Source organism: Glaciimonas sp. Gout2 (assembly GCF_035018905.1).
Lineage (GTDB): Bacteria > Pseudomonadota > Gammaproteobacteria > Burkholderiales > Burkholderiaceae_D > Glaciimonas.
In genome coordinates this window covers 1-54,969 of sequence record NZ_JASJXA010000033.1, presented here as the reverse complement: position 1 = coordinate 54,969, position 54,969 = coordinate 1, and the positions used below count along the sequence as shown (strand labels likewise).

Genomic DNA, 54,969 nt, shown 5'->3' with positions numbered 1-54,969 from the left:
GCCTATGTTTCCAAAAGACATCATTATTATTGCTATCTGACTGTAACAGCAGAGAAATTGAGGCTAAATCGCACCGAAAGTTGAAATCAAACAGCGAGGCAACTCCGAGAAGCTTTACAGTCTCGGAGATTGGTCTGGTTTATCAATTGAAATAGGGGTAGTAAAGAAGATAATGATCGCAGTCATTAATAACCAATATTCAGACATTAAATCGATGAATATCGGTATTTACCGCAGGGTAATTAGGCGGCCTTCCCGACTGTTAAGGAATGGCAGCTCAAATCCGCTTGATAGCAAATTCAACGCCAATTTCACGCCACCATTCCCGTTCTTTTTCCATCCAATAAGTTGCAGTCGGATGGTCTGCGACCCATTCGCGCTTAATGTCGAGTTCAATTTTGCTTTTCATCTTAACGCGTAGTTCGTCGAGGTCAACCTCAATCCGTGAGTGCAGAAACATGACCGCCAGTCGCAATGCAAGAACTGCTTTGGAGAAATCAGCGTCAAGCAAACTCTCACTAATTTTCCGTAAGTTGCCCTTCTGTCCCAGAATCAAATGACTCATCGTCTTTTGTTCCCTTGTGGTAAACCCTGACAAATCAGCGTTGGCAATCAGATAGGAAGCATGTTTGTGATAACCACTTTGCGATACAACCAGGCCGACTTCGTGCAACAAACCACTCCAATGCAGATACTTTTCAAGCACGTCATTGCTGGGCTTAAGTAAGCTAAACAACGTGCTGGCAGTCTCCGCAACGCGATTGGCGCGCAATTGATCTACGTGGAAGCGCTGCGCAAAATCACGCACGGATTGCTCGCGCCGATCCAGACGCGTGCCGCGTAATTGCAGATCCCACATGACACCCATGCGTAACCCGGCTTCAATCGGGGTCAATACTTCAATTCCCAGTTCTTGCATCAAACCGCTCAATACAGCCACGCCGCCAACAATGACAGTCGCCCTGTCCGGCTTCATACCAACCATATCAATCCGGCTGACATGCCCCATTTCAATAAACCGCTCTTTCAGCGCTTCCAGACTTTTGTAAGATAAGCGTCGATCACCGAGGTTATTTTTTTCGATCGTTTCTGCGATTGCGCGAATCGTGCCCGATGAACCGTAAGCGTTTGTCCAGTTTTGTGGACGATAAGGCGGTGCGGCATCTTCAAAATGACTGCGCGCAGAGAGAATTGCTGCGGCATAAGCCGCACTGGTGATGCTTCCGCTGGGGAAAAACGCCAAACTTTGATTCACTGTCCCGATGCCAAACGATTCGACCCGTTCAATTTGCTGGCCACGACCCAAAATCAATTCGGTAGAACCACCGCCAATATCCAATACCAGCCGTTTTTCATTCGGCAAACGCAGCATGCTGGCGACGCCCATATAAATCAGACGACCTTCTTCCTCACCAGAAATAATTTCGATGGGATAACCAATGGCTGCCTCTAACGCGGGTAAAAATGCAGCAGCATTTTTTGCTATGCGTAACGTGTTGGTCGCAACCACACGCACCGCCTCGAGTTGATAGTCTTCTAAAATAGTACGGAAGCGCCCGAGAGAATCAAGTGCAGTCTGCATTGCTACTTCGGTCAAATTGCCTTTGCTATCGAGACCTCCAGCCAGACGAATGGGATCTCGCGCACTCTTAATGACGCGAATGGCATCACCATTGTATTTGCCAATATGTAACCGAAAACTATTCGAACCCAGATCGACCGCTGCAAACATGACATCCTCACAATCTATACAACACTGCACTACATTTAACGATTACAAACTTGAAACTTGACTGGTTTTCAGGGATATAAGATGAAAGAGAAAGCCCTGATCAAAGGCTTTCGACTGCTAGAACAATAAATCCGGATTGTTACCAGTGCATGACATACATACAAACTACTGGAATGGCTATTGTGTGGAAACCAACCGTTGAGCCTTAATTGCAGGGCCGACCAATCGCTTCCACGCTTTGATTTGGACATATTACGTCAGGTGCTTTCGCCATGACTTTAACATCATCCAACACATTTACTCGATGGGTGAATCGTGACGGTGCGGTTCAATGGTCAAACAGCTAGTGGGACAGTGTTAAAAAATTCAGTCGCCACACTAAGATCACGAGTGCGCTTGAACGGTGGCAAACTTTGCCAGATCCGCTTGCCGTAACCTTTTGAAATAAGGCGGGGATCGCAAATCATCAATACACCGCGATCAGTTTCATCACGAATCAAGCGGCCTGCACCCTGCTTCAAATTGATAATCGCTGCTGGCAGTTGATGATGCATAAAACCGTTCATTCCCTTTTTTTCCAAAGCCTCGATACGCGCGGCCAGCACCGGATCGTCCGGTGGAGAAAATGGCAATTTGTCGATAATGACCAGCGATAATGCTTCGCCACGCACGTCAACACCCTCCCAAAAGCTTTGGCTACCGATCAATACGGCGTTACCGGCAGCCCGAAAACGATCGAGCAACTCTGTCCGCCCTGCTTCGCCCTGCACTAACAATGGAAACGGCAGATTCCGCTCTTCGAATTCTGCCCGCAACCTTTCAGCCGCCCGATTGACCGCACGGATGGTCGTGCAAAGCAGGAATGTCCTACCGCCAGCTGCCTCAATGACGGGTAAAGCAGCGTCGATCACAGCGTCTGTATATTCCGGCGAGTTTGGCTGTGGCAAATTTTGCGGCACGTATAACAGGCCTTGCTCACCATACTCAAAGGGACTCGGCCAGGATTGCGCCGGTTCACCAGCAAGACCCATTTGTGACGCGTAATGCTGAAAATCGTTTTTTACCGCCAGCGTAGCTGAGGTAAAAATCCAGGTGCGTGGAACACCTTCACGCTGTTTATTAAAAATCGGCGCAATGGAAAGCGGGGTCTGATGCAATTGTAATGACGTAGAAAATGCCTCCACCCACAACACGCGGCCTTCAGCGTCGCCGTGTACCGCATCTTTAATACTGCTGGTCTTGACTTTGGATTTAACCGACTCCGGCTTATTCCAGGCATCAATCCGCATCCCAAGTTCAATCGCCCGAGTGCGGCATTGCTCGATAGTTTCAGCACGTTCCGCCTGTTTTTCCAGCGTCGCGATCATTCCGTCAAACTCTTGGCGCAAAGTCTCCAGAGCAGAAAAAAACACGCTAGAAGGCGCAATCTGGTTGACCGCCAGGCGCACCACATCTTGCGGGAACGCCAGCCGCAAATCACGGGCGGCTTTCTCGACCGGCATCACTACTTTGGCCCAGTCAGCGCCATCGCGGGCATGCGACAGGCCTTCTGCCAACACGTCGCGGCATAGTTCGAGAATATGCGAGGTGGAAACTGTATCGCCAAAAAATAATGTGGCGACTTCAGGTAATTGATGGGCTTCATCGAAAATGATCGTATTGGCGGAGGGCAGTAGCTCAGCTACGCCGGTATCCTTTAAGGCCACGTCAGCAAAGAACAGATGATGATTGACCACCACGATATCTGCTTGCTGCGCCTCTTTACGCGCCTTCATGACAAAACAATCCTGATAGTACTGACACTCTGCGCCAAGACACGTGTCGCGCGTCGACGTAACCAGATTCCAGATGAGCGCAGTTTCGGGGACTTTTGACAATTCGGCCTTGTCACCGGAACTGGTGGTCTTCATAAAGCGTGAAATCTCGCGTAAATGACCGGTGTCCTCGCGAGAAGTCATGCGTCCATTCTGAAGCGTTCGCTCCAAATGAAAATGGCATACATAATTGGCGCGCCCCTTTAGTAGCGCTATCGACACCGGGGCGCTGAGAGCTTTGCGTACTGTGGGAATATCACGTAAAAATAATTGATCCTGCAAGTTCTTCGTGCCAGTCGAGACGATAACTTTACCACCCCATAATAGGGCTGGAACCAGATAGGCGAACGTCTTTCCCGTGCCGGTACCTGCCTCTGCAATAAGTGTTGTCTGCTGCGCGATAGCTTCCGCAATCGCTTTCGCCATTTCGGTCTGGGCCATTCGCGGGCGAAATCCACCGACAATCTGTCCTAACGGGCCACCAGGACCAAATAGTTGATCGATATCGGCGTCGTGTGTGCCAGCAATTTTGGCGCTTTCGGCAATGGTAATGGATGTATCTTCGGTCAAAGTAACTGTCAGTAATAGGCTTGAAGGATAGGTTTTAAGGCCTTAGGAGCTTGGCACCTGAGATAAAACGAAAAGGTATCGCTAAGATAAAGGAGCCTAGCGGTCATCCTCACCTGAGGGAACTGCGACTACGCTATCTCATTCACTTAGGTTTATCTATGCTGGAATATCCGGAATTAATTGCATTTTTAAGAGCGTAATGTGATCTTTTAGTTGCAGTTTGCGTTTCTTCAGGCGTCGCAATTGTAACTCTTCGCGCCTTACCTCGTTAGCCATCACCTCAATCACAGCATCGAGATCACGATGTTCGACTTCAAGCTCGATGATTCGGCGGTGAATATCTTCACGATCTAACATAGTCACGTTCCCGCATTAAAATTCTATAAATGTTAGGAAAATATCTTATCTTTGATACAAGATATTCCTGCGTATAATAATTTTTTAGATAATCCCAGAAAGCTAGCGACTTGTCGCCCTTACTTTTAATTGCATGTATCTGCAAACAAGGACGCATCTTTGGGTCAACAGCTTTTTAAATTACATTTCTAAAACACACATCAACAGCGCAGTTTAATCTACCCGAACGAATGAGCCAATATAAAGTCGATGCAGGGACCGGTCAGCACATAGGTGACCGCACTGAACAACAGGACCGGGTCGCCCTTTTAAGTGCGGGCAAGGCGCCTGGATACATGATGGCAATATTAGCGGATGGAATGGGCGGGCGCACAGGCGGCGATCTTGCCGCTGAACAACTCATTATCACTGCGAAACAGCTCTTCAATGAGTTTTCGCCATTGACCGATACGGTGGAGCAACTACTTCTTAATATCGCTCTCGAAACCCGCGCCATCATCAAACTTTCGGCCGCTACTAGTGATACGGATCCCCACAGTACCATGGTTGCCCTGGTGTTATCACCGGATGGATTGGCAACTTGGGGTCATGTAGGGGATTCACGACTGTATCGCTTTGAGGGGGCAAAATGTATCGAACATACGATTGACCATTCGTACGTAGAAAAAATGACCAGCGAGGGCAAGATATCGCCCGCCGAGGCGCCATCCCATCCGATGTCAAACGTATTAATAAACGCGATCGGCTCAACTACCGAAATTCCATTCGTATCAATAGGCCGTCATACCGGATTAAAAACCGGGGATGCGTTTTTATTGTGCTCAGATGGATTTTGGCCATACTTTACAGAGACGGAAATGGGTCTGGCAATTGACAGAGCCACAGTGCGCGAGGCGGCCGAAATGTTTATTGCCAGAGTGCGTGTGCGTACGGTCAACATAGCTGCCGATAATTGTACTTTGGCGATCATCAAACTGGTTACACCATCAAAATATAGAAAAAACGCAGACCTGCTCGTATAAGACAGTCTGCGTGTTTAACGTACGTTCGGGGTATCTGGAACATTAAAAGATGCAATGGGGCTTCCAGATATATTGGAAGTACCACACAATTTTGAAAGCCACCGGTTCACGCTCTCTCTTTTACGCCCTCTATTGCGTCAAAAAAATCAACCTGGGATAACTTTGATTTGGTTGACTTCCAGTTTAGAGGGACCAAAACGGTTCTTGTCGAATTCTCCAGTGATTTCAACAACGGTATTTTCGTTAATTGTCTGATTCGCAGGAAAGTATTTTGGCGAAATTTTTGTCTTGATTTCACCAGTGGCATCAGCAAAGACATAGTTTTTACTTCCACCGTGGCTAATTAATTTGCCGGTTAAAGTGACGTACTGATCGTCTTTTCCATCGTCCAGTAATTGTTTCACAGTCATCTTTGAAATACTGGACGGGCCAGTATATTGGGTATTAGCGCCAGCTGCACTGGCAGTCGGTCCCGTATAGCTTTGCGAAATCGCAGCTGCGCAGGAAACTGTTAACACGGTGATGGCGATTACTTTGGCGATGCGATTCATGAGATATCCCTTTTGACAACGGTGTGTGTAATAGTTGATTCAGCGCGTTCGGAGACTGCGCTGGACTGTTGCTATTAAACTCCCTCAACATTAACGTTATCTTAAGAAACAAAAATCTTACGTTCGCCACTTAAACTCGGTAATGCTTCTGCACAGGTGATCGCTTCACGCTGGAAAATCCAGGAAAACACCGAGGCCACGTGTATGCAAACCGCGCCCAAACGATAGTTTTGCACCATGTAACTCAGCGATGCGACGTACGATAGAAAGCCCCAGTCCATTGCCAGCCTCGCCACTACCAAGCACACGAAAAAAACGTTCGCCCAATCGACTGTGTTGCTCTTCATTAACACCCGGACCATCGTCGCAAATAGCAATACGCACCACACCGGACGCGGTCCTGATTTTAATCTGTATCGTGCTTTTCGCTGGACAATAACGCAATGCATTATCAAGAAGATTGCGCAAAGCGATATACATTAATTCCGGATTTATATTTAACGACTCAACCTGGTTTTGTAATTCGACGCTTATATCGCGGCGGCCAGCATTAACGGCATGGGCATCAATCAACCCCTGAAGAAACGGGGTTAGCGCAACCGACTGTCGCTTCAAGCCATCTTGATTGATGGGGTCCAGCCGCGCCAGTGCCAATAGGTTCTCGACCAAAGCCGTCGTGCGATCAACATCGTTACGCAGTTTTTGAAAGGGGATAGCCAACTCAGCATGTTGACGTTGTAACAACTGAACGTGCATGCCTATTGCCGCAAGCGGTGTGCGGAGCTCATGCGCTGCATCGGCAGTAAATCGACGCTCTGCTTGCAGCGCCGAATCCAAACGCAACAGCATGCCATTTAACGCGTTGACGACAGGTTTTAATTCAGTGGGCTGTTCCTCTAACAACACTGGTGTCAAATCATCGCGTGATTTTTGGGTCAGTGCATGGGCTGTGAGGTTAATCGGTTTCATTACCCGATTAACGCAATACCAACTCACTGCACCCACCATAGCAAGCAATAACAAAGCCGGAATCGTGAGGCTTTCCGCCAGCTCATCAAGTATATCCAGACGTTTTTTAAACTTCTGCCCGACTTGCACTTCAAAATGCGCATCACTGCTGCGAACCACAAAAATACGCCAGCTTTGGCCATCAATATCGATATTCTTAAAACCTTTGCGCTGGTCGAAATGTGGAATAAAAGGACTATCCGGTGCTTTGGTTGTGCGTTGGATCACCTTGTTATCCACCACGATCTGATACTGAATATCAACCTTACGGGTTTCGCTCGTGCCGCTATCGGTTTCGGCCAATAAGCCTCGCGCATTCAAGTCAGTGGTCGCGGCCATGATCAAATAACTGGACTCTTTCAAGGCGTCATCAAACACGTCGTTAGTTTCGTGCCATGCAATAAACACCATAATGGTGATACTGGCGATCCACATTAAGGTACTAGTACCCAGAATCGTCCATAACAAACGCAGGCGCAGAGAATAGGAGCACTGCTTGGCAGAGTTGGTATCAACGTTGTCGGCTAAAGACTTAGGCATTCTCTTCTTTTAAACGATAGCCAAGATTACGTACGGTAACGATAAAAGACGCCCCTAGTTTTTTGCGAAGATGGTGAATATGCACTTCAATTGCGTTGCTTTCCACTTCCTCGCCCCAACCATATAAGCCTTCCTCAATCTGAGCACGCGTAACAATTTGCCTGCGATGCAGCATCAATGCATGTAGCACGGCAAATTCACGGGCGGTCAGTTCTACCAGTTCGTCATTACATGTCACTCGTTTGCTGGCGATATCTAAGCCGATATTGTCATGTTTGATAATATTATCAGCGCGATGGGCATAACGCCGCATAGCGGCCCGAATCCGAGCTGACATTTCTTCCATATCTACTGGCTTGATCAAGTAATCATCAGCGCCCAGATCAAGTCCTTTGATGCGGTCTGCTAACGTATCTCTTGCAGTAAAAATGAGTACCGGCACGAGGTCTTTGTTAGCGCGCAATTGCATAAGAAGCTGATCACCGGACGCGCCAGGTAAGCCGCGATCTAACAATACGCAATCATAACTGTGGGTTTGGAGGGCAATCGCGGCGGAATCCCCACGTTGCACCCAGTCGACGGCATAGCCGTCAAGCTGAAGCCACGATTGAACGGTCGCACCCAGCGAGGGGTCGTCTTCTGCAAGGAGGATACGCATGAGATTGATCTTAACTCGGTTAAATTAAGGCAGTCTTAACACCGCAATAGTTACTCGGCATTTGGTAGTTTGGGTGCCTTAAACATTTTTAAGACCGTCATGCTTAGGAAAGTTGAACGTCGACCAGCTTATCGATGCACGCAAAAGACGCTACCCGACGTGGCGCTACGTTCTGATGCGGCAGATTACGTAGTTAACAACAACACAGTCCAATACACAACCATTTCTGAAAAATGACGAGAAATGGTTTTCCCCCTTGCGTTGGAAATTTTACCTGCGCTCAACCACTTTACATTGAACCAGTTCCGAAGTTTTTAAGCTCAAAGTGCCACTTTAGGGCTGGGCTGGCGCTGGTGCACTGGAAGGTGAAGTGACTGCCGGCGGACTCACTGCTGGAACTGCAGATGCCTTTTTCTCCGCAAGATCGCGCGCTTTTTCTGCTTTTTTGTCAGCTACTTCACGCTGACGTGCAGCCGCATCCTGGCCTTTTTTGATAAATGCAGCTCTGTTAGCAGCGCGTTCTGATGCTTTAGCAGTTTCATTTTGCTGTATTTTATTTAATTTATTGGCATTGTCTGAGATGCGTTTCTCAGCCTCGCCTGCATGGAGCTTGGTATTCGCCGTAACAGCGGCATCTTTCTCCCCGCTTTCTTTTACCTTATTTGCAATTGAACTCTCTTTTTCCTTTTGGTCTTGCTGCAACTTAGGCGCAGAAATATCATTTTTGGTTTGCTGTTCTGCCAGCGCTTTATCGCGATCATCCGCTGTAGCACGTCGCTTATAGGCGTTTGCCTCAACCTCCAGAGGGCGAATTTGCTTTAACGCCAAGCGGCGTTGCTCTTTCGCGGCATTTAAACAAGGATTAGTAAAAAACTTTTTGTAACAAACGCGCTGCTCGTTCAGAGTGCGTAACTCGACCTCGGCACGTGCCTTTGTCACATCGGTCAACACATTGTCTGCACCGGCCACCGAACTGACAGAACCGAGCGGATGACGCGTTGCAAATTCTGCGGCAGGAATAGAAGAATCGAATACTTTATTAATATCCCTAGACTGAATCGGATTATCTGTAGGGTTGGCAGATTGCTTAGCGTCTTTATTGACGTTGGACGCATCACTTTGAGATGCGTCTTGGTTGACGCCTGCTGTATTTTGCTCAGAGCCAGGTTTTGCGTCGACATTTGCTGTGGATTTGCTGTTGGATGTAATGCCGTTATATTGATCCGATTTCGTATCGTCCTGCGCATGCGCCCTGCCAGCCATCCCACCACCCAGAAATAGCAAGGTAGTCAGGAGCGCAAACGTTGATATCACGGGCAGAGAGAGGCCGTTGGTTTTGATCGCTGAAGACTGCATTTTAATAACAAAAGAAGCGAATCTCACGTGTTTCCATCCATTCTTTACATTGCATTGTTCGGTTAATCAACATCGCATAACGTCGGGGCCGTGTAGCGTCGGAACAAGTGGGCCGGTCCTTCGCGGCCTATTTGCCGCGTTACATCAACATTAAGCACAATCCCGTTTCGGCGTCCGGCATATTAGTGATTATGCAATAGCGTCTGCCGTACCCCGTTGCTCGGAATCCATATATTCCTTAGACTGCATCTCACTGATACGTGATGCCGTACGATGGAATTCGTTTGCCAGCATGCCTTGGGTATACAACTCTTCTGGCGCAACCGCTGCCGACATAATTAATTTTATTTTGTGATCATAAAACACATCGATCAACCAGGTAAATCGGCGTGCTTCCGACGACATTGCTGCCGACATTTGCGGAATACCGGACAATATCACTGTATGGAACCGACTGGCAATTTCGAGATAGTCATTCTGCGAACGTGGCCCCCCACACAACGTCGCGAAATCGAACCAGATAACCCCACCAGCGCGCCGTAACGACTTAATTTTACGCGCTTCAATATCCACGACCGGGTCCTGATCTGCCATTTCGGCAATCCCAGCAAAAGCGTGACGCAAGGCGCGGTCACTGTCGCCATTAAGTGGCGTGTAGTAACTATCCACTAAATCCATCGCAAGTCGACGGTAGTCTATTCCCGCATCGATATTAATAACATCGAGCTTATCCCGCAATAGCTTAATGGTCGGCAACATGCGATCACGGTGTAAGCCATCCGGATACAGTGTACCCGGCTCGTAATTGGACGTCATCACGAATGAAACGCCGTTATCAAACAAAGCTCTGAGCAAGTTGTACAAAATCATCGCATCAGCAATATCGGATACATGAAATTCGTCGAAACAGATCAAACGATATTTTTTTGCGATCCGCTTAGCCACTTCATCAAGAGGATCCTCTACGCCTTTCAATTCATCCAACTGGCGATGTACTGCGCGCATAAACTCATGAAAATGCAGACGTACTTTACGAACCACGGGCACAACGGAATAAAAACTATCCATGAGAAACGATTTGCCGCGCCCGACACCACCCCACATGTATACACCACGCGGCACGTCAGGACGATTAATTAGTCGCTTCAAAGAATTCGAGCGTTGCGCTTTGAAGGCCACCCATTCATCATAAGCTTGCTGAAGCCGCTCGACCGCCAGCAACTGTGCAGGATCAGAGGTAAATCCACGCTGCCTCAACGTCTGCTCATAAAACTCTAGGACGTTCATGATTGTCAACCTCACATGCTCAACTCCCCCGTCCATACTTAGCTATCAGAACGACCGGGTAAAACAAAAATGGGCGAGCCATTGCTCACCCACACTTAGATGTTGCGACTCTTGCAACTATAGTCGGTCCATTTCAACCGATATCTGGCTTGGATAGGCCCCATTTTTATTGTCAACACTGGTCGGAAAACTGGTCCCCTGACCTAAGCCTATGCCACCACCACCCGCAGCACTACCTCCCATACTTGGTAAGCCAGCCCCCGGTGGCGCTTTAAAGATGATGACCCCACTCCGATAACCTCTTTTACTACAGTCAACATGTAAATCACCGTCTGCAGCCGATATCACTACTTCGGCTGGGGTCGTCAGGTTCCAGGTTCCACCATCCGTTTTGACTACGCAACGAGCGGCGGTCAAAGGCTGCCCATCCGATTTGGTTTGGATCTGGATTCGACCATTATCTGACCCAGTTGTCGCGCAGCCAGCAAGTAAAACTATCGATAACAGGGTCAGATGACGCATCGTCATTTCCTTTAGAAGTTGAGCGAGCGCTTATCAACTGCCAGAGCAGCTTCTTTGGTCGCCTCAGACAACGACGGATGTGCGTGGCAAATACGTGCAATATCTTCGGCAGAAGCACGGAATTCCATTGCTACGACTGCTTCAGAAATGAGTTCCGAAGCCATCGGTCCAATGATATGGACACCAAGAATTTCATCGCTTTTTGCATCAGCTAAAAACTTCACCATACCGGCAGTATCGCCCAGCGCGCGCGCCCTGCCATTCGCCAGGAACGGGAATGTGCCCGCTTTATAAGCAACGCCTTCCGCTTTCAATTGCTGCTCGGTTTTTCCAACCCATGCGATTTCTGGTGACGTGTAAATAACCCATGGAATCGTATTGAAGTTGACATGACCGTGTTGGCCCGCGATCCGTTCCGCGACAGCAACACCTTCTTCCTCGGCCTTGTGTGCGAGCATTGGGCCGCGTACCACGTCACCGACCGCCCAAACGTTTGCCAGGTTAGTTTTGCAATCACCGTCAACATTGATGAAGCCGCGCTCATCCAGTTGCAAGCCAACGCCTTCAGCGTTAAGTCCAATGGTATTAGGTGTGCGGCCGATTGAAATGATCAATTTGTCGAACACGGCTTTTTGGGCTTCGCCTTTGGCATCGGTATACTCAACCGTGACCTCTTTTTTGCCCGCAGTGATAGAGCCAATCTTGACACCCAGACTGATATTCAACCCTTGTTTGGCGAACAGTTTGGCTGCTTCTTTAGCGATTTGATCATCTACTGCGCCAAGAAAAGCTGGTAACGCTTCCAGGACGGTGACTTCTGCACCCAGACGACGCCAGACGCTTCCCATTTCAAGACCGATGACGCCAGCGCCAATAACACCGAGTTTCTTCGGTACAGCGCCAATTGTCAGCGCGCCAGTGTTGGACAAAATCAATTTCTCGTCAAAATCAGCGCCCGGCAATGCACGCGCATTGGATCCCGTTGCCAGAATGATGTGCTTACCGCTAATCGACTCTTCGGTCTTGCCAGCAACCTTAATTTCGTAACCGTTAGCGTCGCCTTTAACAAAAGAGCCACGTCCGTGGAAAAAGGTCACTTTATTTTTTTTCAACAAATACAAAATGCCATCATTGTTCTGTTTAATGACCGTATCTTTACGCGCCAACATCTGTGGCAAATTCAAGGTTAGTTCCTTGATATCGATACCATGATCTGCGAAGCTGTGGCCAGCATGTTCGAAATGTTCAGAAGATTGCAGCAACGCTTTTGATGGGATACAACCAACGTTGGTACAGGTTCCGCCTGGTGCCGGACCGCCACTGGCGTTTTTCCACTCATCAATACAAGCGGTATTGAATCCAAGTTGAGCAGCACGAATTGCTGCGATATAACCACCAGGACCGCCACCGATAACGATAACGTCAAATTGCTTACTCATAGTTTTTCCTTCGTTCTTTTACGGCGCTCTTGGCAACAAGGCATCACGCACTACTTCAGGTAAATTCGGTATTTTTCGACTTCTTACGACAAAGCCAAGGCTAACTTAGCGGCAACGCATTGCATAACTGCCGCTCACTTCTTTGGTGCTTACTTTGATGCTTACTTCTTTAATAATCACGTCTTTTAATCACGTCTTTGATGCAGATTTTTTACATCGCAATAAATCGTCATTCCGTTGTTTACCCCACTTGTACGCTAATTTATTTAATTCAACCAACATGACGTAAAGCAGTCCACTTCATGCCTTCCGGTCAATTCCAATGAGGTATTGACCGAAAGGCAGTAAAGCGCAATTACTTTTAGAAATTACAAGTCCAGCAACATGCGTGCAGGATCTTCCAGCGCATCCTTGATAGCGACTAATGCCAATACTGCTTCACGACCGTCGATGATACGGTGATCGTAAGACATTGCCAGATAGTTCATCGGACGAATAACGATTTGGCCATTTTCAACGACAGCACGGTCCTTAGTGGCATGAACGCCCAAGATCGCAGACTGTGGAGGATTGATAATCGGCGTCGACAGCATCGATCCGAATGTTCCACCGTTTGAGATTGAGAAAGTACCGCCGGTCAGATCTTCCATTGTCAGCTTGCCGTCACGTGCTTTAGCACCGAACTCGCCAATTTTCTTTTCGATCTGCGCGATCGACATTTGATCAGCATCACGCAACACAGGGACGACCAAACCACGTGGCGAACCAACGGCGATACCAATATCAAAATAGCCATGGTACAAAATATCGTTACCGTCAACGGAAGCATTAACGACAGGGTATTTCTTCAACGCTGCGACAGCTGCTTTGACAAAGAAGGACATGAACCCAAGCTTAACGCCGTGCTCTTTTTCAAATTTATCTTTGTACTTGGTCCGTAAATCGATAACAGGTTGCATGTTGACTTCATTGAATGTAGTCAAGATTGCGTTAGTCGCTTGCGATTGCAGTAAACGTTCAGCGATACGCGCGCGCAAGCGGCTCATCGGCACGCGCTCTTCCGGACGCTCTTCTTTGCTAGCTTTGTTTGGCGCAGCAACTTGTTGCAAGGCTGGTTTAGCAGCCGGAGCTGCAACCGCTGGTGCTGGCGTGGCTGGCTTCGCTGCCAACGTTGTCAGCACATCACCTTTAGTTACGCGACCATCTTTGCCGCTACCTGCGACCTGCGTTGCTGAAAGGTTATTTTCCGAAAGTAACTTGGCTGCTGCCGGCATAGCAATACCCGCTGCGGAGGTGCTTGCAAGTTCTGGGGCGGCAACAGGTGTCGTTGCATGGCCAGGTTGCGGCACCGGTATCGGCGTTACTTCCATCGGGCTTACTTTAGCTGCTGCATCAGTATCGATAATCGCGATGATCTGACCTGCAACAACAGTAGCGCCATCCGGCTCCACAATTTGTACGACTACGCCATCATTTGGCGCTGGCAATTCCAGCACCACTTTATCTGTTTCAATATCGATTAGGTTCTCATCGCGTGCGACTGGATCGCCTACTTTTTTATGCCATTGCAACAGGGTTGCTTCAGCGACAGATTCTGAAAGTTGGGGGACTTTAACTTCTATAAGTGCCATGGAATTCTCCGTATGGGTTTTGCATCCGGCACGCCTTGTTTGTGGCGTGCCTTTGCTTCAGTTATTTGGTAAGAACAAAGCCCTTAAGCTTTGAAAATGCAGTATCAAGCAATGTTTTTAGTTGCGCGTAATGCTTGTCGTAGTAACCCACGGCAGGCGATGCACTGGCTGGACGACCTGCATAAGCAAGCTTTTGACCATCACCCAGATTTTCAAAAATATTATGTTGAATCTGCAACCACGCACCTTGGTTTTGCGGCTCGTCTTGCGCCCAAACCAATTCATTAAAGTTTGGAAATTGCTTCAATTCAGCTGCAAATGCCTTGTGCGGGAACGGATACAGTTGTTCCAGACGAATAATAGCGACGTCGGCTTGGCCGCGTTCTTTACGCGCATTAACCAGATCGTAATAAATCTTGCCAGAACAAGCGATGATACGCTTCACCTTTTTAGCATCGATCTTGTCATCAACTTCACCGATGACGGTCTGGAATGAACCCTTTGCCAAATCAGACAAAGGCGAACCGGCATCCTTATTACGCAGCAATGATTTCGGCGTCATGATAATGAGCGGCTTGCGGAACAGACGAATCATCTGACGGCGCAGCAAATGGAAAATCTGCGCTGAAGTAGTCGGCTGAACAACCTGCATGTTGTTATCTGCACATAATTGCAAGAAGCGCTCGAGACGTGCCGACGAGTGTTCCGGTCCCTGGCCTTCATAGCCATGTGGCAGCATCATTACTAACCCTGACGCACGCCCCCATTTCACTTCGCCGGAGCTGATGAATTGGTCAATAACAACTTGTGCACCGTTGGCAAAATCGCCGAATTGCGCTTCCCAAATCGTTAAAGTATTCGGTTCTGCTGTCGAATAACCGTACTCAAATCCCAGAACCGCTTCTTCAGATAATACAGAGTCAATAACATTGAAAGGCGCTTGCTGATCAGAGACATTTTGCAGCGGAATATAACTACCGGCATCCCAACGCTCACGATTTTGATCATGCAATACTGCGTGACGATGTACGAAAGTACCGCGACCGGCATCTTGCCCGGTTAAGCGAATCGTATAACCGGAAGACACCAGAGACGCATAGGCCAGATGCTCGCCCATACCCCAGTCAAGGTTGAGTTCGCCGCGGCCCATAGTCGCACGATCATTGAGCACTTTTTCGACCAGCGCGTGGACTTTAAAATCATCCGGCACCTTTGTAATGCGCGCAGCTAAACGTTTCAGTTCAGTCATTGGCACAGCAGTATCGGCAGCGTCGGTCCATTTGCGATTTAAGAACGGCAACCAATCAACGGCATACTTGCTCTTAAAATTGGTAATGACAGGGTCGATTGTGTGCTTACCTGCATCCATCGCATCGCGATAGGCCTTGACCATAGCATCGCCCTCACCGGCTTCAATTGTGCCTTGTGCGGTCAATTTGTCGGCATACACTTTACGCGTACCCGGATGCTGTGCAATCTTTTTGTACATCAGCGGTTGTGTCAATGCTGGTGTATCTTGTTCGTTATGGCCAAGTTTGCGGAAGCAGATGATGTCCACAACAATGTCTTTTTTAAACTCAACGCGATAGTCAAGGGCGATCTGAGTTGCGAAAACAACTGCTTCTGGATCATCCGCATTGACGTGAAGAACAGGTGCTTCAATCATCTTGACCACGTCTGAGCAATACAGCGTCGAACGTGAGTCGCGTGGATCGGAAGTAGTAAAGCCAATCTGATTGTTAATGACGATGTGAACAGTACCACCGGTGCCGTAACCGCGAGTTTGCGCCAGGTTTAACGTTTCCATTACAACGCCTTGCCCTGCAAATGCGGCATCGCCATGCACCAGGATTGGCAAAACTTGCGCGCCGTCTTTGTCGCCACGACGTTCCATACGTGCCTTGACCGATCCCTCGACCACTGGGTTGACGATCTCAAGATGCGATGGATTAAACGCCAGCGACAGATGGACAGGGCCGCCTGGGCTAGTGATGTCCGATGAAAAACCTTGATGGTACTTTACGTCACCGGCAGGCAAATCATCGCCGTGCTTACCTTCAAACTCGGCAAACAATTCTTGCGGCATTTTGCCCAAAGTATTGACCAGAACGTTAAGGCGGCCACGATGGGCCATACCGATAACGATTTCCTGGATACCTTTTTCGCCGCCGCGTTGAATCGTTTCATCGAGTGAAACGATAAAACTTTCGCCGCCCTCTAGTGAGAAACGCTTTTGTCCGACATAACGTGTGTGTAGATAGCGCTCCAAACCTTCAGCAGCTGTCAAACGTTCAAGAATGTGTTTTTTCTTTTCAACCGTCAGCGTCGGTGCAGAGCGAGTCGACTCGAGACGTTCTTGTATCCAGCGCTTTTCAGTTGGGTCACTAACGTACATATACTCAGCGCCAATCGAACGGCAATAAGTATCGCGCAATGAATTCAACAGATCGCGAAGCGTAGAGGTCTCTGTGCCGAAATAGGTATTGCTGATGTTGAACACAATGTCCATGTCCGCATCAGTAAATCCATAGAACGTCGGATCCAGCTCAGGAATAGCCAAACGTTCTTGGCGCTGCAGCGGATCTAGATTGGCCCAGCGCGAACCGAGGTAACGATATGCAGCGATTAGCTGAGTTGCGGCTACGCGTTTACGTCCCATTTCAGCATCAGCTGAAGCGGAAATTGTCCGAATTGGACCTTGCTTTGCGCGTTCGGCAAATGATGCTACGACCGTTGCATGCGCTACATCGGGCTTATCTGTGCCATCGACGGCAGGCACATGTTGCATGGCGTCAAAGTACGCACGCCAGTTATCTGAAACAGATCCGGGATTATCAAGGTACGACTCGTACAGTTCTTCAATGTACGGTGCGTTACCTCCGAAGAGATACGAATTGGAGCCATATTGCTGCATCATATTGCTCACCTTTCTTCGCGTTTCGCGAGATTAGCGGGTTAACAAAACCTTCCGCGACACGGCCTGACCGGTTAGCGGATTGCACATCAAGTTGTGGGGAAGGGATCAAATTACAACTTCTTATTACTGTATTCTTTTCAACTAACGCAATTAGTTCTAAACGTGTGCTCACACTTTGCAATTTTGTCATCTTTGCCACTTCAATTAAGGACGCAATACAAAACCTGAAGCTATCCGTTGCAAACGCGATCAAAACTATTGATGCAGTAGAATAGCATAACTCCTATTCAACAATACAAAAAAAGCGAATCATTCGATTCGCTTTTTTGATATTTACATTACTTACTTGCAGTACGACTTTCGATTGACACGACATCGCGAGTCGGAGAACCGATAAATAATTGGCGCGGACGACCAATTTTTTGCTCAGGGTCCGAGATCATTTCGTTCCATTGCGCGATCCAACCTACAGTACGCGCCATTGCGAAGATTCCGGTAAATAGAGAAACTGGAATGCCCAATGCTGATTGAACGATACCTGAATAGAAGTCAACATTCGGATAAAGTTTGCGAGAGACAAAATATTCGTCTTCTAGCGCGACTTTTTCTAGCGCCATGGCTAGCTTGAATAAAGGATCGTTTTCCAATCCCAACTCTGCCAACACTTCGTAGCAAGTTTCACGCATCAACTTGGCACGTGGATCGTAGTTTTTGTAGACACGATGACCAAAGCCCATCAGCTTAACAGTCGAGTTTTTGTCCTTAACTTGTCTTACGAATTCAGGAATATTATCGACGGTACCGATTTCTTTCAGCATATTGAGTGCAGCTTCGTTCGCGCCGCCGTGTGCTGGGCCCCACAAACAAGCAATACCAGCAGCGATACAGGCAAACGGATTTGCGCCGCTTGAACCAGCCAGACGCACTGTTGATGTCGAAGCATTTTGCTCGTGATCAGCGTGCAAGATCAAAATACGATCGAGGGCACGAACCAGAACGTCGCTGACTTTGTACTCTGCGCATGGCGTTGAGAACATCATGTGCATGAAGTTTGCGCTGTACGACAAATCGTTACGTGGATATACAAACGGTTGTCCGACGTTATATTTGTAGGCCATTGCGACTAGCGTTGGCAACTTGGCGATCAAACGAATAGCCGAAACTTCACGGTGACGCGGGTCAGTAATGTCTAGCGAATCATGATAAAACGAAGACAACGCGCCCACTGTGCCAACCAATACAGCCATAGGATGCGCATCGCGACGGAAACCACGGAAGAAAAATTGCATTTGTTCGTGGACCATGGTGTGTGTCGTCACGGTTGCGTCAAAGGTTTCTTTTTCTTCTGCTGTTGGCAATTCACCATTCAGAAGCAAATAACACGTTTCCAGAAAATCGCAATTTACAGCTAATTGCTCAATCGGGTAACCGCGATAAAGTAGTTCGCCCTTGTCGCCATCGATATAGGTAATCGATGAATTACATGCAGCGGTCGACATAAAACCGGGGTCATAAGTAAACTTGCCGGTCGCACCATATAACTTACGGATATCGATAACTTCAGGACCCACGGTCCCTTTGTAGATTGGAAAATCGATCGATGGGCTACCATCAGAAAATGATAGTGTGGCTTTCGTTTCAGCGTTGGTCATGGCTCTTCCCTCTTTAGCAGGTAATGCTTGAATCAAAAATAAAATACGTTTATACGCACTGCTTCGCCGCATGCTGGCTTATGCATCACACTGACAATATGGTCAATGGCGGGTTTATCTTTGCTCAGATTACGCGTAATCGCGCTACCAAAGCATGAACCTGAGGCAAATCCACTTCGCCCTCGGCCTCGTTGCGTCCCATCAGCAAATTCATCAGATCACCGTCGGATAAGTCCATCAATCGCGTGAAGGCATCGACATCAACGTCCGTCATGGTTGACTCATTTGCATCCAAAAATCTGGTGAGAATTAAATCATTTTCCAAAAGACCGCGCCGCGCGCGCCAGCGCAATCTTGCGCGCTTTGCTGGGTCGTCCTGGTGGGTGATGGTCATGATTTACTTGATTCCAATTAGTGCAATGGCAATGTTAAACCACTGTCGATGTAAACTTTATCCCGCAGCAGTTACTGCGAACCAGACAAGTGACAATATGAAGTTGTTTTTGAAACCTTGTGTCAGGCACACATAGTGTGTTCTGTGACTGAGCAGCCCAAATGGTCTTCTCGTAAAAAATACAAAAAAACTTTGCGTGAATAACCTGCAGCATCCTCACTTTGTGTCTGATCGGCTTTGCTTAGACTGCAATTCAAAACAATGTTGTTTCTTAATTGTCGACTCACCTTCCAGTTACGATGATCCGTCATAGACGAATCATCGACTGATAGTGCTTATACTATTTATACCGCGCGACGAACCATCAGTTCTTTAATCTTGCCGATTGCTGCATTAGGGTTCAATCCCTTAGGGCAAACATCAACGCAATTCATGATTGAACGACACCGGAATAAACGATACGGATCTTCCAGGTTATCCAAGCGCTCACCAGTAGCCTCATCGCGACTATCAGCGATAAAACGGTAAGCTTGTAACAAACCAGCCGGACCGACAAACTTGTCTGGATTCCACCAAAATGACGGACAAGACGTAGAACAGCAAGCACAAAGAATACACTCGTACAAGCCATCTAGCTCTTCACGCTGCTCTGGGGTCTGCAAACGTTCTTTTTCCGGCGGAATACTGTTGTTGATCAGGTATGGCTTAACTGAATCGTATTGTTTGAAGAACTGCGTCATATCAACGATCAGATCGCGAATCACCGGCAAGCCTGGTAACGGCCTTAGGATGATCGGCTCAGACAATTCATTCAAATTAGTTGTACACGCCAAACCATTTTTGCCGTTGATATTCATGGCATCAGAACCACAAACGCCTTCACGACATGAGCGACGGAGTGACAACGAATCATCAACATCTGCCTTGATACGTTGCAATGCATCAAGTAACATCTTATCCGTCGGCAATAGTTCAACCGTCAGGTCTTGCATGTAAGGCTTTGTATCCTTGTCCGGATCGTAGCGATAGATTTTAAATTTAACTGTACGTGACATGGCTAGACCTTATTAGAAAGTACGTGGTTTTGGCTTGAACGTATCAACCGTCAGGGGCTTGGTAATCACCGGTTTGTAATCGAGACGATTACCTTCGGAGTACCACAACGAGTGCTTCATCCAGTTCTCATCGTCGCGCTTTTCGTAATCTCGATGCGCGTGAGCGCCGCGTGACTCCTTACGGGCAGCGGCGGCCGTAATAGTTGCCTTGGCTACTTCGATCATGTTATCGAGTTCAAGTGCTTCAACCCGCGCAGTGTTGAAAACCATCGACTTATCTTTGAACGAGACATTCTTGCGACGCTCATCAAGGATCATAATTTCTTTGTAACCTTGCTGGAGCAATTCATCCGTCCGAAACACGCCACAATAGTGCTGCATCGTCTTACGGATATCATTGGCAACATCTTGTACGCGCTCAGTACCTGTGCTTGTTTCCAGTTTTGCGACACGCGCCATAGAAGCGTCGGTTGCATCAGCAGGAAGAGGTTTATTGCTGCGCTCTTTTAGCTTGCTGTCAACAATATGGTTACCGGCTGCGCGACCAAATACAACCAGATCCAGCAGTGAGTTAGTACCCAGTCGATTAGCACCGTGCACCGATACGCAGGCACATTCGCCAATCGCATACAAGCCATTTACAATCGCGTTAGGAATGCCATCTTTCGGCACTACTACCTGACCATAAACGTTAGTCGGAATACCACCCATTTGATAATGGATCGTTGGTACGACCGGGATAGGCTCTTTAAGCGCATCGACGTTGGCAAACTTGTGACCGATTTCAAGGATGGATGGAAGGCGCTTTTTGATGGTCTCAGCGCCAATGTGGCGAAGATCCAGCATCAGGTGATCTTTATTAGGACCGCAACCGCGACCTTCTTTAATTTCCTGGTCCATTGACCGCGACACGAAGTCACGTGGTGCCAGATCCTTCAATGTTGGAGCATAACGCTCCATGAAACGCTCACCTTCGGAATTGATGAGAATACCACCTTCACCCCGAACGCCTTCAGTAATCAACACACCAGCACCGGCAACACCGGTTGGGTGAAACTGCCAAAACTCCATATCTTCCAACGGAATGCCAGCACGCGCCACCATACCCATACCATCACCGGTATTGATAAATGCATTAGTTGACGCCGCCCAGATACGGCCAGCACCACCAGTTGCCATGACAGTTGTCTTGGCTTCCAGCATCATGATCTCGCCAGTCTCCATCTCAAGAGCAAGTACTCCGAGTACGTCGCCGTCAGCGTCTTTCACCAAATCAATCGCCATCCACTCAACGAAGAAGTGGGTCTTGGCGCGAACATTACGCTGATATAACGTATGCAACAATGCATGACCGGTACGGTCAGCTGCAGCACAGGCACGGGCGACCGGTTTTTCACCGAAGTGAGCCGAATGACCACCGAACGGACGCTGATAAATCGTACCGTCAGCGTTACGGTCGAATGGCATACCCAAATGCTCTAGTTCGTACACGGCTTTCGCCGCTTCGCGACACATAAACTCAATAGCGTCCTGATCACCTAAGTAATCAGAACCCTTGACTGTGTCAAACATGTGCCAGTACCAATTGTCCTCTGACATGTTTCCCAGAGAGGCACCGATACCGCCCTGCGCTGCAACTGTATGCGAGCGCGTAGGGAAAACTTTAGACAAAACGGCGACATTTAAACCAGCTTCCGCCAACTGTAGCGAAGCACGCATACCGGAACCACCGGCACCAACGATTACCGCATCAAAGCGGCGTGTAGGAATTGTGGGTTTAATAGCTGCCACGATTACACTCTCCACAAAATCTGCGCCGCCCATCCGGCACAACCGACTAGCCACAAAATTGTGGCAACTTGCAATACCAGTCGCAGAGCAACCGGCTTAACGTAATCCATCCAGATATCACGCACGCCAATCCATGCGTGAAAAAACAGTGCTGCCAGCGCGACGAAAGTCGCCAGCTTAAACCACTGGTGCGAGAATAATCCCGCCCAACCTTGATAACTAAAATCGCTTGCGGTCAAAAAGGAGATCAACAGAATAACGGTATAAATCGCCATTACAACTGCGGTAGCGCGTTGCGCAAGCCAGTCACGCAAACCGTAATGTGCACCAACGACTAAGCGCTTAGCCCCAATATTATTATTCGCCATTTTTAGAATGCTCCGAACAGTTTTAACGCGACCACTAGCGCCAGCGGCAAGCTAATTGCAAATACGCCGACTGCGGATTTGCGGGCGCTATCCTTGTCGAGGCCGACATGGTTATCCATGACCAGATGACGAATACCAGCGCAGAAGTGATGCAGATATGCCCATGACAGCGCCAGGATAATCAATTTGACGAACCAGTTGGATGTAATGCCCTTGAAGTATTCAAATGAACCTTCAGACACCAGACTTGTGTCAAGCAGGAACAGAATGAAAGGCAATAACAAAAACATCAACAAGCCGCTAATACGGTGCAAAATCGAAATAAAACCTGCCAAAGGCAAGCGATATCCAATAATTTGACTTATGTGAATGTTACGAAATTGTGGCCGCTGATTTTTTTCGGCTTCGGCATCAGACATAACGGGGGTTCTCCTCAGTTTTAAAACAATTGCGTGATTTTCGCTTATTTTGGTGCAGCACACCATTAGTTCTTAAGTATTCAGCAAAATTACCTCAGAAAAATCCAATTATCATCTAATTGGCAGAGTTAATTTAGTCATAAAGCCTTTAAATATCATTCCAATCTAGCATCTTACGACAACCTGCTATTCGGTGAAATTGCGCCCCTATTTATTGTATTGCTCGCTTTTTCCACACCGATTTAGTCGGTATTACACTGCGCCGACTTCCCTAAAACACACTTAACTCAATTCATTCTGATAGTGATGGCGATCAGTAACATACAGCCCACGCCTAACTTCCACCGGTTTGTCGCCATACGTGAACGACACGCGCTCGACACTTAATAACGGTGACATCGGCGGCACAGACAGTAATTGTGCCACTTCCGTATCCGCGCTCGCAGCACGTATTTGCTCAGTGGCGCGAATCATTCGTGTAGCAAATTCAGTCTCAAACAAGCCATACATGGGCCCACGATATTCAACTAGCCGCTCCAGGGTTAAGCTCTTGAATATCGCGCCAGGCAACCATAACTCCTCAAGTATTGTCGGCGCACCCTCAAATGACATAACGCGCTTGACGAATACTACCGAATCTCCGGATTTCATGTTTAGGAGGCGTGCAATTTCCGCCGGAGCGCGTAAACGCTTAAGCTCAATAACTCTTTTATCGGCCGGCTTAGGCTGTCCATCGTCAGGCATTAAACGCAAAAATCTAAATTGCGCCTTGTCTTCGTGGTGCGTCGCAACAAAAGTACCTTTTCCCTGACGTCTCACCACTAAGTTTTCTGCGGCTAATTCGTCGATCGCTTTACGGACAGTTCCTTGACTTACCTTGAATCTGTTCCCTAGCTCTACCTCGCTGGGAATAAGTTCGCCCGGCTTCCACTCTCCCGACTGTAAGCGCAGCATAATAAGTGCTTTAATTTGCTGATAGAGCGGACTAAAGGTTGGGGATGCTGCAGGGACGACAGCACTGCCGACGTTGACTGGATCAGTGCTAATCATATTGGATGGGATGGAACTCATAACTTACGATTTCAACACATAAACACCCATATAGTCCAGCACAAAATCTCTTGGTAAGATGTCTTATATAAGATATAAGATAGTCATTGACAGACCAACTTCACGCGCCTACACTCGCGGGAAACCGTTATTAGATTGAGGTTATTTGTTTATTGGCTGCTTTTGGTCACAGGAAACATCTGACCAATAAAATATCTGATAAACGTTGCTGCTTCTGATTTTTTTTGCTTATCACTGCTTTCGTCGTCCGTCAGCATTGATATTGGCTATAAGCTGTTCGCTAAAACAAACTGACGCACGCTGTTTTCGACGGTATCATAGTAGATCAGGTATACAGATTACGCTTTTCATCACCACTCTGGAGATTCAACATGGCTAAAACCCCAATGCGTGTTGCCGTAACCGGCGCAGCTGGTCAAATCGGTTATTCCCTTTTATTTCGCATCGCCAACGGCGACTTGCTCGGCAAAGACCAACCGGTCATTTTGCAATTGCTAGAAATTCCTGACGAAAAAGCCCAAAAAGCACTAAAGGGCGTCATTATGGAAATCGACGATTGCGCATTCCCGTTACTGGCTGGCGTTACTGCACATAGTGATCCGCTAACCGCGTTTAAGGATATCGACGTCGCCCTACTAGTCGGCGCACGTCCTCGCGGCCCTGGCATGGAGCGTAAGGATCTGCTCGAAGCCAATGCGCAAATTTTTACCGTTCAAGGTAAAGCTCTGGATGCAGTCGCCTCACGCAATGTGAAAGTATTGGTCGTTGGCAATCCAGCTAACACTAACGCTTACATCGCGATGAAATCGGCACCTAACCTGCCAGCGAAAAACTTCACTGCAATGCTGCGTCTAGATCATAACCGTGCATTGTCGCAAGTCGCGGCTAAGTCCGGCAAGCCAGTCGCCTCTATTGAAAAAATGTTCGTTTGGGGTAATCACTCACCAACGATGTACGCTGACTATCGCTACGCGACAGTTGACGGCCAGTCGGTAAAAGATTTGATCAATGATCATGAGTGGAATAAAGACGTTTTCTTGCCAACAGTTGGTAAGCGCGGCGCCGCCATTATTGAAGCACGTGGTTTATCGTCGGCAGCATCGGCAGCCAACGCAGCAATTGATCATGTGCGTGACTGGGTCCTTGGCACCAACGGCAAATGGACTACCATGGGTGTCCCATCGGACGGTTCATATGGCATTCCGGAAGGCACTATTTTCGGCTTCCCAGTGACGACCGAAAACGGCGAATACACCATCGTTCAAGGCTTGGAAATCGACGCATTCTCTCAAGAGCGTATCAACGTCACGTTGAACGAACTGTTGGAAGAGCGTGAAGGCGTTAAACATTTGGTTGGCTAATCTGGTGCATTAAAACGTGCGATCTTTAACCGGTCGCATGCTGCAAAACTGATGCGGGCAACATTTTTCAGATTTGCCTTCGTCAGTTGTTTCAAGCGCATTGATACACATAGTTTGATACACAGAAATTGTTTACTGTAATAAGAATAAAAGAACCAAGAACCAAGAATTAACTTGAGAAATAAGAACCATCTGTAGTAATTATCATAAATAGTTAGTTATATTTAGTTGTTAGTAGCCGTATGATGTTTTAAATAAATAGCAATTTGATCGCTGTTAAAAATTATCGCATCGTTATTGCAACTCGCTGGCAATACCCCTAATTGAGTTCATTTAAGTCAAGCTAAGTCGTATGAATCCTACCGAGGTTTTATTCCTAGGCAAACATCCACCGGTCTTATTGCCGGCGTGTGACCATTACGCCGGTTCAGAAAAGCTCATGCGCAAATCGGTCTCGCTTCAACACGACCTAGGCCCGGTATTTGATATTACGTTCGATTGCGAAGATGGTGCGGCTGCCGGTAATGAGGCTGCTCATGCACGATTGGTATCAGAGGTTATTGCGAGTGCCGACAATCGGTTTAACCGTATCGGTGCGCGCGTCCATGACATCAGCAGTAGTTTTTTCGAGCAAGATGTAGAGATTATTTGCCGGAAAGCGGCGACTCTTGCCTACCTGATGGTCCCCAAGGTGGAAAGCCTTGCCGATGTCAGCACCGCTATCGATCTGATCAATCACCATAGTCAACGCGCTGGCCGCGAGACTTTACCAGTCCATGTTCTGATTGAAACTCACGGCGCGCTTGCCGATGTCGCAGCGATCGCTGCCCTTCCCCAGGTTGAGTCGCTGTCGTTTGGAATTATGGATTTTGTTTCATCCCATTACGGCGCAATTCCCGGCGCTGCTATGCGTTCACCGGGTCAGTTCACCCACGCTTTGGTGACGCGCGCCAAGCTTGAGATATCTGCCGCCTGTCATGCACACGGCAAAACCCCTTCGCATAACGTCACGACAGAGATACACGACAGCGCAGTCGTCGCAGACGATGCCCATCGCGCCAGAATGGCATTCGGTTACACGCGGATGTGGAGTATCCATCCGCAGCAAATACGCTTCATTTTGGGCGCATTTTCTCCAACCGAGTCAGAAGTGAGCGACGCGACTCACATTTTACTTGCCGCCCAAAAGGCGGATTGGGGTCCAATCCAGCATCTCGGCACATTGCATGATCGTGCCAGCTATCGGTATTATTGGACCGTTTTACAGCGAGCGAAAAACAATGGCGTAGTACTGCCGCCGCTTGCTAATAGTTTATTTACGAATTAAACATTGCACTTTTTTTAGCTTACTAATATTGTAGCGCGCCCATTGATGTAATTAATAACTGCCCAACCAACAGTTCAGACAATATGAAAAAAACTCTCTCTATTCTTAGCTTGCTGTGCGCTAGCTTGATGATAACGGCACCATTAACATCCATCGCACAAACCACTACAGGTCAACCAGCAGCAACGAAAAAAGTAGTGAAGAAAAAAGTTGCCAAGAAAAATACCGGCAAGAAAGCCATCCCTGCAGCAGAAGTGGACGACGGTGAAGATGAAGGCACTCCCGATATCAAAGTCGCCGTGGCGGTCGAATACAACTGCGAACTGGGAAATAAATTAACCATTTATCGCAACGCCGCAGACCCCAAACACATTGCATTACGTTGGGGAAAAACCCTGCATCGTCTAACCAATGTAGCGACGACGACTGGTGCAGACCGATTTGAAAATCACAAATATGGCTTGGTATGGATCGGCATTCCGGCAAAAGGCATGCTGCTCGATTCTAAAAAAGGACAGCAATTGGCCAACGAATGTAAATCGCCGGAGCAAAATGTGGCTCCTGCGGCAGCACCGGCGGCTAACCTAATAGCTGAGCCAGTGCACGGTTAATAGAATTAAAATGCAGTAATACACCCGCATACCGGGCTACGACGATCATCATGGCTAACTCATGAAGAGCAGCCATGGTTGTGTCGCGCTCTTGTCCTATTACATTGTCCTATCATTTTGTAAGTGGTACAGCAGCATTCAAAGTATCTTTTTGGTATTTTTGAAAGTGAAAAAATATGTGTGTAAGAAGTTGACGTTTTTGACGCGCAGTACAATAAATTTTGCGTTAAAAATCGATGTCAATTACCTATTCAAACCGTCCCAAAAAGCAACTTAAGCTAAGTACCAAGTACCGTTTTACTCAGATTGTAAATCAAGGAGAAACCATGTCACGCAACACGTTGAACACCCTCAAGGAATTTAAAATTTCCGATACCAAGAAAGGCAAATTTTATTCCTTGCCTGCACTTGAAAAGAAACTTGGCATCAACATTTCACGCCTTCCGGTCTCCATCCGTATCGTGCTGGAATCAGTGCTGCGTAATTGCGACGGCAAGAAAGTAACGGAAGAACATGTCCGCCAATTAGCTGCGTGGAACGCAACTGGCGCGCGTACAGAAGAAATTCCGTTCGTCGTCTCTCGTGTTGTACTGCAAGATTTCACCGGCGTCCCGCTGCTGGCTGACTTGGCTGCTATGCGTAACGTTGCCGCACAACTCGGTAAAGACCCGAAGAATATTGAGCCGTTGGTGCCGGTTGATCTGGTCGTTGACCATTCCGTACAGATCGATCATTTCCGCGAAAAGAAAGCACTCGACCTCAATATGAAACTGGAATTCCAGCGCAATAATGAGCGCTACCAGTTCATGAAATGGGGCATGCAAGCCTTTGATACGTTCGGCGTCGTTCCTCCAGGTTTTGGTATCGTCCACCAGGTTAACCTGGAATATCTAGCACGCGGTGTGCATAAAAAGGGTGACGTATTTTATCCAGATACATTAGTCGGTACTGATTCCCACACCACCATGATTAACGGTATCGGCGTAGTCGGCTGGGGCGTTGGCGGTATTGAAGCAGAAGCCGGTATGCTCGGTCAGCCAGTATATTTCCTGACACCAGATGTCGTCGGCGTCAATCTGGTCGGCCAATTGCGCGAAGGTTGTACTGCGACTGACTTGGTCCTGACCATCACAGAACTACTGCGTAAAGCAAAAGTTGTTGGCAAATTTGTTGAGTTCTTCGGCGAAGGCACAGCGTCCCTCAGCCTGACTGATCGCGCAACTATCGCCAACATGGCACCAGAATATGGCGCAACGATGGGTTTCTTCCCAGTCGACGAAGCAACGCTTGACTACTTCAAGGGCACTGGCCGCAGCAAGGCAGAAATCTCAGCTTTCGAAGGCTATTTCCGCGCGCAAAAATTGTTCGGCATTCCAAAAGAAGGCGACATCGATTACACCACTGTCATCGAACTTGATTTGAGAACAGTTGCACCATCATTGGCGGGTCCGAAACGTCCACAAGATCGTATCGAAATTGGCAATGTAAAAAATAACTTCGCTGAACTATTCAGTAAGTCTGCTGCAGAAAGTGGATTCAACAAAAAAGCAGAAGATCTTGACGCTAAATACGTCAACACCGACGGCGTCGGCCTGATGAACGGCGATGTATTGATCGCCGCGATTACTTCATGTACTAACACATCTAACCCAAGCGTCATGCTGGCGGCTGGTCTGCTGGCTAAAAAAGCAGTTGAAGCGGGTCTCAAAGTCTCACCGCACATCAAGACCTCGCTAGCACCTGGTTCACGTGTTGTGACTGAATACCTGACCGCTGCCGGTCTGCTTCCGTACCTGGAAAAGCTGGGCTTTGGTGTCACCGCATACGGTTGCACCACTTGTATAGGTAACGCAGGTGATTTGACGCCGGCGATGAACGAAGCGATTGTCAAAAACGACGTCGTTGCGTCAGCAATTTTGTCCGGCAACCGTAACTTCGAAGCACGGATTCACCCGAACATTCGCTCCAACTTTCTGGCATCGCCACCGTTGGTCGTGGCATACGCCATTGCCGGTAACATGACACGCGATCTGATGACTGAGCCAGTTGGCCGTGGCAAAGGCAAAGATGGTAAAGCCAAAGACATCTATCTTGGCGATATCTGGCCGACTTCGCAAGAAGTTGCCAAGCTCATGAAATTTGCGATGAATGCCAAGACTTTCAAGGCAAACTACGCAGACGTCAAAGGCGCACCTGGCAAGTTGTGGGAAGGCATCAAGGGCGTAGCCCAAGGGGAAGTCTATAACTGGCCAACTTCGACGTACATTGCCGAGCCTCCATTCTTCCAAGATTTCACTATGGAACCAAAGCCAGCTGCTACTGGCATCACTGGCGCGCGGGCATTGGGCGTATTCGGCGACTCCATCACAACCGACCACATCTCACCAGCCGGTGCGATCAAAGAATCCAGCCCAGCTGGTAAATGGTTAGCTGAAAACGGTGTCTTGAAAGCCGACTTCAACTCCTACGGTTCACGTCGTGGAAACCATGAAATCATGATGCGCGGCACTTTTGCCAACGTGCGTATCAAAAATTTGATGATTCCGGCAATGCCAGACGGTTCACGTGTTGAAGGCGGCATTACACTGCATCAACCAGCCGCTGTAGAGATGTCAATTTACGATGCTGCGATGCAATACGTCCATGATGGCGTTCCGACCATGGTCTTCGCTGGCGAAGAATACGGTACAGGTTCGTCGCGTGACTGGGCAGCTAAAGGTACACAACTACTAGGCGTAAAAGCAGTTTTCGCGCGTTCGTTTGAGCGTATTCACCGTTCGAATCTGGTCGGCATGGGCGTGTTGCCATTGCAGTTCCTAGGTACCGACAGCGTTGATACACTTGGCATTACAGGCGATGAGACTTTCGACCTTAAGGGTATCGATGGAGAAATCAAGCCACAACAAGATGCAACACTTGTGATACATCGTGCAAATGGCGACATCCAGGAAGTCACGGTTCTGTTACGCATCGATACACCAATCGAAGTTGACTACTACAAGCATGGCGGTATTCTGCCATTCGTGTTGCGTCAGTTATTGGCTGCCTAAAATAATCTGAATTAGATTATCTGAAATTGGCCGGGTTACTTGTTACTCTAAAGAACCCTGCTTCGGTATAGTAGGCTGGATTTAAAGCGTACTGACAGCAAAAAACGCCGGACTATTTACTTGGTCCGGCGTTTTTTTTCGTCCCTGCATGCATACTCCACTACAATAGAAGTATTCAATTCGGCAGTCTGCTGCCTCATTCAACACGCTAAGTATCAAACACCTCTATGCGCCGTCCGTCTAAATCACCTCGTAAGTTCTCCGCTGACAGCCACCGACTGACTGAACTCGCACAAGCCCTTGTACTTGCCTCTAGTCGTATGGAACAACGTGCTTGGGAACACGATATCGATACTCATCTGAATAAACTCTTGAAGGGCCATCATCAAGAACCAATCGACAGCGCACTAGAACAATTATTCCCGGACCAGGCCGACGCTTATGATGCTTTGATGGATGCAGTGGAAGCCTGTAGCGAATCGTCCGTGATTGAGCAAAATGGGATTCAATACGATACCCTTTTAGTCGCAATGCCAATATTGGCATGGACCCGATTTTCCATTGCATCCGGAAACGTGCCACCCGACATGGTCACCACACTGACTAGCCATTTGCACGCGCACATACTGGCCCCTGGCGTCCTCGTCGCACTCATGCCTACCTTGTACGCCATAGATCAGTTGCCGCGCTCCCACGCTGACACCTACACATTGATGCAGCGTATGACGCAGGCGGCGCTCACAGGAACAATCGTTACCAATCCACCTAATGCACCTGAAACTGCGCCATTTTTAGCCGACACCCGCTATTTACTAGCCACGCTGGTAGTCCCGACCGGGCATGCGTTCTTTTGCTGGCAACCGGGCGCTGCCAGCGTTACCACCATCGGCACAGCCAGCACCGCGATGAAAAAGGCCGTCGCACTCGAACATTGGCAGGCGCAGGTAACGCCGAATATCAGTCGCCTTTTACCTGGATGCGGTATCGATTTATTGTTGCCCGAAGCGTATTTTGTCGCTTGCCGTGAAGGCGATAAACAGATCCGTCCGGTCTCTTTACGGGCTGCAAGTTATTACCTTGCCACTACGCTAGAAATCGAAAGCAAGGATCTGCATGTGACAATCGGACGATTTAGCGAAGAACCTGAAAGCAACCGAGTTGATGAATATAGGATCGGTTTTTCTATCGGGCAAACTAGCGAAATCATCTACGGCGTCGTCTGGCCACTGTACGGCCAGGAAGAGGCCATTGAAGAACCAACCGATCAGGCTGAATCCGACGCAGAAAGCCAAACGCCGTTGGAGCAAATTTTGTCGTTATTGCGCGAGTGCGGCATCAATGACATACAACGCCACGATGAGTTATTTGCGATGGAATTCTGTGACGATTGCGGATCACCATTTTATGCTGACCCAGAAGGCGAATTAGTACACCCTGAAATGCCAGAGGACGCACCGCCCAGCGGATCGACACATTTTCACTAAGATAAACGCGTGCAGTCGACACAAGATCGATTGCAAAAAAAATGCCGCGACGATAAAACGTACGCGGCATTTTTTACATCTGCCGACAATTTTTTTAAGCAAACGCCTTCAAAATCGGTTGTAAACTTGCGGCGCCAAGTCGTGCACTCCGCGCACCGTTCCAACCATTTGTAACGTCGGGCAAATTCGCATTATCCTTAAATGGCAACTCCAGCGTCAACGACAAACATTTAAATGTATGGCCAACATATTTTGAAGCAAGCGCCAACATCTCGGCATTGTACTTACCCGCACCATAGCCATATTTGCTCTGAAAATCCGGGCTAGCACTTTCAAAGTTCGCGATGAATTTAATTTGCTCCATCGCCTGTTCTGCCGTAAATCCTTCCAGCATCTCAGAACCCGCAACAAAGATGTACGGCAATGCCTCATCACCATGAACATCTAAAAACAAATCACAACCAATTTCGTGAATCTTATTTTTGACTAAAAACACTTCCGGACTATTCTCAATAGAAGGTGTCATCCATTCACGATTCAAGTTAGCGCCAGCGGCATTAGTCCGCAAATTACCACGTACCGAACCATCCGGATTCATATTCGGGACGATGTAAAATACCGCCTCCTGCAAAACCCGTGTAGCGATGGGATTAGCGCCATCCAGCAACGCATCAACCAGCCCTTCAACAAACCATTCAGCCATCGTTTCACCTGGATGCTGACGCGCAATCACCCATACTTTTTTCGCCGCAGATGGATTCCCGATCACTAGCATATTCAAATCGCGACCGTCTACCGTAGAACCTAAATCTTCAACCGTTACCAAGGATGAGCGCCCTGCCCGCCCCAACAATCCCAAATGACGTTCCCATGTATAAGGCTCAAAATAAGCGTAATACACGCTATCGTGCTCAGGCGTATGCGATATGTTAAGAACCTGTCCATCAAAAGTGGTCGGCACACGAAACCAGGCCTCACGATCGTAACTGGCAACCGCCTGATAATCCTTCCAGCCGTTAGTATAAGTAGCCTGTCCAGCATTCATCAGGCTAATATCACAAGCCTCACCACGCGCCCCTTGCAATCGAAAATAAAACCACTGACAAAAATCCGCATGCGAGTCACTGCGAATATTCAACTCAATATGTTGAGGCTGTTCCGCCCGCAAAACTACGATGGCGCCACCATCAAAATGCTGGCTGATTTTTATTGGCATAAGATAATTAGGTTAACTTGACGACGGCAACTTCATTCGATGATTGAAGACAACGCTACGTCGCAATTTAGTTGAGACTTTAATAATCCACGTGGATTAAATTGCCCCTGCCCTGATATAATAACAGGCTAGTCGGGGCGTAGCGCAGCCTGGTAGCGTACTTGGATGGGGTCCAAGGGGTCGAGTGTTCGAATCACTCCGTCCCGACCAATAGAATCAAAGACTTAGGCCAATCTTGCGATTGGCCTTTTCGTCTTTTAGGGCTCTAGAATAAAAATTAGGGTACAAAATGGCGACCGTGTATCGATGCCTTGAAATTCTTCTGTCAGCAAAATCTGGGTACAACTTTGTTTCAGATATTTTTACTGGGCAGCGAAGCTATGATCAACGCCTGTAATGCACAAAAGTATCCCCAAGAATCAATAAAACCACGTCTAATTTAATTTTCGTGCCCAATTCTTGCCAGCTTGTGCTTCCCAAACCACCAATTCACGGCGACTGCTAAGGAACCACAAGTCTGTCCCTGGTCAGGGAGCGTGGTAACGCACAGCTTGTGGTTGCACACGACCGCTTTGCACCCATTGCGTCAATTCACGTTTGAGGATTTTCCCGCTTGGGGTCATTGGAAACTCTTCCACCACCATGAAGTATTCCGGCATTTCATACTTGGATAAACCTTGTTCTGCGAGGTGCAGCAGTATCTCCTCGGCCGCAGGAGCTCTTTCATTAGCGATGATGGCGAGGCAGACCTTTTCGCCTAGTCGGGAATCTGCTACGCCGAATGCGACAGCCTTCTTCACGCTCTCGTGCCGAAGCGCAAAATCCTCAATGTGGGATGGATAAATATTGTAGCCGCCGCGTATGATGATGTCTTTCTTGCGCCCGATGATTTCCAGATTGCCCTCGTTGTCGAAGCGTCCGAGGTCTCCGCTCATGAACCAGCCGCTGCTATTGAAGGAGGATTCGGTTGCCGACTGATTGCTGAAGTAGCCTAACATCAGAACGCCTCCGCGGCCGCCAATTTCACCGATATCACCAGGTACTGCTTCTAAATCCGGATCGTCAGGTTGCCATAATCGAATTTCGTAGCCGGAACACGCTTTGCCGCAAGTACCGGTTATTACGCCAAAAGAGTCGGTCGGTTTGGTGTACTGATGCGAGCCGTTTTCGGTCATGCCATAGACGTTTTGAGGCTTAGCGCCGAGCGATAGTAGCCGGCTTGCGGTTTTATTCGGGATGTTTGATCCTGCCATGTAAAACACCTCGACGTCGCCAATGCGGGTAACGCCGCGCCGCTCAACTTCCTGCAACAAATCGATCGCGTGGGTCGGTACTCCCATTACATAGGTAGTCCGGGTGAGTTCGATCCAGTCGAGTGGCGCGATCCCGGCTAGGGGATCGTACATGACCAGCTCACATCCCGTCACCAGCGCTTGCTCCAGTGCAACGATGGCGACGTGGTGACTCATCGGACTTAAGGTCAGCACAATGGTCTTATGAGTTGGTCCCCAGTCAGCCACCAATGCACGACCGTTAGCCAACAGAGTGTTGTCGCTGTGCATGACCGCCTTGGGCATTCCGGTGGTGCCACTGGTAAATGCGAGGTACACAATCTGATCAGGGTGGGTACTCGGTAGCGGCAGCGGAATACGAGACGGTTGTCCAGTTAAGGGCATGTGGTACGCGCCAGGTGGCATATCGGTATCGGGTGCAAGTAGCGGCGGTAATGCATAGACCCGTTTCATCCCGCTTAGTGCGATGGCCTGCGCGAAAATATCCGAGGTTGCAGCGTCTGCTCCCCATCCGGGTTGCGCGAAAAGGGCCCGGCTTTCGATTCTTGTCAGCAACGTGACGATCTCTGCCACGGTGTAGTTCTGGTGTAATGAGGGATTGCAAATATACCCGTTGCGCGAACAGGCCAGCAGCACGACTACTGTTTCCACCCGGTTTGGTAGCCAGATCGAGACTCGATCACCGCGTCGCAATCCACTGTCATACAAATTAGCTGCCACGGCATCCACCCAGGCGACCAGCACGCGCCAGGTCAACCGGCGCGTGCTGTCACGCAGCGCGTAAGCGTTGCCACACTCCGTCGCATTGCGGCTCGCCAGAGAATACAAGGTATCCGTCTGCCATACGCCTGCGAGGTAGTTCTCCCTGGCAGCGGCCGGATCATGCAAGGTAAGAAGATGTGACATGCTGGTATTCTCCGAAAATGTCGTTCTTCAGTATCTGAAATGCGTTGGATCAGGCGTACCGTGCCTGATAAATAGAGGAGCCGACTAGAGAGGCCGGTCCATGTCACTGGTCCTTATTGCGCCGCCTGAAAACAAGTCTAACGCTGATCTAACCGACGGCTTTTTAAGCATGCGTGGGCGGATCGGCGTCTCCTGGATAAAGCTGGCGCCCTCGAACGACATAAAATCACCCCCTCAGATAATGCCTTTTGTACGCAGGTGTTCCAGCTCTGTACTATCGCTATTGAGCCAGGAACGCAGGATTAGGTCAGTATGCGCCCCAAGTCTGGGCGGCGGCATCTGCGTGCCTTCCGAATGTCCGTCAAATCGGATTCCCAGACCCACTTGAGGAATGGGGCCGTCTTCTCCTTCAGTTTGGTAGATGAAACCCGACTCGCGTAGCGCGGGATCGCTGGCAACGTCGCCTACCGTATTGAGTGGTCCGGCCGGAACGCGGGCACGCGTGAGCAAATCTAACCATTGCGCACGAGGCTTGCTTAGCAGTATCCCTGCTATCAGTTCGACGATTTCTCCGCGCCGCGCACAACGCATTGCATTGCTTGCAAACTCCGGAAGGAGGGCCACCTCGGGCCTCTCCACCGCTTCCCAGAAACGCTTCCAGATCGCGTCGTTGCCTAAGCCTAGCGTGATGGGTTCATCGGCCGTATCGAACACCTGATAGATCGCGATGACACTATCGCGGCCGCCAGATCTGCGGGTAAGTTTGCCAGATCCGAGGTAAGGCATCAGCCTCGGCGCTATGAAGCGTGACATGCTTTCCACCATCGATATGTCAATTTCGCAACCTGCACCATTCCGCTCGCGACGCAGCAATGCGGCCAGTACGGCCATTGCAGCATCATGCCCTGCTAGCAAATCCGCTGCGGGAGTACCCACCTTTTGCGGGGCACTATCCGGCTCGCCGGTGAGATCCATGACGCCGGAATATCCTTCCGCGATCAGGTCATAACAAGGCATATCCGCACGTGCTCCGTGGAGACCAAAACCTGTCACTGAAACATGGATCAGGCCCGGGTTCAACAAGCGTAGCGATACTGCATCCACACCTAGTTTGTGCTGTACCCGCGCGACCAGATTAATTAGAATGACGTCGCATTCGGCCACCAGTTTGCGCAGAATGTCCCGTCCTTCCGGTACGCTGAAATCCAGGGTAATGCTATGTTTGCCCCGATTAACGCTCATAAACCAGAGTGATTCCCCATGTAGAAAAGGAGGTCCCCAGGCGCGTGCATCATCACCTTTCCCTGGCTTTTCCACCTTGACGACGGTAGCGCCCATATCGGCAAGCAACTGGCCAGCATAAGGGCCGGCAACCGATGAGGTGAGGTCGAGAACTTTCACTCCGGCCAGCAGATCAAGCGCTGGTGTCGACTTCAAAGGCAGATCATTCATGGGTAATTGTTTTTGTAGTGTGGACATTATGTTGCTCACTCAGGCATGGATACTTAAATTCCTTGAGCAAACTCTGTGCCATACCATGGTTAGTGTCTCACGCTAAGGGAGACTGGCGATAGCCGGTCCTGAGTGGGCCGGACCTGATCGCAAAATAAGCGTTTGGGTGTCTTTACCGAAGACAAACGAAGGACTATTGCCCTCGTTGCAGACATAAGAAATTGCGTTGTGGAGACACGTTTTATATCTTTGGGTTGTGTCACTGGCATGTATCACCTTCGGGCGATCCCAACGTTTCTGACAGATGGGCTGGTCGACCGTGCCTACGGAATCCACGACGGCGAAGTTCGCGCAGCGGGACCGTTGATCAAATTGGGGAACTGGCTTTGGCTAAGGAATACTTATAGGCGGTATTACGAAGCATTATTATAAAGCGGCGTAAAGCAGATTCCGGGTCGATCACAACCGTGTGATAGAGGGTGATCGCTACCCGGGATAAGTTTAGCCTTCCGACTCCGGGACATGCATTTGCGCCAGGCGCTTGTAAAGATAGGAGCGTGAGATGCCGAGTTCAGTAGCAACCTGTTTTTTGTTACCACGGCAGCGCGCCAATGCCTGACGAATGAGTTGTTCTTCCACTTGTTCGACAGCGCGGCTGACGCGCATGGGCTCTGCCGGGTCTGCCTTTGGTTCGCGCGCAATTTTATCCTCGAACGTATCTGAAGGTGCTGCCTGCGACACTTCGGAAGCATCTGAATCAATGTGACCGAAATCGGCAGGCTCGATCACATCGGACTCGGTAAATATTGCCGCACGCTCTACCATATGTATCAGCTGGCGTACGTTACCAGGCCAGCGCTGACCTTTCAAAAATACCAGTGCCTGATCTGAGAGTGTCTTCGGACGTTGTCCGTGCCGCTCGGTAAACTGGTTAAGCGCCATTTCAGCCAGCAAAGGAATGTCTTCAAGTCTCTCCCGTAATGACGGAAGCCGAATCGTGACAGCACCGATACGGTAAAAAAGATCCAACCGGAAAGTACCATCGGCGATCATCGCCTCGAAGTTACGATTGCTGGCCGTGACCAGCCGAAAGTTCGAGTGATGCGACTCGTTCCCACCGACCCGTTGAAACGAACCGTCCTGCAAAACGCGTAGCAACTTTACCTGAACTTCGGAAGGCATATCGCCCACCTCGTCGAAAAATAAGGTGCCGTTATCAGCTTGCTCGATCTTACCTTTTCTGCCTTTGCGCTCTGCACCCGTAAACGAGCCCGCCTCATAGCCGAACAGTTCGCTCTCGACCAGTGTGGCTGGCAGCGCGGCTGCGTTGACCATCACCATCGTGGCATCGCGTCGGGAGCTCAGCTTGTGGATGGCATGCGCAGCGAGTTCCTTGCCGGTGCCGCTTTCCCCGGTAAAAAGGATAGCGACATCCATCGGTGCGACTTTCACGATCTGCTGCTTGAGACGCTGCATAGCCGGGCTTTCGCCGACCATCTGATCCAGCCCGTAGCTGCGGTTCTTCAGATCGCTTAACTCACGACGGTAAAAGGCTGCTTCAGACTTGACCTTTGCCAGTTCACCCGATAATGCCCGCAGTTGTTCCGGGCCCTTAAACATGATCTGTCCGATAGCCCCGACCATTTCTCCCCGGCTGTTGCGTATCGGATTGCGCGTCACCACACGGGCCACGCCACGCATTTCCTGAATTAACCCGATTTCGGCCTTGCCTGTTGCGGCGACGTGATGCAGCCTTGTATTCTCAATAACATCGGTCACGTGACGCCCTGCAGCGCTGCCCGCCTTAAGACCAAAAAACCGCTCATGCACCGGGTTCATGTAGCGCAGCACACCTTCCCGGTCGACCACGGTAAGGGCTTCAAACGGATTCGTAAGCAGATGGGCGAGGATGTCGCCTCCAAAGTCGATGGAGGCGACCAGTTCAAACAATGCGTCACGACCCTCGCGCTGCATCGCTACCAGCACCGTCGCGTCAGGAGTCGGAAGAACGATCACAACGACATCAGTATCATCCGGGCCCTCTATAGAAAACAGGTGTTGCTGATTGCGACGTGCATCATGCCATCCACGGACGATACGAGCGGCCATTTCGCCCTCGGCGGCGATACCGCCTGCAGCCAGTTCTTTTCCATCAGCACCCAAAATTAGTACGCCGCGCAGGGAACTCGGCGTCACGCCTGCGGGGCTTATGTCTGGTATTTTCATTTCAAATATTATACTTCTATTTTAGTTGCCCTTGCCGCCGGGAGCGACCGCCTTTCACTGAACAAATGTAATTACTACGAACACTAAGCAGATTAACGTGACCGGTGACGAAATCGTCGCGTTTGTGGTGGGTGACAAAAATCTGCCTAGAATTTTGACGGCGCAATGGTCATTTCCTCATTCGATGTATCCCGCACTGCATCATCCAATGTGCGACATCACAAAGTGATTGTTTACGTCGCGTTCACTCCCTTATAAACACTGAAATAATTCGATGCGCTATTCAACAGTCAGGCAAGTTGATTTGGATAAATTTTGGCTAAATTGCGTCAGGTAAATCCGTAGAAGCTGTTTTACATTTACCTGACGAATGTAGTCCGCTCGGGCGACTTATACGGAGGTGTTAGTGCAACTGAGTTATTAAGGCGAAAATCATTACCCACTGCGCACCCATTCGACTGGCCGCTTACGCTTAACACGCGCTCTCAAAATATAATGATGACGACCGCTTTATTATTAAAGCTCTCCGATTAACGCTGTATTACTCTGTCCCAGCTCAGGTGCACCCGCCGCCTGGGTTTGTCGAAATACATTGCATATCGGTACTGGCAGCGCTGGGATTGAATCGCCCTTGCCGCTATCCAGCGTCTGCGTGAATAGCCCGCGTCCGATAAAATGTGGATCGGCGACCGCATCCTCCAGATCGGCTACTAATCCCACACATACTTCCCTGCCCTTAAATTTCTCTAACCAGTAATCTGCTGAATGTTGGGCGATGGCAGCGGCCACCCTTGCTATAGCTTGCTGATCATCGGCGGCAAGTTCCTCCTGTGGTATCCCGATGATTTCAGTAAAATTAGTCCAAAATTTATCCTCAAGCGGTGCCGCCGCAAGATAACGATTGTCGCTGGTCCGGTAGACCTGATAACGCGCCGAGCCACCTGTCACCAGTTCCTTGCCGCGCTTCGGCCATTCACCAGCGCTGAAGCCGTTACCAAGTCCCCAGTACATAAAGGTAAATAAATTGTCGGCCATGGCAATATCGAGATGACATCCGAGACCGCTCTGCGCGCGCGCTTGCAACGCCAGCAAAATATTCATCACTGCCGGATAAGCTCCACCGGCAATGTCAGCCACTAGCGCTGCCGGCAATACCGGCGCGCCGTCCGCACCGGTCGACAGCGCCAGCATGCCGCTATCGGCAACGTAGTTCAGATCATGTGCGGCGATCTGTGCTTTAGGACCGGACTGGCCGTAACCAGTGATAGAGCAATAGATAATCTTCGGATTGATGCGCGAAACAGTTTCATAATCGAGGCCCAGACGTTGCATGACACCTGGACGAAACTGCTCAACGATGATGTCGGCGCTGCGCACCAGTTCTTCCAGACGTGCGCGTTCCGTCACTGATTTGAGGTCAATCGCAATCGATTTCTTCGCTCGGTTAAGGAGAGCAAAATTGACGCTATCATTCCCAAATTTGGGTGTGTAACTGCGCATCTCATCGCCGTTGCCAGGGCGCTCGATCTTGATGACTTCAGCACCCGCCTCAGCTAGCAGCAGCGTCGCCATAGGACCAGGTAACAGAGTGCTGAAATCGAGGACGGTGATACCATGCAGGGGCTGGTGGTGAGGCTGTCCCATATTCAGTCTCCCTGACTATGCGCCATTGCCATCTGTGCTGCACGCGCCGGTGCATAGGGTTCCTGGCGCAATGCCTGGTAAAGCTGCTCGCTGACCCGGCAATGATCGGCCAGACCAGTACGCTTGAGTAGCGCAATCGGACCCTCCGGATAACCGAGACCCAACCTTAGCGTCATATCCATGTCCTCGGCGCTTGCCAATTGCTCATCAAGTCGACGCAGCGCCGCGTTGTAATAAGGCCGCACAAGACGGTTGACGATTCTGCCGGGAAAGTCCCCACACACTGCGACGACCAATCCGGCTGCTTCGAGTGCCCCCTTTGCGGCCGCCAGTGCGACCGGCGATGTTTGTGGCAGACGCACCAGTTCAATCAGATTACTAGGTTCAGCATCGCCCAGACGAAAACGCGCAATACCAACCACGTTAGTCCGAACGGCAGGAGCATTTGTATCGACATGCACACCGAGACATTCGATATCGAGTTCAATAGCGATAAATACAGCGTCAGTTACTGTTGGCGAAGACCGGTAGGCGGCCCCGGCCTGAGCGCCCAGATAGACTGTCGCGATAGCATCGCTATCAGCTTGCGCAATGAATGAATGGTCGACCGGAAACGAGCGGCTGATGCCGGATGAAATAATACAATAAGGTGTCTGCATAGGTGTTTCCATCTCAAGCTCCGAACATTTTAGTATTGGTATAGTTGAGGAAGCCCTTACCGGATTTTTTGCCAAGTCGGCCAGCAGCGATCATGCGTTTGACCAGCGGCGGACAGGCTGCCCGCGGTTCGTTGGTCAACCCGTACATCGCCTCACATAACAGCCGTTGCGTATCAAGACCCACTAGATCAAGCAACTCCATTGGTCCCATCGGATAGCCCAGCGCGGTCTTGATAGCCAGATCAATATCGGCCGCCTCGGCCACGCCCTGCTCAACTAAACGGATAGCATCGTTGTGATATGGAATTAAAAAATAATTCAGGATGAAGCCGGGCGTGTCCTGAGTCCGTACAGGCTTTTGCCCCATGGCCTTACTAAACTCCCAGGCTGCAGCAAATGTCTCTTCGCTGGTGTTCATGCCAGCTGACATCTCCACCAGCTTCATCAATTGTGCAGGAAGGCAAAAATGCATCCCTACAAAGCGATCATCACGGCCACAACCGCCTGCGATCTCGGTAATCGAGATGGTCGACGTATTCGAAGCAAAGATGGTGTGCGGCGGGCAAACCGCATGCAATCGCTGAAACAATTGATGCTTGACAGCCAGGTCCTCAAATACTGCTTCGATAATAATATCGCAATCCGCCATACCTGCTGCATCAGTGCTGCCAGACCAGTTCTGCATGATCTGTTCCAGTTGAACCGGTTCCAGCTTCTTGCGTTGCACTGATTTTTCTAGAAAGGCGAGCGTCTGCTGACGCGACTGCTCCAATGCTTCCTGTCTGGTATCGAGCACCTTGACACGAAAGCCTGCGCGAGCGGCTACAATCGCGATGCCGGTTCCCATGGTGCCGCTGCCGACTACGCCGACGGTTTTAATTACTGTCATGTTTGTTCCTATTTCAAAAGAAAGCTACGGCCAATGAGTTGACGGTGTACCTGATTGGTACCTTCCCAAATCTGGGTGATTTTAGCGTCACGCATGAGCCGCTCAACGCGATAATCCTTGCAATAACCATAGCCGCCCAATAGCTGTACGGCCTCGGTGGCGATGCGCATCGCTGCATCGCTGGCGCGCATCTTTAATATCGATGCCTCGGTACCAAAATCTTTTTCTCCGGAATCGACCATTGCTGCTACACGCCACAACCAGGATTCACACATCACCAGCTCTGCAGCGAGGTCGGCAAGTAAAAATTGAATCCCCTGAAACTCGATAATTTTTTTGCCGGACTGCTTGCGCTCGTTGATGTAAGCCACCGCATCCTCGAAAGCCGCGCGCGCGATACCCAGCGCATGCGCCGCAACACTAGGGCGAGAACGATTTAGCGAGCCAAATAGTATTTTCAGACCATCGCCAGGATTTTGAAGAAGATTGGCGCGCGGCACACGGCAGTTATCAAAAGCCAGCGAAGCAGTACTGGAGCCACGTGTGCCCATCTTATTCTCTGTACCGGTCACGCTTAACCCTGGCGTGCCCTTTTCAAGGATCAACACTGAGATCGCTGCCTTTGGATCGTCAATTTCGCTCCATTTTCCGAACAGCAGATACTGGTCAGCAACGTCACCATTAGTAATGAAAATTTTGCTACCGTTGATGACGATGTTGTCGCCATCCGGACGGAACGAGGTTTTCATACCAGTCGCGTCCGAGCCCGCCGATGATTCGGTGATGGCAAGAGCGGCCAGCGCTCCTTCTGCAATCTTTGGCAGAAACTGCGATTTCTGTTCGTGATTGCCGAACTCGATTAATGGCTTGATCGCATGAAAATTAGTGGCCCAGATGATGCCAGTGGAAGCACACGCCTTGGAAATTTCCCGTACGCATGCCAGATAGCAGGTGAACGACAGCGGTGCGCCACCATATTCTTCCGGAACGAACATCGCGTTGAGACCAAGCTGGTTGATGGCGTGGACATTATCCCAAGGAAACTCTCCACTTTCATCGACTTCCGCTGCTCTTGAAGCAATCTCCTTACGTGCCAGTGCTTGCACACTATCGAGAATCATTTTTTCATCTTCGCTCAGAGGTAAGCGATTATCTAATCTTTCCAGCACATTCATAGCGCGTCCTTCTTTTAGTGTGCGACGCCTTGCGCGCCGTCAATATAAATTGTCTCACCGGACATAAATCCGCCAGGCATGGCAAACAAGAGGGCGACCAGTGCGCCTACGTCATCAGCTGTGCCGGGCGCCCCGTTTGGAATGCGTTTTTCAAGAAATGTGCGCAGCGGACCTTCCGACATAGATGCGCGGTTAAGGTCGGTAACGATATAGCCGGGGGCGACGTTTAGTACCCGCACACCAACGGAGGCCCATTCGACTGCCAGGCAGCGCGTGATCGCGCCGACTGCGGCCTTGGAGGCGCAATAAGCGAGGTTGCGCTTAACGCCCATTTTGTCAAAAAATGAACCTATATTGACAATCAGTCCGCCCTGCTCGCGCAAATACGGAAACACACTCTGACTGCCTATCACTACCGAGTTGGCATTGGTTTGCATTACTTTGTCAAATTCCTCCAATGGAAGCGACGCTGACTTGCCTTCCATATGGATGCCGGCATTATTCACGAGCCCGGCTATCGGGACGCTGCACCGAGACTGAATGTCTGCGATGGCCGCTCGCACCTGGCTAGCATTGGTCACATCGCAAGCGGCACTCAACCAACGTTGGCGTGCTTGCTCCGAAGCATCGGGCCGATGCGGAAGGTCGCCTGAGCGTGAGAGGCAACCAACCATGAAGCCAGCCTCCGCCAGACTTTCGGCAATTGCCGCACCGATTCCACGACTGGCACCGGTTACGATAATACAAGACTGTTTCATGGCTTATTCATCCTTGAAATGAGGAGTCCGCTTTTCAACGAAGGCCTGCATGCCTTCACGTGCGTCGGCGGTTTGAAAGGCCAGCGTTGATAAGTCCGATTCGATGCGCAAACCGTCGATCAGCGGCAACGCTAATGCGCGCTGAATAGCCTCCCGGGCAAACAACAGCGCACAGCGGCTAAAGCCGATAAATTGCTGCGCGTAAGTACAACCGATCGTAATCGGGTCAGCCGCTTCAACCACCAGATTGACTAAGCCAATGCGCTCTGCTTCGACCGCGTCTATGGTCTTGCCAGACAGGATGATTTCAAGCGCTTTGGCTTCGCCGACTAAACGTGGAAGGCGCTGAGTGCCGCCATAACCCGGGATCAGCCCGAGCTTAATTTCCGGCAATCCCATCTTTGCCTTTGGCGTTGCAACCCGAAAAGTACACGCCATTGCCAACTCCAATCCACCACCAAACGCATAGCCATGAATAACGGCAATCGATGGAATCGGCAGCCGATCCAGTTTGGCCATCACGCTTTGGCCTAGCTCTGCACCTTGCTTTTGCGCCAGCAGGCCGCGACCTTGCAATTCTTTAATATCGGCGCCAGCGCAAAAGGCTTTTTCACCGCTACCGACAATCACTAATGCACGCGCATCGGATGCCGCGACCTGATCGATCGCCGCGCTAATCTGGCGCAGCACGTCGAAACTCAGTGCGTTCAAGACTTGCGGCCGATCTATCTGCAAAATCGCACATGATTCCTGATAGGTTAATTGAATAGTCATGCCGTTTTTCCTTCACTGATTAAAGACTTACCGGCTAAAGGCTGACCGGCGCTTGCAATTTCTCTCACTGCTTGCGGGACCAATTTACCGGCACGCGTCAGTTCGATTAGTTCACGCTTGAGTACCTTACCGCTCGTCGTCATCGGAAAGGCGTCCATTTCAATGAAATGCTCAGGCAAGTCATACTTGGAAAGCCCTGAATCGAGGAGATATTTCAAGACCTCATCGGCACGCAGTGCGACACCATCACGCGGGATAACGGCAAGACAAACCTGCTCGCCCAAACGTTCGTGCGACACCGGATACACCGCTACCTTCAGAACGCCCGGATGCCGCTGCGCCAACTCTTCGATATTGACCGGATAAATATTGTGACCACCGCGTATGATCAAATCCTTCTTCCGACCGACTAGACGCAAGCCGCCGTTTTTTTCGAATTGACCGAGGTCACCGCTGAGAAACCATCCACTGGCATTAAATGAATTTTCGGTCGCTTCCTGATTATTGAAATAACCGAGCATCAGCAAGCCACCGCGTCCGCCGATTTCGCCGATCTGTCCTGGCTCAGCTTCGATATCCGGATTTTCCTGATTCCACAGACGCACCTCATAGCCACGGCAGGCGCGACCGCAGGAAGCCACCAGCGTATCAATTTCATCCGCAGGCAATGGATATTGATGCGATCCATTTTCTGTCATTCCGTAAATATTCTGTGGCACCACCCCAAGCGTCAAAAATTGCTCGGCAATTTTGCGCGGGATCAAGGTCCCCGCCATATAAAAGGTCTTTACTTTTCCCAGATGCTGTAAGCCTTGCTGCTGCAGCGCAGCCAGCAAATCGATCGCATGCGTCGGGACGCCCATCACGTAAGTGGCACCGGTCTCAATAATCCAGTCCAATACCGACTTACCCGTTCCCGCATAATGCAGCACCAATTCGCAACCGGTCACCAGCATCTGCTCGCACGCAACCGTAGCGATATGGTGACTGACCGGACTGAGCGACAAGATGACTGTGTCCGGTCCCTGATGCCAGTCACTGGCAAGCGCTCGACCATTAGCAAGCAGCGTATTATCGCTGTGCATTACGCCCTTCGGCATGCCGGTAGTACCTGACGTAAATGCCAGATACGCGACCTTGTCGGGATTCAAGTCGGGAGGTGATGAAACCGATGCCGCATTAGGCTTCGGAAAGGACCGGCTTTTCTCAGGCAGCATCCATTTCACGCCATGAGATGGTAATACCGAGAAGACAGTTTTTATCGACGGCATCGTTAATGCACGCGTAAAAATTGAATTCTCCGATGCATCAGCACCATAACCTGGCATCGCGAACAATGCCCGACATTGCACCCGCTCAAGCAGGACCGCGATCTCCTCCACGGTATGATTCTGATGCAGCGACGGCACGCACACATAACCGTTGCGTGAACAGGCAAGAAAGACGACGACTGACTCGACCCGGCTGGGCAGCCAGACAGCGACCCGGTCGCCGCCGTGCAAACCGGCCTCAGCCAGACCTTGCGCCACGCTGTCGGCCCAATCCACCAGTTCACGCCAGGTCAGACGGATCTCGGTATCACGCAGCGCCCATGAACCCGGACGCGTACTTGCATGGTTTTCGGCCAGGCTGTACAGAGTTTCACCCTGCCAGATCCCTGCCATGTAATACTCGCGCGCCTGCTGCGGATTATGTAATGTTAAAACATTCTGCATGACAGCTTTCTTTGCAAGGAATCATTGGCCAAATTTGGACGCGTCAGGGCTGCGCCGCTCCGCAAATGCAGACGCCAGTTCGGCATGTTCTTCGCTGTCCAGATAGCCTGGGAGCAACAAGTCATGCGCCATGCGCGCAAGACCGCTCACGCCACCATGGCGGGCATTGAACGCAGCCTTGATAGAAGCCAGTGCAAATGCGCCGCGATCGGCGATTTCCAGCGCCATCTTGCGGGTCTCTTTCTTTAGCATCGCATCCGGGACTACTTTATTGATCAGTCCGATCGACAGCGCTTCCTGCGCTGTCATCTTCGGATTACGAAACCAGATTTCTTTAGCCCGCTTCTTACCGACCAGATCTTCAAGATACCAGGTGCCATAACCGGCATCAAAACTGCCGACCATCGGCCCCACCTGGCGGAACACGGCGCTTTCCTTAGCAATCGTCATGTCACATACCATCTGCAGCACGTTACCGCCGCCGACCGCATAGCCGTTGACACAAGCGATCACCGGTTTTTGCAGCCGGTCAATACTTTCATACATATCCAATGTGGGTAACATACCGGCATACAGCTGGGTGTCTTCCATACCTTCCTTCTTACCGCCGGTGCAAAAAAATTTATCTCCGGCGCCCGTCAGCACGATGACCCGGGTCCGGGTCTCGCGCCGGATGGCGTTGATACAATCACGAATTTCATCGCACATCAGCGGCGTAAACATATTGCCGTCATGGGGGCGGTTCAGGGTCATGGTTCCGACTGGACCGTCTTCTTCGTAAGTAATTTCCTGAAATTCCACGTTATTTCCTTTTATTTAAGACTTGAATTGAATGGTCAGATGTCACCTGCACTGCGCAACGCATTGATTTTCGCTAAGTTTATTTCGCTATGCTCATTCCCACTTGCGCCGGCACTTCTGATTCAGGCTGTTCCGGCGGCAGTGCTGGCATGCGGTGGATCGTTTTTACGTTGTCATGCTTAGGCTAACAGCAAATTGCATGCCCGACTATTCGTCAAACGGTCGTCAGGCTACGCGTAGCAAATCCATTTTTGAAAGCTGCGGACAAATCGCAAACATGTGTTTTTCCGCTTTACTGTCCGCGCCAAATACTCGTCATACAGTCGACTGTCCGCAAGACGCACAAACCCCGGTCCATGCGGCTTGAGTTCGAAATGGATCTGGACGATCATGCCGAACCGACCACCCCGCAACTCAGCCAGGTAATGAAATCCACTATTTAGCTTTATTGGCCTAAAAAAAGGGTTTTCTGCAAGCATGAATGATTAAGTGCATGTCATGCGGACACCGCGATGCCGTCGCGTCCTTTCAATGGACAATCTGAGTGAGAGATATAGCGGCTAATTACACCAGACTCATGGTACATAGTTTGCAATTTACAACTGCTCAAGCCTGTCTCTGCGTTAATGTCTGTCCCTGCGTTAATAATCAAACTCAAACATTACTTCCAATTTAACTTCACACCCATTCCAGCATCTTGCGCCCAAAATGCGACTATTCTGCGGTAAGGACAGCCTGTCTTCGCCGGCGCATGAACTAAAGCACAAAGGATGCGATGTCAGGGAGCGAGATGTTCAGCCCACGCGGTCTGGCGCGGTCAGCGACAGTGATAAGCGCGCACGCCGCACGAGCCATGGTGATGGGCGGTAGCGCTGATCGCCGAATGTGGCATGCAATCCCTGAAGGATTTCCAGTATGTGTTTTGCACCCAAGCGATCACCCCACTCGAATGGCCCGGCCGGATAGCCCAGACCGAGGCGCACAGCGACGTCAATATCAGCAGGCGATGCAACCCCTTGCTGCGCCATCTCGCACGCAAGATTGACGATACAGGCGATAACGCGCGGCGCAACATAACCTGGTGAATCTGCAATTACAAACGTCGGAATCAATTGTGCGGCGAAAATGGTACGGGCCGCGTCGACAGTAGCCGCAGCGGTACCCGGGCTAACCATCAGTGTGACCCCGGTTTTTCCACTAAAAAGCGGATCGATTGCGACTGCTTTAGACGGATCAAGTTGCAAGTCCGCAACGGTTGTAGAAAGATCGCGGCCTAATGGTGCCAGCAGAATGACGTCGGCCTCGCTCGCATCGTGCACTCGACTAACAGATTGAAGCAATGCAAGAAGCGAATCCGGTGGCGTGACAGGACTGTTCTCCGGCCACCAGACAGCGACTGTGGCCGCCGCCGCGGTTTGTTGCGATACTAATTGCGGTGTGATATTTTTTTCTTGATAACTATAGAAACCCTGACCGCTTTTTCGACCTAAGAGACCGGCCAGCAACCGGGTGCGAGCGAGTGTCACCGGACGGTACCGGTCATCGCCATAGTATTGGCTATGGATAGACTCCATCACGGGAACCGAAACGTCCAGACCGGTGAGATCCAGCAACTCGAACGGTCCCATTCGAAAACCCGCGCACATGCGCAAGATGGTATCGATAACCGGATGTTCGGCGGCGCGCTCAGCTAACAGTTTCAGTCCTTCCGTGACAAACGCGCGCCCCGCATGATTGACTACGAATCCGGGTGAATCAGAGGTAACAATAGCGCGATGGCCCACGCGCAGCGAAAGCGTTACCAACGCTTGCACCGCTTCAGGCTTAGTACGCGGCGCTTGTATCACCTCTACCAACTTCATGCGGGTCACGGGATTGAAAAAATGCCAACCGACAACCCTCTGGGGCAACGCGCAAGCTGCCGCGATCGCCGTCACGCTAAGTGAAGACGTATTGGTAGCAAGGATGCACTCCGGCCTGACCACCGCTTCCAGCTCCCGCATCAAGCTCTGCTTAGCGTCAAGATTCTCTAGGATAGCTTCCACTATCAGCTCGCAATCGCCCAGTTCCTTCACATCATGGGCGGGCAAAATACGACTAAGTGCGGCAGCCGCATCGGATTCGGAAATTTTACCTTTCGCTACTGCCTGTCCCAGGTCTTCGCGCACAAACGCGATGGCACGCGCTACGGCTTCCTCCACACTGTCAAATAACCTGACCTGGCAACCAGCCGATGCGCATACCTGTGCGATGCCACGCCCCATGGCACCGGCACCGATGATCCCGATATGTTGAATTTCTTTTACGGCTTCTTTTGCCGCTTGATTTGGTGCTTGTTTAACTACTGCATTGACCACATTAAGCTCCAGTTTCAAATCTCGTCTTGACTGTAGTGAGGCTTCGGCCGTTCAGCCACTCGTGTCTGTATCGGCACCGAACCTTCCATTGTCGTGCTCACCAGCGACTTATTACGGGTATTCATTGCTGGGATCCTTGCATGGCACTTAATTGTGCCATATGACCTTTATGCAAACCACGTGCCAGGGAAAACGGATAACCCCGCTCCCTGTCATTGTTTATCCGATGTTCTTTAATCTGACTTCCCCCCGCATGCCACCGCGCAATTTTGTTCATTTGGAAAACACAGCAGTGCGTACTGAAGACACTTCGATATCGGCACGGTGTAAAAAAGCATCTATCAAATTGAGTCGCACTCCTTGCGACTGTTCTCAGAACATATCTATACTGCGTAATAAAAGACAGTGTCGAGCAAAGCCGACGTGCCCCATTACGACGAAGTGGCGCAGGCCATAAAAGTCACCGTTGACCGCTTTGTCTCGCTTGACATTTTGGTCAACAACGCTGTTCCGAAAGTTTGTTGTCCATCGGTTCAAATGAGCGCTTCGCGGTATGGCTGGCAGGGCCTGGCGAATAAGGCCCGGGTGCAATGTCCATCGTGAGGTCGCAGCCAAGTGAACGAAGGGAATCTTAGCGGGGGAGGAATTGCGTGGAGCGACGCATTGCACCAGGGTTGCGCCAGGCTATTTTTACCAGTCTGCGAGGTGTTTAATTGTTCACGATGGATAGCTGAGGATGCTAAGCAGCAAACAGGCAGCGCATAGTGGTGGCAGTGACGTTGCATTTTCTTACCACGGAGGCGAACAAAGAATTGAAGCCGAAGGTCAGGACAGCAGTTTTAAGCTAACTCGATGCAAAGTATGAAACGTGATTTTAGCGAACGCGAAAATGGTCAGAGCTGCTGGAGCTTACTTGAATTTAACAAACGGTGCAGCTAATGACTTACCCAACCTAACCTGGCCGATCAATCCGACACGCACCTCAGGTCGGTCACGTTTATCCCGGATCAGCAGTCATGCTGATCCGGGACATTCATTTAGCCAGCCCTCCTTGGGAGGACCTCATCCAAAACCTGGCAATTATTTTTCCAGGGCTACAACAATTACTTTTTCACCAGTGCGCAAGATCCTTCACTCATCGGCTGATATGCCTGATCGCCTGGAATAGTTTTTACTATTTTCATGAGATCCCAGTCAGACTTGGATTCCAACGGTTTTTTGGCTTCTGCCAGATACATGTCATGCACCATCAGACCATCTTCGCGAATCCGGCCTTTCTTCGCAAAAAAATCATTGATTTCGGTGGCCTTCATTTTTTTCATCACTACTTCCGCATTGTCAGTACCTGCCGCCTGAACCGCGTTCAAATAATGCATCGTCGCGGAATACATACCGGCTTGAACCATCGTCGGCATCTTTTGTTGCAGTGCGTAAAAACGCTTAGACCATGCACGGGTTTCATTATTCATATCCCAGTAGAAACCCGTGGTAAACAACAGTCCTTGCGCGAGAGGCAGGCCCATGCCTTTCAGGTCTGTGTCAAAAATTAACAGGGTTGCCAGCTTTTGGCCACCCTTAGTCAAGCCAAATTCAACGGCACCACGTACCGCGTTCTGCGTATCTCTGCCAGCATTAGCAAAACCGATAATCTTGGCTTTCGAAGCCTGAGCTTGTAGCAAGAACGAAGAAAAATCTGAGGCGTTAAGTGGATGCTTAATCGAGCCTAAGACTCTCCCTCCCATTTCATTAACGACCTGACTCGTATCTTTTTCCATCGATTTTCCGAACGCGTAATCAGCAGTCAGGAAAAACCAGGTATCGCCGCCTGACTCTACGATAGCGCGGCCCGTACCGGTTGCCAGCGCGTATGTGTCATATACATAGTGGACGCCATATGGGGAACACTCCTGATTGGTCAGCACAGTTGACGCCGATCCGGCAAATAACATCACTTTCTTTTTAATTGCCCCCAATTTTTGCAATGCAATAGCGGCAGAAGAGTCGGTCGACTCGATGATCATATCAACATGATCGCGATCGACCCATTCCGATGCGCGTGCAACGGCGATGTCTACTTTATTCTGGTAGTCCGCTGAAACCATTTCAATCGGTTTGCCGGATACCTTGCCGCCGAAATCATCAATTGCCATTTTTACCGCGGCGACCCCTCCTGGGCCTCCAATCCCGGAGTAGACACCGGTTTTATCAACAATGACACCTATTTTGACGCTGTCACCCGTAAATTGCGCCATGGCACTGCCGGGATTTAAACCAATGATGGACGCACTAAGAACGGCAAGGGCGATTGTGGACAAATGCATGGTGTCTCCTATTATAGATTTAGGTAAATCAGGTTGAGTCATCGAAATGGCGGGTCCAACAGGAAAAGCAATTAATAAAGCTTCCTTGTTGCGAACGCGATGCCGTGTACTTCGATAACAACTAGCAAACATCGCGCCATGCTGAATTACGGCAATTTAATGTCAGCAATCTTATTTGCTTAGCTATCGAAGACGGCCGCTCTCACATGCGTCAGCCATGGTGTCGTCACGACGCACACAAGATGGCCGTGACAAACACAAAGAACAGATTGGAATGACCATTTCACGCGGTTGAACCGGGAGACGATTCTGGTACCCTTAATTTCTAAAGTCTTACAAAAGTAGGCGTTTAAATGATGCAAACCGCTAAATTGGGCTATCCGGGTGCACTCCAGAAAGTATCGACAGGTCAGCTCGCTGCCTAATCAATCCAAGCAAACGACGAGATATCAATTGCAATGAGACGTCGACGTAAAACGAAATCCCCATAACCCCATCCATACCGGCGCACTATATATATGCTGACTGGTATTTATATTTTTCCAAATGTCATGACACACATAAATACGTTCATTATTTCCCGCTACTTTCACTGACAAAGCGTACCAATGCTGCGTCGCTCCTTTGCCGTCTTGCTTACTTAACACGGGCATTTGCTCAAGTCGAACCGGTTCGTCGGCCATGAGATAGTTTGAATAAAAAGCGAAAGCACAGGTGACCAGCACAACTCCTTGCCACATCAAACCAATAATCGCTAACCTTGTACCATTGCCAAGAATATGAAAAAAAGTCCTCTTGAGAGTCAGACATATTGCAGTGGCTAGTACGGCACCGATACCGAGTCCAAAAATTGCCAAGCGCCCGGCATCAAATGTAGCCTCAACCTGATCGCCAACTAGAACAAGCGCTAATAAGCCGGTGAAGAAGGTCCCTAAAGCTGTATAGACCATCGGCTCCGGATTGCGGGATTGATGTAACACCATCATATTCCTTAATATGGTTACGTCATTTTTTGGTGTGTCATACGTATAAACATTCACGTTGAAATTCAACCTATAAGCTATTTAAGTAATTGGAGCGCTTTTCTCGTCAGAAGGTTGCGTGGCATGAAAACTATTCCCCATTTCTTGAGCTTATTGTTGCATTAACTGCAATTAATGCAGCTTACACAGGCCTTGTGTATTTGTCATAATTGTTTGTATATTGCGAGGTATAGATTGTGTATTGACTTTGCGTTATCAAATGCACAAATGTGACTTGGGAGAGAACTAGCTGCCCGGGGGGGGAAGTCCGTTACTTGCCCGGCTACAACTTGTTGACTAGCTTCTACCGCGTCCGTCTCACCAAGCGCAACGAACCGATTGTCACCCGCCCTTCGCCAAACCCGAAGTCGTCAGATACCTGACTAGCTCACGGTCGGGACATGCATATTCGATTCGGCGGCCAACAGCGCTTAAGCTGATCGAGGGACATTAACGCCAAGCAAGGGTTATTGCCTCATAAAAACTGATTTCTCAGGTATTGATTTATCTCATAAAAAGTTTTAAAAAAAAGCTGGACATCCTTTATTCTTCGGGTAAAATATGAATTGTTGCAGTGCACCATTTACTCGGATACCTGCATAACCTCATTATTGACCCATCAGGAGTTCTTATGTTTTCGAATCTAGATAAATTCTCATCTGCAACCAAAGCCGCCTTTGAATCCCAGTTTGCCACTTCTAGTGCACTCGTAAGCAAGATCATGGAAAGCAGCGAAAAAGCAATTGCACTGAATATCGCAGCTGCTAAAGCGTATGCAGAAGAATCAAGCATTGCGACAAAACAATTATTGTCAGCAAAAGATCCACAAGCATTTTTCGCTTTGATCGCTTCACAAGCTAAACTGAACGCTGAAAAAGCCGCGTCATACAGCAGCCATTTGACCGAAATCGCTTCAAGCGTCAAAGCTGACCTCACGCAAGCTGCTGAAGCGCAAATTGCTGAATCAAAAAGCAAAGTGACTGCATTGGTTGAAGAAGTCGCCAAAAGCGCACCAGCCGGTTCTGAAAATGCTGTCGCCATGTTGAAATCGGTCGTCAGCAATGCAAATGCTGGTTACGAACAACTCTCTAAAACCACTAAGCAAGCAGTGGAAACAGTTGAAGCGAATGTTGCCAAAGCAACGACCCAGTTGTCCCAAGCTGCAAAAAAAACTGCTTAATATTGCATCACGGTTAACGACCGATCAGTAACTGAGTAACTGAAACAAGTAATATCTCGGCCGCCAACGCGGCCGATTTCGATTTTAGCGATGATGCCGAAACCACGCAGATAATTCAATTACGTACTTTGGCGCACGTTCCTTAACGTACGCACCGCATACAATATTTATGCCCCGGATTAAACATCCCACAGCATCGGGGCTTTCGTCAACGTCATGCTTCAACGATTGACGCACGCTGCGCTCCTCCCTTCCTCCAAATGACTTATCGCGCTCTATTGTCGTTTTAGTTGCTGATTTCAGGCCAGCTAATCGTTTCTCCATTTTGGCAGTGAAGTAAAGGCCTGGATGTTCCTGTTAAATCGAGGTCGAACTAATCCAAAAAACGTGCATAGATTAAATAAAATTATGCTCAAGGATGCGCCTTTAACTTGACAAACATCGTTTACGACCTAAAATACCATCCATATAGATGGCATATGGATGTCATGCGGAGGTATTATGAGCGTATTAGTGTTAAAGCCGAAAATCAGTGAAAGTGAAAAAATTACTATTAATCTTGGATTAATCGATTTAGGACAAATCGACTTATTAG

42 protein-coding genes, 1 tRNA gene and 1 pseudogene are annotated in these 54,969 nt (G+C 49.5%); 10 read left to right on the top strand and 34 right to left on the bottom strand.

From position 1 onward, the window contains the following. Positions 1–277: 277 nt before the first annotated feature. From QN379_RS18520 to QN379_RS18510, 3 genes are all read right to left on the bottom strand, one after another. Positions 278–1,732, bottom strand: a complete 1,455-nt coding sequence (locus tag QN379_RS18520) for a Ppx/GppA phosphatase family protein (RefSeq protein ID WP_322238761.1) — start codon at positions 1,730–1,732, stop codon at positions 278–280. Between the two features lie 335 nt (positions 1,733–2,067). Beyond that, positions 2,068–4,116: an ATP-dependent DNA helicase gene (locus QN379_RS18515; RefSeq protein ID WP_322238763.1), complete on the bottom strand. Its 2,049-nt coding sequence runs from the start codon at positions 4,114–4,116 to the stop codon at positions 2,068–2,070. Between the two features lie 156 nt (positions 4,117–4,272). Then, on the bottom strand, positions 4,273–4,473 hold the full coding sequence (locus QN379_RS18510) for a YdcH family protein (protein WP_322238765.1): 201 nt from the start codon (positions 4,471–4,473) through the stop codon (positions 4,273–4,275). Positions 4,474–4,703: 230 nt separating this feature from the next. Between QN379_RS18510 and QN379_RS18505 the strand changes: the two genes are divergently transcribed. Continuing rightward, a complete protein-coding gene (locus tag QN379_RS18505; protein WP_322238767.1) occupies positions 4,704–5,495 on the top strand; it encodes a PP2C family protein-serine/threonine phosphatase in 792 nt (263 codons plus the stop codon). A gap of 146 nt (positions 5,496–5,641) precedes the next feature. On the opposite strand, the gene QN379_RS18500 is transcribed toward QN379_RS18505, so the two are convergent. From QN379_RS18500 to QN379_RS18425, 16 genes are all read right to left on the bottom strand, one after another. Next, the gene (locus tag QN379_RS18500; RefSeq protein ID WP_322238769.1) at positions 5,642–6,046 is read right to left on the bottom strand and encodes a NirD/YgiW/YdeI family stress tolerance protein; all 405 of its coding nucleotides are present in this window, start codon (positions 6,044–6,046) and stop codon (positions 5,642–5,644) included. A 165-nt stretch (positions 6,047–6,211) separates the two neighbouring features. Beyond that, positions 6,212–7,594, bottom strand: a complete 1,383-nt coding sequence (locus QN379_RS18495) for an ATP-binding protein (protein WP_322238770.1) — start codon at positions 7,592–7,594, stop codon at positions 6,212–6,214. After that, complete coding sequence (locus QN379_RS18490; RefSeq protein WP_322238772.1) at positions 7,587–8,252, bottom strand: response regulator transcription factor; 666 nt, start codon at positions 8,250–8,252, stop codon at positions 7,587–7,589. The genes QN379_RS18495 and QN379_RS18490 overlap by 8 nt, the downstream gene beginning before the upstream one ends. Before the next feature lie 333 nt (positions 8,253–8,585). Continuing rightward, positions 8,586–9,635: a hypothetical protein gene (locus tag QN379_RS18485; protein WP_322238774.1), complete on the bottom strand. Its 1,050-nt coding sequence runs from the start codon at positions 9,633–9,635 to the stop codon at positions 8,586–8,588. 162 nt (positions 9,636–9,797) lie between these two features. After that, positions 9,798–10,895 (bottom strand): cell division protein ZapE, encoded by a 1,098-nt coding sequence (gene zapE, locus QN379_RS18480; RefSeq protein WP_322238776.1) that lies wholly within the window; start codon positions 10,893–10,895, stop codon positions 9,798–9,800. Positions 10,896–11,012: 117 nt separating this feature from the next. Then, complete coding sequence (locus tag QN379_RS18475) at positions 11,013–11,417, bottom strand: hypothetical protein (RefSeq protein WP_322238778.1); 405 nt, start codon at positions 11,415–11,417, stop codon at positions 11,013–11,015. Between the two features lie 11 nt (positions 11,418–11,428). Beyond that, entirely contained in the window at positions 11,429–12,856 is a 1,428-nt protein-coding gene (lpdA, locus tag QN379_RS18470) for a dihydrolipoyl dehydrogenase (RefSeq protein WP_322238780.1), read from the bottom strand. A 368-nt stretch (positions 12,857–13,224) separates the two neighbouring features. Further along, positions 13,225–14,487, bottom strand: coding sequence for a 2-oxoglutarate dehydrogenase complex dihydrolipoyllysine-residue succinyltransferase (gene odhB, locus QN379_RS18465; RefSeq protein WP_322238782.1), 1,263 nt, complete (start codon positions 14,485–14,487; stop codon positions 13,225–13,227). Positions 14,488–14,548: 61 nt separating this feature from the next. Then, complete coding sequence (locus QN379_RS18460; protein WP_322238784.1) at positions 14,549–17,404, bottom strand: 2-oxoglutarate dehydrogenase E1 component; 2,856 nt, start codon at positions 17,402–17,404, stop codon at positions 14,549–14,551. Between the two features lie 338 nt (positions 17,405–17,742). Then, a complete protein-coding gene (gene gltA, locus QN379_RS18455) occupies positions 17,743–19,056 on the bottom strand; it encodes a citrate synthase (RefSeq protein WP_322238786.1) in 1,314 nt (437 codons plus the stop codon). Between the two features lie 124 nt (positions 19,057–19,180). Beyond that, complete coding sequence (locus QN379_RS18450; protein ID WP_322238788.1) at positions 19,181–19,450, bottom strand: succinate dehydrogenase assembly factor 2; 270 nt, start codon at positions 19,448–19,450, stop codon at positions 19,181–19,183. Between the two features lie 344 nt (positions 19,451–19,794). Then, on the bottom strand, positions 19,795–20,505 hold the full coding sequence (locus tag QN379_RS18445; RefSeq protein WP_322238790.1) for a succinate dehydrogenase iron-sulfur subunit: 711 nt from the start codon (positions 20,503–20,505) through the stop codon (positions 19,795–19,797). Positions 20,506–20,517: 12 nt separating this feature from the next. After that, positions 20,518–22,296, bottom strand: a complete 1,779-nt coding sequence (gene sdhA, locus QN379_RS18440; RefSeq protein ID WP_322238792.1) for a succinate dehydrogenase flavoprotein subunit — start codon at positions 22,294–22,296, stop codon at positions 20,518–20,520. Between the two features lie 2 nt (positions 22,297–22,298). After that, on the bottom strand, positions 22,299–22,664 hold the full coding sequence (sdhD, locus tag QN379_RS18435; RefSeq protein ID WP_322238794.1) for a succinate dehydrogenase, hydrophobic membrane anchor protein: 366 nt from the start codon (positions 22,662–22,664) through the stop codon (positions 22,299–22,301). A 2-nt stretch (positions 22,665–22,666) separates the two neighbouring features. Next, complete coding sequence (sdhC, locus tag QN379_RS18430; protein WP_322238795.1) at positions 22,667–23,083, bottom strand: succinate dehydrogenase, cytochrome b556 subunit; 417 nt, start codon at positions 23,081–23,083, stop codon at positions 22,667–22,669. Positions 23,084–23,365: 282 nt separating this feature from the next. Next, positions 23,366–24,154, bottom strand: coding sequence for a GntR family transcriptional regulator (locus tag QN379_RS18425; protein WP_322238797.1), 789 nt, complete (start codon positions 24,152–24,154; stop codon positions 23,366–23,368). A 371-nt stretch (positions 24,155–24,525) separates the two neighbouring features. On the opposite strand from QN379_RS18425, the gene QN379_RS18420 reads away from it, so the two are divergent. The 5 genes from QN379_RS18420 (at position 24,526) to QN379_RS18400 (ending at position 31,987) form a co-directional block, all read left to right on the top strand. Then, positions 24,526–25,515, top strand: a complete 990-nt coding sequence (locus tag QN379_RS18420) for a malate dehydrogenase (protein WP_205320665.1) — start codon at positions 24,526–24,528, stop codon at positions 25,513–25,515. Between the two features lie 352 nt (positions 25,516–25,867). Next, positions 25,868–26,842 (top strand): HpcH/HpaI aldolase/citrate lyase family protein, encoded by a 975-nt coding sequence (locus QN379_RS18415; RefSeq protein WP_322238799.1) that lies wholly within the window; start codon positions 25,868–25,870, stop codon positions 26,840–26,842. A gap of 83 nt (positions 26,843–26,925) precedes the next feature. Then, the gene (locus tag QN379_RS18410) at positions 26,926–27,453 is read left to right on the top strand and encodes a hypothetical protein (RefSeq protein ID WP_322238801.1); all 528 of its coding nucleotides are present in this window, start codon (positions 26,926–26,928) and stop codon (positions 27,451–27,453) included. Between the two features lie 326 nt (positions 27,454–27,779). Beyond that, positions 27,780–30,503 carry an aconitate hydratase AcnA gene (acnA, locus tag QN379_RS18405; protein ID WP_322238803.1) on the top strand — a complete coding sequence of 908 codons (2,724 nt, stop codon included), beginning with the start codon at positions 27,780–27,782 and terminating at the stop codon, positions 30,501–30,503. 227 nt (positions 30,504–30,730) lie between these two features. Next, entirely contained in the window at positions 30,731–31,987 is a 1,257-nt protein-coding gene (locus tag QN379_RS18400) for a DUF2863 family protein (RefSeq protein ID WP_322238805.1), read from the top strand. 94 nt (positions 31,988–32,081) lie between these two features. Here QN379_RS18400 and QN379_RS18395 read toward each other — a convergent pair whose 3' ends face one another. Beyond that, positions 32,082–33,203 (bottom strand): M14-type cytosolic carboxypeptidase, encoded by a 1,122-nt coding sequence (locus tag QN379_RS18395; RefSeq protein ID WP_322238807.1) that lies wholly within the window; start codon positions 33,201–33,203, stop codon positions 32,082–32,084. A gap of 133 nt (positions 33,204–33,336) precedes the next feature. Between QN379_RS18395 and QN379_RS18390 the strand changes: the two genes are divergently transcribed. After that, a tRNA-Pro gene (locus QN379_RS18390) sits at positions 33,337–33,413 on the top strand. 317 nt (positions 33,414–33,730) lie between these two features. Here QN379_RS18390 and QN379_RS18385 read toward each other — a convergent pair. From QN379_RS18385 to QN379_RS18330, 12 genes are all read right to left on the bottom strand, one after another. Continuing rightward, positions 33,731–35,401 (bottom strand): class I adenylate-forming enzyme family protein, encoded by a 1,671-nt coding sequence (locus tag QN379_RS18385; RefSeq protein WP_322238809.1) that lies wholly within the window; start codon positions 35,399–35,401, stop codon positions 33,731–33,733. A 234-nt stretch (positions 35,402–35,635) separates the two neighbouring features. Continuing rightward, a complete protein-coding gene (locus QN379_RS18380; protein WP_322238811.1) occupies positions 35,636–36,880 on the bottom strand; it encodes a CoA transferase in 1,245 nt (414 codons plus the stop codon). Positions 36,881–37,354: 474 nt separating this feature from the next. Then, positions 37,355–39,079 carry a sigma-54 interaction domain-containing protein gene (locus tag QN379_RS18375; protein ID WP_322238814.1) on the bottom strand — a complete coding sequence of 575 codons (1,725 nt, stop codon included), beginning with the start codon at positions 39,077–39,079 and terminating at the stop codon, positions 37,355–37,357. A 516-nt stretch (positions 39,080–39,595) separates the two neighbouring features. Beyond that, a complete protein-coding gene (locus QN379_RS18370) occupies positions 39,596–40,723 on the bottom strand; it encodes a CaiB/BaiF CoA-transferase family protein (RefSeq protein WP_322238816.1) in 1,128 nt (375 codons plus the stop codon). Positions 40,724–40,725: 2 nt separating this feature from the next. Further along, on the bottom strand, positions 40,726–41,394 hold the full coding sequence (locus tag QN379_RS18365) for a 3-hydroxyacyl-CoA dehydrogenase family protein (protein WP_322238817.1): 669 nt from the start codon (positions 41,392–41,394) through the stop codon (positions 40,726–40,728). Between the two features lies 1 nt (position 41,395). Further along, positions 41,396–42,271, bottom strand: a complete 876-nt coding sequence (locus QN379_RS18360) for a 3-hydroxyacyl-CoA dehydrogenase family protein (RefSeq protein WP_322238819.1) — start codon at positions 42,269–42,271, stop codon at positions 41,396–41,398. Between the two features lie 8 nt (positions 42,272–42,279). Further along, positions 42,280–43,446 (bottom strand): acyl-CoA dehydrogenase family protein, encoded by a 1,167-nt coding sequence (locus tag QN379_RS18355; RefSeq protein ID WP_322238821.1) that lies wholly within the window; start codon positions 43,444–43,446, stop codon positions 42,280–42,282. Positions 43,447–43,460: 14 nt separating this feature from the next. Continuing rightward, a complete protein-coding gene (locus QN379_RS18350; RefSeq protein ID WP_322238823.1) occupies positions 43,461–44,204 on the bottom strand; it encodes an SDR family oxidoreductase in 744 nt (247 codons plus the stop codon). Positions 44,205–44,207: 3 nt separating this feature from the next. Next, positions 44,208–44,978 carry an enoyl-CoA hydratase/isomerase family protein gene (locus QN379_RS18345; protein WP_322238825.1) on the bottom strand — a complete coding sequence of 257 codons (771 nt, stop codon included), beginning with the start codon at positions 44,976–44,978 and terminating at the stop codon, positions 44,208–44,210. Beyond that, positions 44,975–46,693, bottom strand: coding sequence for a class I adenylate-forming enzyme family protein (locus QN379_RS18340; RefSeq protein ID WP_322238827.1), 1,719 nt, complete (start codon positions 46,691–46,693; stop codon positions 44,975–44,977). Before QN379_RS18340 ends, QN379_RS18345 begins: the two co-directional genes overlap by 4 nt. A gap of 21 nt (positions 46,694–46,714) precedes the next feature. Beyond that, the gene (locus QN379_RS18335; protein ID WP_322238828.1) at positions 46,715–47,494 is read right to left on the bottom strand and encodes an enoyl-CoA hydratase-related protein; all 780 of its coding nucleotides are present in this window, start codon (positions 47,492–47,494) and stop codon (positions 46,715–46,717) included. A gap of 794 nt (positions 47,495–48,288) precedes the next feature. Next, positions 48,289–49,851 (bottom strand): 3-hydroxyacyl-CoA dehydrogenase, encoded by a 1,563-nt coding sequence (locus QN379_RS18330; protein WP_416186830.1) that lies wholly within the window; start codon positions 49,849–49,851, stop codon positions 48,289–48,291. A gap of 405 nt (positions 49,852–50,256) precedes the next feature. Between QN379_RS18330 and QN379_RS18325 the strand changes: the two genes are divergently transcribed. Then, a complete protein-coding gene (locus QN379_RS18325) occupies positions 50,257–50,454 on the top strand; it encodes a hypothetical protein (RefSeq protein ID WP_323507275.1) in 198 nt (65 codons plus the stop codon). Positions 50,455–50,954: 500 nt separating this feature from the next. Here the strand turns inward: QN379_RS18325 and QN379_RS18320 are convergent, their stop codons facing one another. Further along, complete coding sequence (locus tag QN379_RS18320) at positions 50,955–52,172, bottom strand: ABC transporter substrate-binding protein (protein ID WP_322238832.1); 1,218 nt, start codon at positions 52,170–52,172, stop codon at positions 50,955–50,957. A 449-nt stretch (positions 52,173–52,621) separates the two neighbouring features. After that, positions 52,622–53,152 (bottom strand): hypothetical protein, encoded by a 531-nt coding sequence (locus QN379_RS18315; RefSeq protein ID WP_323507274.1) that lies wholly within the window; start codon positions 53,150–53,152, stop codon positions 52,622–52,624. A 616-nt stretch (positions 53,153–53,768) separates the two neighbouring features. Between QN379_RS18315 and phaP the strand changes: the two genes are divergently transcribed. Together phaP and QN379_RS23730 are read left to right on the top strand one after the other, a co-directional pair. Beyond that, positions 53,769–54,374 carry a TIGR01841 family phasin gene (phaP, locus tag QN379_RS18310; protein WP_322238836.1) on the top strand — a complete coding sequence of 202 codons (606 nt, stop codon included), beginning with the start codon at positions 53,769–53,771 and terminating at the stop codon, positions 54,372–54,374. Between the two features lie 501 nt (positions 54,375–54,875). Continuing rightward, positions 54,876–54,969 (top strand): annotated as a pseudogene (locus QN379_RS23730) (CopG family transcriptional regulator); the annotation flags it as partial.

Excerpts from the sequence above, each read along its gene's own strand:
- QN379_RS18520 (WP_322238761.1), bottom strand. The coding sequence starts at position 1,732 with ATGTTTGCAGCGGTCGATCTGGGTTCGAATAGTTTTCGGTTACATATT.
- QN379_RS18510 (WP_322238765.1), bottom strand. The coding sequence starts at position 4,473 with ATGTTAGATCGTGAAGATATTCACCGCCGAATCATCGAGCTTGAAGTC.
- QN379_RS18505 (WP_322238767.1), top strand. The coding sequence starts at position 4,704 with ATGAGCCAATATAAAGTCGATGCAGGGACCGGTCAGCACATAGGTGAC.
- QN379_RS18500 (WP_322238769.1), bottom strand. The coding sequence starts at position 6,046 with ATGAATCGCATCGCCAAAGTAATCGCCATCACCGTGTTAACAGTTTCC.
- QN379_RS18495 (WP_322238770.1), bottom strand. The coding sequence starts at position 7,594 with ATGCCTAAGTCTTTAGCCGACAACGTTGATACCAACTCTGCCAAGCAG.
- QN379_RS18490 (WP_322238772.1), bottom strand. The coding sequence starts at position 8,252 with ATGCGTATCCTCCTTGCAGAAGACGACCCCTCGCTGGGTGCGACCGTT.
- zapE (WP_322238776.1), bottom strand. The coding sequence starts at position 10,895 with ATGAACGTCCTAGAGTTTTATGAGCAGACGTTGAGGCAGCGTGGATTT.
- QN379_RS18475 (WP_322238778.1), bottom strand. The coding sequence starts at position 11,417 with ATGCGTCATCTGACCCTGTTATCGATAGTTTTACTTGCTGGCTGCGCG.
- lpdA (WP_322238780.1), bottom strand. The coding sequence starts at position 12,856 with ATGAGTAAGCAATTTGACGTTATCGTTATCGGTGGCGGTCCTGGTGGT.
- odhB (WP_322238782.1), bottom strand. The coding sequence starts at position 14,487 with ATGGCACTTATAGAAGTTAAAGTCCCCCAACTTTCAGAATCTGTCGCT.
- QN379_RS18460 (WP_322238784.1), bottom strand. The coding sequence starts at position 17,404 with ATGATGCAGCAATATGGCTCCAATTCGTATCTCTTCGGAGGTAACGCA.
- gltA (WP_322238786.1), bottom strand. The coding sequence starts at position 19,056 with ATGACCAACGCTGAAACGAAAGCCACACTATCATTTTCTGATGGTAGC.
- QN379_RS18450 (WP_322238788.1), bottom strand. The coding sequence starts at position 19,450 with ATGACCATCACCCACCAGGACGACCCAGCAAAGCGCGCAAGATTGCGC.
- QN379_RS18445 (WP_322238790.1), bottom strand. The coding sequence starts at position 20,505 with ATGTCACGTACAGTTAAATTTAAAATCTATCGCTACGATCCGGACAAG.
- sdhD (WP_322238794.1), bottom strand. The coding sequence starts at position 22,664 with ATGGCGAATAATAATATTGGGGCTAAGCGCTTAGTCGTTGGTGCACAT.
- sdhC (WP_322238795.1), bottom strand. The coding sequence starts at position 23,083 with ATGTCTGATGCCGAAGCCGAAAAAAATCAGCGGCCACAATTTCGTAAC.
- QN379_RS18425 (WP_322238797.1), bottom strand. The coding sequence starts at position 24,154 with ATGAGTTCCATCCCATCCAATATGATTAGCACTGATCCAGTCAACGTC.
- QN379_RS18420 (WP_205320665.1), top strand. The coding sequence starts at position 24,526 with ATGGCTAAAACCCCAATGCGTGTTGCCGTAACCGGCGCAGCTGGTCAA.
- QN379_RS18415 (WP_322238799.1), top strand. The coding sequence starts at position 25,868 with ATGAATCCTACCGAGGTTTTATTCCTAGGCAAACATCCACCGGTCTTA.
- QN379_RS18410 (WP_322238801.1), top strand. The coding sequence starts at position 26,926 with ATGAAAAAAACTCTCTCTATTCTTAGCTTGCTGTGCGCTAGCTTGATG.
- acnA (WP_322238803.1), top strand. The coding sequence starts at position 27,780 with ATGTCACGCAACACGTTGAACACCCTCAAGGAATTTAAAATTTCCGAT.
- QN379_RS18400 (WP_322238805.1), top strand. The coding sequence starts at position 30,731 with ATGCGCCGTCCGTCTAAATCACCTCGTAAGTTCTCCGCTGACAGCCAC.
- QN379_RS18395 (WP_322238807.1), bottom strand. The coding sequence starts at position 33,203 with ATGCCAATAAAAATCAGCCAGCATTTTGATGGTGGCGCCATCGTAGTT.
- QN379_RS18385 (WP_322238809.1), bottom strand. The coding sequence starts at position 35,401 with ATGTCACATCTTCTTACCTTGCATGATCCGGCCGCTGCCAGGGAGAAC.
- QN379_RS18380 (WP_322238811.1), bottom strand. The coding sequence starts at position 36,880 with ATGTCCACACTACAAAAACAATTACCCATGAATGATCTGCCTTTGAAG.
- QN379_RS18375 (WP_322238814.1), bottom strand. The coding sequence starts at position 39,079 with ATGAAAATACCAGACATAAGCCCCGCAGGCGTGACGCCGAGTTCCCTG.
- QN379_RS18370 (WP_322238816.1), bottom strand. The coding sequence starts at position 40,723 with ATGGGACAGCCTCACCACCAGCCCCTGCATGGTATCACCGTCCTCGAT.
- QN379_RS18365 (WP_322238817.1), bottom strand. The coding sequence starts at position 41,394 with ATGGAAACACCTATGCAGACACCTTATTGTATTATTTCATCCGGCATC.
- QN379_RS18360 (WP_322238819.1), bottom strand. The coding sequence starts at position 42,271 with ATGACAGTAATTAAAACCGTCGGCGTAGTCGGCAGCGGCACCATGGGA.
- QN379_RS18355 (WP_322238821.1), bottom strand. The coding sequence starts at position 43,446 with ATGAATGTGCTGGAAAGATTAGATAATCGCTTACCTCTGAGCGAAGAT.
- QN379_RS18350 (WP_322238823.1), bottom strand. The coding sequence starts at position 44,204 with ATGAAACAGTCTTGTATTATCGTAACCGGTGCCAGTCGTGGAATCGGT.
- QN379_RS18345 (WP_322238825.1), bottom strand. The coding sequence starts at position 44,978 with ATGACTATTCAATTAACCTATCAGGAATCATGTGCGATTTTGCAGATA.
- QN379_RS18340 (WP_322238827.1), bottom strand. The coding sequence starts at position 46,693 with ATGCAGAATGTTTTAACATTACATAATCCGCAGCAGGCGCGCGAGTAT.
- QN379_RS18320 (WP_322238832.1), bottom strand. The coding sequence starts at position 52,172 with ATGCATTTGTCCACAATCGCCCTTGCCGTTCTTAGTGCGTCCATCATT.